Annotated in this window: 45 protein-coding genes and 1 pseudogene (2 of these 46 cut by a window edge); 17 read left to right on the top strand and 29 right to left on the bottom strand. The window is 67.1% G+C overall.

The genetic code is table 11. The annotated features are described in order from the left end of the window. The 5 genes from DIE06_RS04155 to DIE06_RS38150 form a co-directional block, all read left to right on the top strand. On the top strand, positions 1–1,100 hold the 3' portion of the coding sequence (locus DIE06_RS04155; protein WP_124660257.1) for a bifunctional 3-(3-hydroxy-phenyl)propionate/3-hydroxycinnamic acid hydroxylase. 667 nt of this gene lie to the left of the window's left edge; the window shows 1,100 of its 1,767 coding nt (coding positions 668–1,767); its start codon lies off the left edge, out of view; it ends in the stop codon at positions 1,098–1,100. A 26-nt stretch (positions 1,101–1,126) separates the two neighbouring features. After that, positions 1,127–1,936 (top strand): 2-keto-4-pentenoate hydratase, encoded by an 810-nt coding sequence (locus DIE06_RS04150; RefSeq protein WP_124660413.1) that lies wholly within the window; start codon positions 1,127–1,129, stop codon positions 1,934–1,936. Continuing rightward, positions 1,933–2,880 (top strand): acetaldehyde dehydrogenase (acetylating), encoded by a 948-nt coding sequence (locus tag DIE06_RS04145; RefSeq protein ID WP_124660256.1) that lies wholly within the window; start codon positions 1,933–1,935, stop codon positions 2,878–2,880. The genes DIE06_RS04150 and DIE06_RS04145 overlap by 4 nt, the downstream gene beginning before the upstream one ends. Positions 2,881–2,891: 11 nt before the next feature. Further along, entirely contained in the window at positions 2,892–3,923 is a 1,032-nt protein-coding gene (dmpG, locus tag DIE06_RS04140) for a 4-hydroxy-2-oxovalerate aldolase (RefSeq protein ID WP_124660255.1), read from the top strand. A 63-nt stretch (positions 3,924–3,986) separates the two neighbouring features. Continuing rightward, positions 3,987–4,424: a hypothetical protein gene (locus tag DIE06_RS38150; RefSeq protein WP_185733340.1), complete on the top strand. Its 438-nt coding sequence runs from the start codon at positions 3,987–3,989 to the stop codon at positions 4,422–4,424. Position 4,425: 1 nt separating this feature from the next. Here the strand turns inward: DIE06_RS38150 and DIE06_RS04130 are convergent, their stop codons facing one another. From DIE06_RS04130 to tssJ, 17 genes are all read right to left on the bottom strand, one after another. Then, complete coding sequence (locus DIE06_RS04130; RefSeq protein ID WP_185733339.1) at positions 4,426–9,033, bottom strand: RHS repeat-associated core domain-containing protein; 4,608 nt, start codon at positions 9,031–9,033, stop codon at positions 4,426–4,428. Positions 9,034–9,048: 15 nt separating this feature from the next. After that, complete coding sequence (locus DIE06_RS04125) at positions 9,049–10,314, bottom strand: hypothetical protein (RefSeq protein WP_124660254.1); 1,266 nt, start codon at positions 10,312–10,314, stop codon at positions 9,049–9,051. Between the two features lie 15 nt (positions 10,315–10,329). Next, positions 10,330–12,534, bottom strand: a complete 2,205-nt coding sequence (gene tssI / locus DIE06_RS04120) for a type VI secretion system tip protein TssI/VgrG (protein WP_124660253.1) — start codon at positions 12,532–12,534, stop codon at positions 10,330–10,332. Then, entirely contained in the window at positions 12,531–15,197 is a 2,667-nt protein-coding gene (gene tssH / locus DIE06_RS04115) for a type VI secretion system ATPase TssH (RefSeq protein WP_124660252.1), read from the bottom strand. The genes tssI and tssH overlap by 4 nt, the downstream gene beginning before the upstream one ends. A gap of 12 nt (positions 15,198–15,209) precedes the next feature. Continuing rightward, positions 15,210–16,334, bottom strand: coding sequence for a type VI secretion system baseplate subunit TssG (tssG, locus tag DIE06_RS04110; protein WP_124660251.1), 1,125 nt, complete (start codon positions 16,332–16,334; stop codon positions 15,210–15,212). Beyond that, on the bottom strand, positions 16,331–18,202 hold the full coding sequence (gene tssF, locus DIE06_RS04105) for a type VI secretion system baseplate subunit TssF (protein ID WP_124660250.1): 1,872 nt from the start codon (positions 18,200–18,202) through the stop codon (positions 16,331–16,333). Before tssF ends, tssG begins: the two co-directional genes overlap by 4 nt. Positions 18,203–18,206: 4 nt before the next feature. Further along, entirely contained in the window at positions 18,207–18,755 is a 549-nt protein-coding gene (gene tssE, locus DIE06_RS04100) for a type VI secretion system baseplate subunit TssE (RefSeq protein ID WP_124660249.1), read from the bottom strand. Positions 18,756–18,771: 16 nt separating this feature from the next. Then, the gene (locus DIE06_RS04095; RefSeq protein ID WP_057927224.1) at positions 18,772–19,263 is read right to left on the bottom strand and encodes a type VI secretion system tube protein Hcp; all 492 of its coding nucleotides are present in this window, start codon (positions 19,261–19,263) and stop codon (positions 18,772–18,774) included. Positions 19,264–19,343: 80 nt separating this feature from the next. Next, positions 19,344–20,861 carry a type VI secretion system contractile sheath large subunit gene (gene tssC, locus DIE06_RS04090; RefSeq protein ID WP_124660248.1) on the bottom strand — a complete coding sequence of 506 codons (1,518 nt, stop codon included), beginning with the start codon at positions 20,859–20,861 and terminating at the stop codon, positions 19,344–19,346. Beyond that, positions 20,854–21,408 carry a type VI secretion system contractile sheath small subunit gene (tssB, locus tag DIE06_RS04085; RefSeq protein WP_124660247.1) on the bottom strand — a complete coding sequence of 185 codons (555 nt, stop codon included), beginning with the start codon at positions 21,406–21,408 and terminating at the stop codon, positions 20,854–20,856. Before tssB ends, tssC begins: the two co-directional genes overlap by 8 nt. 63 nt (positions 21,409–21,471) lie before the next feature. Further along, positions 21,472–22,611 carry a type VI secretion system protein TssA gene (gene tssA, locus DIE06_RS04080; protein WP_124660246.1) on the bottom strand — a complete coding sequence of 380 codons (1,140 nt, stop codon included), beginning with the start codon at positions 22,609–22,611 and terminating at the stop codon, positions 21,472–21,474. Further along, the gene (locus DIE06_RS04075) at positions 22,598–24,685 is read right to left on the bottom strand and encodes a serine/threonine-protein kinase (RefSeq protein ID WP_124660245.1); all 2,088 of its coding nucleotides are present in this window, start codon (positions 24,683–24,685) and stop codon (positions 22,598–22,600) included. The genes tssA and DIE06_RS04075 overlap by 14 nt, the downstream gene beginning before the upstream one ends. Before the next feature lie 52 nt (positions 24,686–24,737). Continuing rightward, positions 24,738–25,430, bottom strand: a complete 693-nt coding sequence (gene tagF, locus DIE06_RS04070) for a type VI secretion system-associated protein TagF (RefSeq protein ID WP_124660244.1) — start codon at positions 25,428–25,430, stop codon at positions 24,738–24,740. Further along, a complete protein-coding gene (tssM, locus tag DIE06_RS04065) occupies positions 25,412–29,041 on the bottom strand; it encodes a type VI secretion system membrane subunit TssM (RefSeq protein WP_124660243.1) in 3,630 nt (1,209 codons plus the stop codon). The genes tagF and tssM overlap by 19 nt, the downstream gene beginning before the upstream one ends. A 1-nt stretch (position 29,042) precedes the next feature. Next, on the bottom strand, positions 29,043–30,368 hold the full coding sequence (locus DIE06_RS04060; protein ID WP_124660242.1) for a DotU family type VI secretion system protein: 1,326 nt from the start codon (positions 30,366–30,368) through the stop codon (positions 29,043–29,045). A gap of 15 nt (positions 30,369–30,383) precedes the next feature. Beyond that, positions 30,384–31,766: a type VI secretion system baseplate subunit TssK gene (gene tssK, locus DIE06_RS04055; RefSeq protein WP_124660241.1), complete on the bottom strand. Its 1,383-nt coding sequence runs from the start codon at positions 31,764–31,766 to the stop codon at positions 30,384–30,386. Beyond that, a complete protein-coding gene (tssJ, locus tag DIE06_RS04050; protein WP_124660240.1) occupies positions 31,763–32,278 on the bottom strand; it encodes a type VI secretion system lipoprotein TssJ in 516 nt (171 codons plus the stop codon). The genes tssK and tssJ overlap by 4 nt, the downstream gene beginning before the upstream one ends. 630 nt (positions 32,279–32,908) lie before the next feature. Here tssJ and DIE06_RS04045 point away from each other — a divergent pair. After that, positions 32,909–33,295 carry a TssQ family T6SS-associated lipoprotein gene (locus DIE06_RS04045; protein ID WP_124660239.1) on the top strand — a complete coding sequence of 129 codons (387 nt, stop codon included), beginning with the start codon at positions 32,909–32,911 and terminating at the stop codon, positions 33,293–33,295. Between the two features lie 47 nt (positions 33,296–33,342). Next, the gene (gene tagH, locus DIE06_RS04040) at positions 33,343–34,758 is read left to right on the top strand and encodes a type VI secretion system-associated FHA domain protein TagH (protein WP_124660238.1); all 1,416 of its coding nucleotides are present in this window, start codon (positions 33,343–33,345) and stop codon (positions 34,756–34,758) included. A gap of 178 nt (positions 34,759–34,936) precedes the next feature. Here the strand turns inward: tagH and DIE06_RS04035 are convergent, their stop codons facing one another. From DIE06_RS04035 to DIE06_RS04000, 8 genes and pseudogenes are all read right to left on the bottom strand, one after another. After that, positions 34,937–36,382: an NAD-dependent succinate-semialdehyde dehydrogenase gene (locus tag DIE06_RS04035; protein WP_124660237.1), complete on the bottom strand. Its 1,446-nt coding sequence runs from the start codon at positions 36,380–36,382 to the stop codon at positions 34,937–34,939. Between the two features lie 161 nt (positions 36,383–36,543). Next, the gene (locus tag DIE06_RS04030; protein ID WP_409364485.1) at positions 36,544–37,872 is read right to left on the bottom strand and encodes a c-type cytochrome; all 1,329 of its coding nucleotides are present in this window, start codon (positions 37,870–37,872) and stop codon (positions 36,544–36,546) included. A gap of 14 nt (positions 37,873–37,886) precedes the next feature. After that, positions 37,887–40,106 (bottom strand): xanthine dehydrogenase family protein molybdopterin-binding subunit, encoded by a 2,220-nt coding sequence (locus tag DIE06_RS04025; RefSeq protein WP_124660236.1) that lies wholly within the window; start codon positions 40,104–40,106, stop codon positions 37,887–37,889. A gap of 1 nt (position 40,107) precedes the next feature. Then, positions 40,108–40,563, bottom strand: a complete 456-nt coding sequence (locus DIE06_RS04020) for a (2Fe-2S)-binding protein (protein WP_124660235.1) — start codon at positions 40,561–40,563, stop codon at positions 40,108–40,110. 132 nt (positions 40,564–40,695) lie between these two features. Then, a complete protein-coding gene (locus tag DIE06_RS04015) occupies positions 40,696–40,995 on the bottom strand; it encodes a putative quinol monooxygenase (protein ID WP_124613624.1) in 300 nt (99 codons plus the stop codon). A gap of 82 nt (positions 40,996–41,077) precedes the next feature. Further along, a pseudogene (locus DIE06_RS04010) lies at positions 41,078–42,135 on the bottom strand (NADP-dependent oxidoreductase). A 202-nt stretch (positions 42,136–42,337) separates the two neighbouring features. After that, entirely contained in the window at positions 42,338–42,958 is a 621-nt protein-coding gene (locus DIE06_RS04005; protein WP_124660234.1) for a TetR/AcrR family transcriptional regulator, read from the bottom strand. Positions 42,959–43,080: 122 nt separating this feature from the next. After that, a complete protein-coding gene (locus DIE06_RS04000) occupies positions 43,081–44,097 on the bottom strand; it encodes a DNA-binding protein (RefSeq protein ID WP_124660410.1) in 1,017 nt (338 codons plus the stop codon). A 252-nt stretch (positions 44,098–44,349) separates the two neighbouring features. On the opposite strand from DIE06_RS04000, the gene DIE06_RS03995 reads away from it, so the two are divergent. Then, the gene (locus tag DIE06_RS03995) at positions 44,350–44,841 is read left to right on the top strand and encodes a papain-like cysteine protease family protein (protein WP_124660233.1); all 492 of its coding nucleotides are present in this window, start codon (positions 44,350–44,352) and stop codon (positions 44,839–44,841) included. A gap of 126 nt (positions 44,842–44,967) precedes the next feature. Here DIE06_RS03995 and DIE06_RS03990 read toward each other — a convergent pair whose 3' ends face one another. After that, positions 44,968–45,651, bottom strand: a complete 684-nt coding sequence (locus DIE06_RS03990; RefSeq protein WP_260433530.1) for a class I SAM-dependent methyltransferase — start codon at positions 45,649–45,651, stop codon at positions 44,968–44,970. A gap of 227 nt (positions 45,652–45,878) precedes the next feature. Between DIE06_RS03990 and DIE06_RS03985 the strand changes: the two genes are divergently transcribed. From DIE06_RS03985 to DIE06_RS38880, 3 genes are read left to right on the top strand one after another with little or no spacing between them, the layout of a single operon-like run. Then, a complete protein-coding gene (locus DIE06_RS03985) occupies positions 45,879–46,616 on the top strand; it encodes a hypothetical protein (protein WP_185733345.1) in 738 nt (245 codons plus the stop codon). A gap of 54 nt (positions 46,617–46,670) precedes the next feature. Further along, positions 46,671–47,042, top strand: a complete 372-nt coding sequence (locus tag DIE06_RS03980; RefSeq protein WP_124660231.1) for a histidine kinase — start codon at positions 46,671–46,673, stop codon at positions 47,040–47,042. Continuing rightward, on the top strand, positions 47,039–47,161 hold the full coding sequence (locus DIE06_RS38880; RefSeq protein WP_260433529.1) for a hypothetical protein: 123 nt from the start codon (positions 47,039–47,041) through the stop codon (positions 47,159–47,161). Before DIE06_RS03980 ends, DIE06_RS38880 begins: the two co-directional genes overlap by 4 nt. A 184-nt stretch (positions 47,162–47,345) precedes the next feature. Here DIE06_RS38880 and DIE06_RS03975 read toward each other — a convergent pair whose 3' ends face one another. Then, entirely contained in the window at positions 47,346–48,536 is a 1,191-nt protein-coding gene (locus tag DIE06_RS03975; RefSeq protein ID WP_124660230.1) for a helix-turn-helix transcriptional regulator, read from the bottom strand. Positions 48,537–48,817: 281 nt separating this feature from the next. Between DIE06_RS03975 and DIE06_RS03970 the strand changes: the two genes are divergently transcribed. From DIE06_RS03970 to DIE06_RS03950, 5 genes are all read left to right on the top strand, one after another. Further along, a complete protein-coding gene (locus DIE06_RS03970; protein WP_124660229.1) occupies positions 48,818–49,756 on the top strand; it encodes an alpha/beta hydrolase in 939 nt (312 codons plus the stop codon). Next, positions 49,753–50,877: a bifunctional 3,4-dihydroxy-2-butanone-4-phosphate synthase/GTP cyclohydrolase II gene (gene ribBA, locus DIE06_RS03965; RefSeq protein WP_124660228.1), complete on the top strand. Its 1,125-nt coding sequence runs from the start codon at positions 49,753–49,755 to the stop codon at positions 50,875–50,877. The genes DIE06_RS03970 and ribBA overlap by 4 nt, the downstream gene beginning before the upstream one ends. A gap of 172 nt (positions 50,878–51,049) precedes the next feature. Further along, positions 51,050–51,481, top strand: a complete 432-nt coding sequence (locus DIE06_RS03960) for a helix-turn-helix transcriptional regulator (protein ID WP_124660227.1) — start codon at positions 51,050–51,052, stop codon at positions 51,479–51,481. 2 nt (positions 51,482–51,483) lie between these two features. Further along, positions 51,484–52,818 carry a type II toxin-antitoxin system HipA family toxin gene (locus DIE06_RS03955; protein ID WP_124660226.1) on the top strand — a complete coding sequence of 445 codons (1,335 nt, stop codon included), beginning with the start codon at positions 51,484–51,486 and terminating at the stop codon, positions 52,816–52,818. A 104-nt stretch (positions 52,819–52,922) separates the two neighbouring features. Further along, a complete protein-coding gene (locus DIE06_RS03950; RefSeq protein ID WP_124660225.1) occupies positions 52,923–54,158 on the top strand; it encodes an NADH:flavin oxidoreductase in 1,236 nt (411 codons plus the stop codon). Between the two features lie 46 nt (positions 54,159–54,204). On the opposite strand, the gene DIE06_RS03945 is transcribed toward DIE06_RS03950, so the two are convergent. Then, on the bottom strand, positions 54,205–55,332 hold the full coding sequence (locus DIE06_RS03945; RefSeq protein WP_124660224.1) for a 4-hydroxyphenylpyruvate dioxygenase family protein: 1,128 nt from the start codon (positions 55,330–55,332) through the stop codon (positions 54,205–54,207). A 540-nt stretch (positions 55,333–55,872) separates the two neighbouring features. On the opposite strand from DIE06_RS03945, the gene DIE06_RS03940 reads away from it, so the two are divergent. After that, positions 55,873–57,174 carry a UDP-N-acetylglucosamine 1-carboxyvinyltransferase gene (locus DIE06_RS03940; protein ID WP_124660223.1) on the top strand — a complete coding sequence of 434 codons (1,302 nt, stop codon included), beginning with the start codon at positions 55,873–55,875 and terminating at the stop codon, positions 57,172–57,174. A 105-nt stretch (positions 57,175–57,279) separates the two neighbouring features. On the opposite strand, the gene DIE06_RS03935 is transcribed toward DIE06_RS03940, so the two are convergent. Beyond that, a protein-coding gene (locus tag DIE06_RS03935; protein WP_124660222.1) for a PIN domain-containing protein crosses the window boundary here: on the bottom strand, positions 57,280–57,671 show its 3' portion. 22 nt of this gene lie beyond the right edge of the window; only the last 392 of its 414 coding nucleotides appear in the window; its start codon lies off the right edge, out of view — the gene reads right to left on this strand; its stop codon occupies positions 57,280–57,282.

The following is a 57,671-nucleotide window of genomic DNA, read 5'->3' as shown; positions in this document are numbered from 1 at the left end:
GTCACCTGCCGTACTTCAATTTCGTCGTCGACCCGAAGCTGCCGGTCGTGAGCTGCGTACAGCCCGGCAAGTTCCACCGCTTCGAATTCATGTTGATGCCCGGTGAAACGAAAGAAAACATGGAGCGGCCGGAGACGGTGCGCGCGTACCTGTCCCGGTTCGTCGATCCGGACCAGTTCGTCGTCAAGCGCAAGCTCGTCTACACGTTCAATGCGCTGATCGCGGCCAAATGGCGGGTCGGCCGCGTGATGCTCGCGGGCGACGCGGCGCACATGACGCCGCAGTTCATGGGGCAGGGTGCCAGCTCCGGCGTGCGCGACGCGTACAACCTCGGGTGGAAGCTTGACCTCGTGTTGCGCGACGCCGCCGGCGACGCACTGCTGGATACCTACCAGTCGGAGCGCCACGCGCACGCCAAGGCGATGATCGACGTGTCCGTGCTGCTGAAGAATGTCGTGTCCGTCCGCAATCCGCTGGGCACGCTTGTGCGCGACACGTCGCTCGCGGTCATCCGGATGATCCCGCCGCTCAGGCGCTGGTTTCAGGAGGGTGGTTTCAAGCCGGCGCCCGTGTACAAGAAGAACGCGTACGTCGGCCTGCCGCGACGTCGCCGCAACGGCCCGGAGGGGGCGCTTGCCCCGCAACCCGAAGTGCGCCGGTTCGACGGCGCGAGGCAGCGGATGGACGACGTGCTCGGGCGCGGATTCTCGCTCGTTGGCCTGAACGTCGATCCGTCCCGGCATCTGGATGCCGCGTCCGCTGAAGTGCTGCAGGCGTTGTCGGTACGGTACGTCACGCTCTATTCGTACGGCGGACGTCCGCAGGGGCTCGAGGGTGTCGAGCGCGACAACCGCAATGGTGGCGCACCCGAGGTCGAGGACCTTGACGGCAACATGATCGCGTGGTTCGCGAAGGCAGGGTTTCGCGACAAGGCCGTGGCGATCCTCAGGCCGGACCGGTTCGTATTCGCCCTCGTACCCGTGACCGAACTCGATCGCACGGTAACGCGCCTGCGCGACCAGCTCGGCATGCCGAATACGCGCGGCGGTACCCGTGCGGCCGTGCCAGCCGATGCGGCGTCGCTCGCCAGGGCTGCCTGAATTCCGACTCTCTCATTCCGTCAATTATGTGTCCATTGCCCGATGACTTCCGTATTCATGCCGCCGCCGATGCGCTGCGCAATGCGCGCGCGACGCGCACTCCGATCGAACCGATTGCCGAGCGGTTCGGCATTGCCGGGCTCGCTGCCGCCTATGCGGTGGCCGAAGCGAACACGGCGGCGCGAACCGCTGCCGGCGCGCGCGTCATCGGCAGGAAGATTGGATTGACATCGCTCGCGGTGCAGCGGCAACTCGGGGTCGACCAGCCTGACTTCGGCGTGCTGTTTGACGACATGGAGCATCTCGACGGAGACGACGTGCCGATGGATCGCTTGCTGCAACCGAAGATCGAGGCCGAGGTCGCGTTCGTCGTTGGTCGCGATCTCGACGACGACGCACCGAGCTATAGCCGCGTGGTGTCATCGCTGGCCTATGCGTTGCCGGCGCTCGAGATCGTCGACAGTGCAATCGCCGACTGGCGGATCACGCTCGAGGACACCGTCGCCGACAATGCGTCGTGCGGCGCGTACGTGCTCGGCCATCAGCCCGTGGCGCTCGGCAGGCTTTCGCTCGGCGAGCTGGGTATGACGATGATGAAGCACGGCGACGTCGTCTCGACCGGCGTCGGTGCCGCCTGCCTTGGCCATCCGTTGCGAGCGGTCTATTGGCTCGCTTGTACGCTGGCGCGTCATGGACAGAGCCTGCGCGAAGGTGACGTGATCCTGTCCGGTGCGCTTGGCCCGATGGTGGCGGTGGCGAGCGGGGACACGATTCACGCGCAAATCGGCGCGCTTGGCAGCGTGCATTGCCGTCTCGGCAAAGGAGCCTCTCAATGAGCAGGAAACTCAAGGTCGGCATCATCGGCAGCGGCAACATCGGCACGGATCTGATGATCAAGATCCTGCGGCACGGGGAACATATCGAGATGGGTGCGATGGTCGGGATCGATGCTGCGTCGGACGGGCTGGAGCGTGCAGCCCGGATGGGAGTCGCCACGACGCACGAAGGCGTCGAGGGGCTCGCGCGGATGCCTGCGTTTGCCGACATCGACATCGTGTTCGATGCGACGTCGGCGTGGGCCCACGCGCACAACGATGCGTTCCTGCGCACGATCAAGCCCGGCATCCGCGTGGTCGACCTCACGCCGGCGGCGATCGGTCCGTACTGCATTCCCGTGGTCAACGGCGAGCGCAATCTGGATGCGCTCAACGTCAACATGGTGACGTGCGGCGGACAGGCGACGATCCCTATGATCGCGGCGGTGTCGCAGGTCGCCAATGTCCACTACGGCGAGATCGTCGCTTCGATCTCGAGCAGGAGCGCGGGACCGGGCACGCGTGCCAACATCGACGAGTTCACCGAGACGACGGCGCGCGCGATCGAAACGGTCGGCGGCGCAGCAAGAGGCAAGGCGATCATCGTGCTCAATCCGGCCGAGCCACCGCTCATGATGCGCGATACGGTGTACACGCTGAGTGATTTCGCCGACGAAGCGCACATCGAAGCCTCGATCGCGCGGATGGTGGACGCGGTGCGGTCGTACGTGCCGGGTTATCGCCTGAAGCAGCGTGTGCAGTTCGATCGCATCGAATCCGATCGGCCGATTCGTATTCCTGGTGTCGGCGAACACATGTCGGGACTCAAGACTTCGATCTTCCTCGAAGTCGAGGGGGCCGCCCACTACCTGCCAGCCTACGCCGGCAACCTCGACATCATGACGAGCGCGGCCCGGGCGATGGCCGAACAGGTCGCCGCCCGCATGCTGCGCGACGCAACGTGAGAAATCCGCCCATGGACAAGAAGATCTATATCTCTGACGTGACGCTGCGTGATGGCAGCCACGCGATTCGTCACCAGTACAGCGTGGCGCAGGCGCGGCAGATCGCGACGGCGCTCGATGCCGCACGGGTCGATTCGATCGAAGTCGCGCATGGCGACGGCCTGCAGGGCGGCAGCTTCAACTATGGTTTCGGCGCGCACACGGACCCGGAATGGATCGCAGCCGTCGCCGATGTCGTCACCCACGCGAAGATCGCCACGCTGCTGCTGCCCGGTATCGGCACCGTGCACGATCTCCGCGCCGCGTACGACGCGGGCGCACGCATCGTGCGGGTCGCCACGCATTGCACGGAAGCCGACATTTCCCGCCAGCACATCGAATTCGCGCGTGAACTCGGCATGGAGGCCGTGGGCTTCCTGATGATGAGTCACATGCACACGCCAGCCGGACTGGCCGAGCAGGCGAAGCGGATGGAAAGCTATGGCGCGACCTGCTGCTACGTCGTGGATTCCGGCGGCGCGATGAACATGAATGACGTGCGCGATCGCGTCCGCGCGTTCAAGGATGTGCTGAAACCGGACACCGAGGTGGGCATTCATGCGCACCACAATCTGAGTCTCGGCGTGGCGAACTCGATCGTTGCGGTCGAGGAAGGGTGCGATCGTGTCGACGCGAGCCTGGCGGGGATGGGGGCCGGGGCGGGGAACGCGCCGCTCGAGGTATTTGTCGCGGCGGCCGAGCGCCTCGGCTGGCGTCACGGCACGGATCTGTACCGGCTGATGGATGCGGCGGACGATATCGTACGGCCGCTGCAGGATCGCCCGGTGCGCGTCGACCGGGAGACGCTCGCGCTCGGTTATGCCGGCGTGTACTCCAGCTTTCTGCGCCATGCCGAACTGGCCGCCCGAAAATATGACCTCGGTACGGTCGATATTCTCGTCGAACTGGGACGGCGCGGCATGGTGGGCGGTCAGGAAGACATGATCGTCGACGTGGCGCTGGATCTGGCGAACGCCCGGGACGCGTCCCGAGCGGCGACGTAGGCGGAATTTCGGTACCGGAAAGACACGCTTGAAAAATATTTCGCCATCCATATCGTATGTTTCATGCCGGAGATGATCGTGCATCGAATCGACGTCCATCATGATTTCGTTCCGCCGGCCTATCGCGATGCGATGTCGAGGCAGGGCATACAGATGGTAGCCGGCGCGGCATTGCCGGAATGGTATGCGCAAGCGTCGCTCGACGTGATGAACGCGAATGGAATTCAGGCGGCGCTGCTATCGGTCTCGGCGCCGGGTGTGTATTTCGGCGACCTCGAAGCGGCGCGCACGCTCGCACGTCAATGTAATGAATATGCGGCGCAGCTATGCGATGCGCCATCCCGGCAGTTCGAACCGCCGCCAGCATGCGCCGAAACCCTTGAGCTACGACATTTCAACTTTGCTCAGATGCGACATTACAACTTTGCTCTTACACCCAAATTTAACTTTGATAATTCACGTTATGTCAAGTCAAAGAAGGCGTACACCGAGCGTTTCTGAATCACGGGGGCGATATGCTCGCGCGCGCCGCGCATCGCGCGGTGATAATCCGCTGACCCGTAGCATGGTCGCCACGTATGTATGGATAGACATGATGGACGGTGATGTCGCGCCCCAACCTTTGGCTTAAATATCTCAAACCCGCAGCGCACTTCGGGCATGGAGCGCGCTCCGACATCAGGTAATCGATGTCGGTGTAATTCGGGTGGGCCATCAGGGTATTAATTTCACCGTGGAGTACGCTGGGAATGCTGGGCGCGATGATTAATCCGGAGTCAGTAGACTTCAGCCTCATTGCCGCGAGATTTCGGACGGCCTGAGCATTTCCTTTTTCGAATAGATTCATGGCGTCGAACTGTTCCTGCGACATCCCCGCCAGGTAGCCCGCAATCTCATCGTAATCCGGCAACTCGTGATAGCTGTGCTGGACTAGACGCAGTGCAAGTCCAAGCGGATCTGTCCAGGCGATCGGATTTGGCGAGTATCGGTAGACATTCGATCCTCCCAGCAGTCCAATCGGGTCGGGCGTAATGAAGTGTCCGCTCGACGGGTCGTAATAGCGATATCGGCAATAGTGCAACCCTGTTTCGTGGTCACGATACTGCCCCTGAAAGCGCAGCGGTTGCCCTGTATCGTTTTGGGACGTTGTCGCCCCCCAGACTTGGTAGTCGGCATCCCAGGTAATCGCGCCGCGAATATCTGTAAGATGCATCGGCGCCCCGTTGGGATCGTTGTGAAAGAACCGCGCTTTGGCACCCGATGTCGGATCGCTGCAACCTGAAACAGGCTCAATTAACGCTATCGGGCGAAAGGATTTCGGGTAATAAAAATAAAGAATATCATTGTGATTGTTGACGTTTTCTGCGGCGTTGTCGTCGGATTTTTGTGAATCGATGGCTTGTGCCCCGCAAACCGACCGGCTCGATACCAAATTATCTCCATCCCAAAAAAATCGATGCGAAGTTATGTGTGGCTCATCATCGCTCGCGATGGCGTCATCTTGAATTTCCGTGAATTTCCCCACTCGCCGATGAAAGGCATCGTATTGGTAGCGCGTAAATGCGGTGGATATTCGACCTGATTCGCCGGATGTATTGAGGCGCTGCCGCACTGTCCGGGTTTCGATCAGTAACCCTGCAGCGTCCCAATGGAGAAAAAGGTCCTGTTCTTCATCTTGTTTGCGCACGAGATTGCCTATCCGGTCGTACACATACCTGCAGCCGTCATGTTCGCCTTCGCACATCCACGTGGCGGTCTGCTGCCCTTGTCCAAAAACGCCGGTCTGGGAGCTCAGTCGGGCTCGTGTTTTCAGCAGATCACCATTCGGGCCATACCGGAAGCGGTGAATCTTGCCGGCCCGGTCGAGGTGTCCGGTCAACCTCCCTACCGGGTCATACTCGAAACGCTCGATGCCGGATCGGGAGTCGTGCTTCTCGATCATTTCCCCATTCGCATCGTAGGTGTATTCGCTCGTAAAGAGCGTTCCAGATGCTGCAAGGGCAGTCAGGGAGTCCAGGAACCCGCTCGATTCGTATGACATTTCACGCCGAAGTTCACTCCCCAGACGCTCGGTGGAAATCCGGCCCAGTTCGTCTCGTTCCAGATTGATCGCGACCTCGTCGTCGATCTGGATTGAACTGACCGCGTCCAACGCATCGTATGCGTAGCGAATCTCATGGATTACCGGCTTACCACTGCTTGTCGAATATGTGCGGCGTTTAACGCGATTTCCCGACGCATCGTAGTCGTTCGTGATCCTGAAATCGTCCCCCTGCTTTTCTTCCGTTACCCGGCCGGCAGCGTCGTAGGTGAGCTCGACGCGGCAATCGGGATTTTCTGCAACGACAAGATTGCCGCAGGCGTCGTATTCGAAGGCTTCGATACGAAATCCGTCCGGTTGCCGGGGATCGAGTATGCGCTTTTGTATGATGCGTCCAAGCACATCGGTTCGGTAGGCGATCGATTGACCCAAAGGATCGGTGCTATAAGCAGGTCTTCCGTTCAGGTCGTATTCATACCTGCGTACTTGCCCGCGATAGTCGATTTCTTCGATGACCTGCCCCAACGCATTGCGTCTCATCTGGTAGTGCTCGCCGCACTCGTTGACTACGCCGATCAATTGCTCCTCGGTGTCATACAGGTATTCGACCACGTTACCGTCCGGTGTTAGCCGTTTGGTGATTTGCCCCAACGCGGAATACTCCAGTTGTGTCACCTGGCCATTCGGATCGCAGTAGCGCACCAGATTGTTGTCGGCGTCATAGCTGCAACGCATCTCCTGCTGCCCAGGCTCTAGTGCCCGTGTCAGGTTGCCGTTTCGATCGTATTCATAGCGGCTCACTTGCCCCAGCGCGTTGGCAGACTGAATGACGTTGGCCCGCGCATCATGCGTGTACCGGGTGCAATGACCAAGCGCATCGATGACCTGTGAGAGATTGCCATCGAGATCGTAGTCGAAGCGCGTCACCGCGCCACGCGGTCCCATATGCGTGACAAGTTGGCCAAACCGATCGTATCCGTAGCGAGCGCAGGCTTGTGACGGCAAGGTCTGCGCCAGCAGGTTGCCGGGCTCGTCCCAGGCATAGTGCCACTGTCTACCGTCCCAGGCGGTCACGCATACCGGTTTATGGTCGGCGCTGTACTCAGTATGCGTGCCTCTCCCGTCCGGGGGAGTCTGCCCAACCAGATTGCCATATGCGTCGTATGCCCACGTCGTGGTGCGCCCGGAGCGATCGGTTTCCGCACACGTGCGCCCCTGCTCGTCATATCGGTAACTTGTCAGGCCGCCCAGCGGGTCGACCAGCGACACCGGCATGCCGCGTTCGTTAGTCTGCAGGATCGTCACATGCCCTAGCGAATCGATGACCTTCGTTTCCCGATGCCCGAGATCGAACACGAAGCGATAATCCAACAGGCCGTCTTCGCCCCACGCGTGATCGACGCGCCATACGCCGTCTTCATGCTGGCGGTGACTGTAGTAGAACGCTATTCCCCGGGCACTTGTGTGGTTGGCCATCCGGTGTCCGTCGGTGTAGGTGAATCGCTGCGTCTGGCTCATCGCGTCCAGCACCGCAACGAGATTCCCGTTCCAGTCGTGTTCGTAGCTGACAAGCGGATGTGCGCCGCCATCGGCATCGATCAGTGTCAGCCCGGTGAGCAGGCTCGTACGGCCTTTTCCGAAGGCGGAACCCGCCAGACATTCGATCACGCGGCCAGTTGCGTCCTTGCCCTTCCACTCGACAAGGCACGCCAGGTTGCCGCCCGGTCCACGATCGAATTTCCACGCATTGCCGTTAAGGTCAGTCATCTGTCCAACGGGCAGGATCGATGTCGTGCCGGCCGCATGCCATTCCAGCGCAGGCGGGTGTGCGGGCGACGCAAACTCGTATTCGAGCCCGGTACGCGTGCGAAGCACCAGCCGATCGTCACGCCGATAGAGCGCATGCCCATGCTGCCAGTCATATACACGGTCCGGCCAGCCACCGTCGGCCGGCATTGCATTGAACGCGGTTACGTGATCGGGAAAGTGCGCCACGACGCCGCTCCCGATCTCGGATTCCGTCAGCTCAAGCCGGATATCGGCAGGCGTCTGCCAACCTGCGCCGATCTCACCTGCATACGTATCGTGGCTGGCGTAATAGCGTTCCCAAACGAGCGGCAACCGCCCCGACACGGTGAAATCGTGCTGCTGAACGACAACTTCCCCCGTCGTTGCATCGACCGGTTCCGCCTTCAGCACATTGCACCTTAAGAACCCCGACTTCAAATTCAGCTTATCTGCCAGCGCCTTCGCCCATTTCGATCCCCGAAACGCCTTGAACAGCCCCTTCGCCGCCGCAGCCATGTTCATGATCGGCGGCCCACCAACCAGCACCGGCCTTCCAGACGGAATCGGCAACATCACCGAACTCGGCATCGACGGATAAGTCCGATCCGTATGCGCGCTGTTATGCGGAGGCGGCTCCATCCCAATCGACCAGCAACTCAACGCCTCAAGCGCCATGTACGACATCGGATCGTTGTTGGCGAGCACCGTCTTGCTGCCCATGAACGATTCCCCGTCGTTCGACGGTTCAACCTCCTCAGGCGGCGGCGCAAACGATTCCCCGAGCGGGAAATGCAACCCTGGAACGTGATATGCATGCGTCCCTGCCGTGGCCCGCATCATCCCGTTCACAAAAATCGGCCTGCCGCTACTTCCCCCCGATCCGACGTTCGAACCGAGATCATCACTTATGCGGTTCTTGATCTTGTTGGCCTCTTTCGCCAGCCGCATCCCCTTCGCGACGTCGGGATCGTCCTTGAAGTCGGGCAGCTTGCCGCCCCCCATCAAGTCGTTGACCTGCTGGTTTGCTTCATCGGCCTGATGTTCCAGCTTCGTCACATCTTCGGGATGATCTTCGATGTATTCGGTCGCCTTCTCCTGCACGATCATCATCGCAATGCAGCCGACCACCGCTTTTGCTGCCTGGATGTACTCGCGCTTATCGAGCATGAACCCGACATGAGGGTGCGGCAGGAACACCGGAGGTGTACCAGGCGTAACCAGCACCGAATGAACGTCCACGCCAACAACGGGATCGAGATGCTTGACGGCTGGAAGTGCCACGGTGTCGGCCCCCGCTCAGCGCCCGCCACGCAACGCCGCGACCTTCTCGCTCAGCGCGTTGCGCCGCCGGTCCTGTACACCCAGCTGCGACACCATCCACTCGACCACCATCGGCAGGTTGCTGTTCGCCCGCATCGGCTCGTCGATCATCAACCCCGCATCGAGCGCATTGAACCCGGCCTCCAGCGCATGCTCTCGCTCCCCTGCCCGCTCCCAGCACACGGCGCTCATCCGCCAGGCCTCGACCGTCATCAGCCCGTCCTTCGCCGCCGTAGTCGACGCCGTCGCACGCTCGTAGCAATAAGCCGCGTGCGCATAGTCCTTGTGCGTCAAATGCACGCTCGCCTCGCCGAACAACCCGTTTGCTACGAGCTTGTGCCCTGCCGGATGCCCCGCCTCGACCGCGCGCATGCCGCTGCTGGCGGCGCTCTGGTAAGCCTCGATCGCCCGCTCCCGATCGCGCCATTTCAGATACGCGGCCCCCGCAATCAGGTGCACGACAACGCATTGATCGAACCACTGCTCACGCTCCGCGACCTTCAGCGCCGCCGCACGCAGTTCCTCCAGCCGAGAAGGATTACCGCCTTCGATCATCTCGGTCAGCATCACGAAATGCCGTCGAAACTCACCGCTCGGCCCGCGCTCGCCCGATTCCGCCAGCAATTCGCGCGGCACGCTCGCCATTGAATACTTGCCGTGCACGACGCGCACCGCGGCGCGATGCCGTTGCATCAACGCAGAAAATGGTGCGATATCGATACGCGGCACGACGAAGCGCACACGCTCGGCAAGCTGCGGCGCGACCGCAATGATCGACAGCAAGTCATCCATCCAGCGCACCCATGCTGCGTCATCCCGCACTTTCACCGGCTCCAGCACGAATACCATTGCCGGAAAAATATCCGGATGGTGCTGCATCAGGCTGTCGGCGACCGCGAACAGATACAGCACGGGATTGTTGCCGTCGTCATACGGCGCCTGCCAGTCGGCACGCACGCCCTGAGCATGGGATGCCGCTCGCCGGCTGTCGTAGAACGCGATGAGCTCATCCGCCAACGCTGACGCATAACCGGCTTCATTGACGAACGACGCCCGCATGGTCCTGACCGCGCACGACGTTTCATCCTGAACCTGGAAATACAGGTGGACGAGATCCGCATCCGTCTCGTCGGTCTGCCAGATCATCAATCGCGCGTCCTGCTCTTTCGCGAAACTCATCCAGTCCGCGTGCGCATCCATGAACCTGCGCTCCACCGGATTGGTCGGCTGCCAGTTCTGCATTCGTGCGGGCCTCCGTCACGGATTCAGTTTCAGTACGGCACCTTCGACCGTGTGCTCGGCAGTCGCCGACGACGTCACCGTCTTGCCGTTCACGCTATGGGTGTTCGTGCCGGTCGATGCGACGTTGACGCCCTGGATCGTGATCGTGCCGTCGCTCTTCATCACGATGCTGGACATCCCGCAGACGAGCGAAAGCTGGTCGCCGGCGTTGACGAGCACCTGATGCTGCACGTTCGTCGTATGGTTCGCGCCGACATTGACGGTGTGTTCGCCGCCGACCGTGTGCGTATGCGCATTCGCGATCGTCGACGTCCGCGTGCCGATCTCTTCGGTATGCGCCGACGCAACCAATGTCTTCATGTCCTGCGACGTCGTCTGATACATCTGTCCGACGTTCAGCGTCTTGCCTTCGCCGATCGTTTCCGTCTTGCCATGCGTGACCGATTCCGTATGGCTGCCGCCGATCGTCGCCTCACGATCCGACGCGATCGTCACGGTCTCCTTCTTCCCGACCGTTCGCATCCGGTTCCCACCCACCCCATGCGTCTCATCCACCCCGATCTGCGCGACCCGGTTCTTGCCGATTTTCACCGTTTCGTTCTGCCCGACACTGCGTTGCCGGTTGTTCTTCACCTGCATCGTTTCGTCGTTCCCGACCGTATGCGTGTGGTTGTTACCTACCGACAGCGTGTGATCGGCCTCCGTCTCCGCATCGAAATTCCGCTCCGCATGCATCCATAGCTGCTCGGCGCCCTTCTTGTCCTCGAACCGAAACGCGTTCGCATGCTCGGCCGACCCGCCAGGTGACGACCGAGACAGCAGCCCGCTCTGCGTCGCACTCCCCGGCAGCCCCCACGGTGGCATCTTCTCGCCGTTGTAAACCCGCCCCGTCACGATCGGCTCGTCCGGATCGCCGTTCAGAAAATCGACCACGACCTCGTCGCCCACGCGCGGAATCTGCACGCCCCCGAACCCGCCCCCAGCCCAAGGGCTCGACACCCGCACCCAGCACGACGAATCCTGATTGCTTTGCCCGTACCGATCCCAGCGAAACTGCAGCTTCACGCGCCCATACTGGTCGGTCCAGATTTCCTCCCCCGGCGGCCCGACCACGGTAGCCGTCTGCGGCCCGTTGGTTCGCGGCCGCGGTGTATCGCGCGGCGACCGGTAAGGCAGGCTCGACGGCTGCACGATCATCATCGTCCGATGCACGACGGCCTCCGCGCCCTGATCACTCGCGTAAGCGTTCTCCTGAAAGCGGTACTGGCACCGCACGATCAAATACTCCCGATTCTGGTCAGCACGCGGACAATGCTCGAGCGTGAACAGATACCCAGGCGCCGCACCCCGCACGTCCGTCTCGACACTCGCCCGCTCATGCTCGGCCTGCTGTTCCTCGAGCCGCACGCGGCTGTAATGCGCACCCGGCGCATCGTCGCGATACCCGCCCGGCCATTCGAACGACGCGAAGCTGTCGTGATCGTGGCCGCGTGGGTCGACTTTCTGCGTCGACAGATCGGCCCGCGGCTTCGTATAGTCGTAGTCGGTGGTCTGATGCTTGCCGACGCTCACTTCCTGCGCGGGCAGCCACGCGTCGATGTGCTCCTCGTCGGAGATTGCCGTGCGATCGTGGGCGATGTACGGAATCGTTTCGTAGCCGGGCAACGCAACGTGTGACGACATCGCATCGCACAGCAGGAGCGTGTGACTGTCGGCCGCGTGCCGGAAATGGAAATAGATGCCCTCGAATTCCATCAGCCTCGACACGAACGCCGCATCGGTTTCGTTGTACTGCACGCAGTACTGGCGAGGCACATAGGATTCGGCCAGCTTGTTCTCGAGCGGAAAGCCATACGGCGCGAGCACTTCCTGCACGATGTCGGGCACGGTGCGGTTCTGGAAGATCCGGCAGTCCGAGCGGCGCGTCGCGAGCCACAGCCACGGCCGCACGATCAGCTCGTAACCGTAGTGCCGTTCGGCGCGCCGGCCGGCCAGCGTCGCGCGCGCGACGATCCCGTTCAGGTAGCGCGTCGAACGATCCTGTTGCTCGATCCGCACGGTCACGGGCTTGCCGAGCATGTCCTTCAGCGACAGGCTGTGGCTGTCCGCCAGCGCCTCGATCCGGAATTCGAACAGGCGACCGAGTTCGTCGCTGCCGTCGAGCGTGTGGAACTTCAGGTCGTCGCCGTGCGGGCTGTCGAGTGTGAATACGCGATTCACGTCGTTCCCTCCTCGTCGAACCGGTAAGCGAATTCGCCGCCGGCCGCGCTCACCTCGATCGACGCCAGCGCGCGGCCTTCGAGCGTGGCCTCGAGGATCGCGCGGCCGATCCGCGGCATCACGGCATGCGTGAGGATCGCGTCGACCATCCGGCCGCCGGATTCGATGGTCCGGCAGCGCTCGACGATCAGCGCGGTCGCCGCGTCGGTGCAGTGCAGCCGGATCCCGTGATGCAGGTCGATCCGCTTCTCGAAACGCCGCAACTGCAGGTCAACGATGCGCGCGAGCATCGCATCGGTCAGCGGGTAGTACGGCACGACGGTCAGCCGGCCGAGCAGCGCGGCCGGGAACACGTCGAGCAGCGGCGCACGCAGCGCGTCGGCGAGCGTCTGCATGTCGGGCAGATGGTCGGGATCGCGACACAGCTGCATCACGCGATCGGCGCCAACGTTCGAGGTCAGCAGGATCACCGTATGTCGGAAGTCGATGTCGCGGCCTTCGCCATCCTCCATCCAGCCCTTGTCGAACACCTGGAAGAAAATCTCGTGCACGTCGCGATGCGCCTTCTCGATCTCGTCGAGCAGCAGGACGCTGTACGGCCGCCGGCGCACGGCCTCGGTGAGCACCCCGCCCTGTCCGTAGCCGACGTACCCGGGCGGCGCGCCCTTCAGCGTCGATACCGTGTGCGCCTCCTGGAACTCGCTCATGTTGATCGTGATCGCATTGCGCTCGCCGCCGTACAGGGTGTCGGCCAAGGCGAGCGCGGTCTCGGTCTTGCCGACACCGGACGGTCCACACAGCAGGAACACGCCGTGCGGCTTGGTCGGATCGTCGAGCTTCGCGCGCGCGGTCTGGATCCGTTCGGCGATCAGCTCGACCGCATGGCGCTGGCCGACGACGCGTTCGCCGAGCGTCTCGGCAAGCTTCAGCACGGCCTGCGTCTCGTCGCGTACCATCCGGCCGAGCGGGATGCCGGTCCAGTCGGCGACGACGGCGGCGACCGCATGCGTGTCGACGGCGGGCAGCACGAGCGGTGCGTCGCCCTGCATCTCGGCCAGCGCCTGCTGCGCGGCGGCCAGACGCGCCTGAATGTCGGCGCGCGCGGCGGCGGTGATCTCATGAGACGGCTCGTCGTCGAGGAGCGCGGCGCGCGACTCGACGATCGCCGTCAACGCATCGCGCTCGGCCCGCCAGCGCGTGTCGAGCCGATCGAATTCCGTCCGCACGGCGGCAAGCTCGGCATCGATCGCGTCGCACCGCGCGGTGTCGCCGCTGCCGAGCGCGCACTCGCGCCCGATCCGTTCCCGCTCGACGCGCAAGCCGTCGATACGCCGCCGCGCGTCCTCGATCGGCGCCGGCACCGCGTGCTGGCTGACGGCGACGCGCGCGCAAGCCGTATCGAGCAGGCTGATCGCCTTGTCCGGCAGTTGCCGCGCGGGGATATACCGGTGCGACAACGTCACGGCGGCCTGCAGCGCGTCGTCGAGCACGAGCACGCGATGGTGCGCTTCGAGCTTCGCGGCGAGGCCGCGAAGCATGGTCACGGCGGCCGCCTCCTCGGGCTCGAGCACGTGCACGAGCTGGAAGCGCCTCGTCAGTGCGGGATCCTTTTCGATGTACTGCTTGTACTCGGACCACGTGGTCGCACCGATCGTGCGCAGCAGGCCGCGCGCGAGTGCCGGTTTCAGAAGGTTCGCCGCGTCGCCGGTGCCGGCCGCCCCGCCCGCGCCGACGAGCGTATGGACTTCGTCGATGAACAGGATCGCCGGCCGCTCGGACGACATCGCTTCGTCGATCACGCCGCGCAGCCGGCTCTCGAACTCGCCCTTCACGCTCGCGCCGGCCTGCAACAGCCCGATGTCGAGCAGGTACAGCGCGACGTCGCGCAACGACGGCGGCATGTCGCCCGCGGCGATCCGCAGCGCGAAGCCTTCCGCGACGGCCGTCTTGCCGACGCCCGCTTCGCCGACCAGCAGCGGGTTGTTCTGCCGGCGCCGCAGCAGGATGTCGACGATCTGGCGGATCTCCGGATCGCGCCCGATCACGGGATCGATCTCGCCGGCGCGTGCGCGGGCCGTGAGGTCGACGGCGAAGCGTGCGAGCGCCGAACCGTCGGCGGCCGATGCGGAGGCTGCGGCGCGCGCCGAAGAATCACCACCCGCGCCGATCTGCGCGGCCGACGGCGTTTCGGGCGAGCCATCGACGATCGCTTCGAGTTCGTCGGCAAGCACGTCGGGCACGATGCGCTCGAGCTCGCGTGCGATCGCGTACAGCACGTTGCGCAACTGCGGCGTCTTCAGGATCGCGAGCAGCAGGACCGCGCCGCGAATCCGCGTCGCGTCGTATTTCAACGTGGCATAGACCCACGCGCGCTCGACCGCGTCGTCGATGTGCACGGACAGGTCCGACACCGATCCCGCGCCGCGCGGCAGCCGGTCGAGCGCGGCGACGAGCCCGCGTTCGATGGCGGCCTCGTCGATCTCGAACCGACGCAGCACGCGCTGCAGGTCGCCGTCGGGTCGCTGCAGGAGCTGCTTGAACCAGTGCGCGAGTTCGACGTACGGATTGCCGCGCAGCCGGCAGAATCCGGTCGCTTGCTCGAGCGTCTCGTAGAGGAGCGGATTGAGCTTTCCGAACAGGTTGACGCGACCGATATCGGACATGATGGTTCCCGTTTAGGCGGTTTCGCGATGGAGGGCGGCGCCGGTGCGCGGCGGGCCGACACGGCGCGCGTCGTAACGGACGACGAGATCGCGCGCGGGCCCCGCTTCGAGCCGCTGCCCGAGCCAAGCGGTACGGCCGAGGCCCTGCGCCGCGCCGAGTGCGATCGCCGGCACCGCGTCAGCCGCCAGTTCGAGCTGCACGTCCCAGTCGAACTCGATGCCGACGTACTCGCGCACCCAGTGCGCGAGCTGCCGCGCGTGCGGGCCGCCCGGCAGGAAGCGCCGGTACGCGTCGAGCGACAGCGGCCCGAGCACGATCCGGAAATGCGATTGCGCATCGCGCACCGCGATGCCGAGCGCGACGCCGCCGACGCGCAGGGTCGGCCGCGTCGCGCGGATCACGCAGCGCTGCGAGCGCTCGATCGCGACCCAGCGCGGCACGTGCTCGACGATGCGCGCGTCGACACCGAAATGGCGCCGCAGGATCTGCACGAGCCCTTCCGGGTTGCGCGTGTGCCGGACGAGATGACCCGCGTGGAAATAGAGAGCGTGCGGCGCGAGCGCGTCGGCAGCGGGACGTTCGGCATCGGCCCGCGCGGCCGGCCTGTCGGCATGCGCAGCACGCCCGACCAGGCTCGCGACATACGCGTCGAACCGTGCGCGCCCGGGGCGATCGAGGCTCACCGTCGGCTGCGCGTCGGCCCATGCCCGGTAGAACAGCAGGATCAGCCGGTGATGGAACAGGTCCGCGAATGCGGTGAAGGTCGGGTCGTCGTGCTGGGCCGCGCGCTCGTGTGCGTATTCGGTCAGGTGAGTCGGCAACGGTCCATTCGGCCCGAACAGCCCGAAGCCATGGATCGCGATGCGCGGCCGTACGACGCCACCGTCACCGTCGGTAACGCCTGCCAGCATCGACGCCGCGAACGCGAGCGACGGCTGCTGCCCGAGCCGCACCGGTTCGTCGCGCGGCCGCGCGGCATGGCCGAGCGGTGCGCGGCCGGGCGACAGCGCATCGAGCCAGCGCAGCGCCTGGAACAGGTCGTAGCCGTGCGGTGCGGCACGCAGCCGTGCCCACCAGGCATCGCGGCGTGCGGCATCGGCGGCCGGCTGCGCGCCGGAGGGTATCTCGTGTTTCATATCGCGGGCCGCCTGCCGATGCGCGCCGGCCAGTGCGCGAGCGTGCCGCGCTGCGCGCTGGTCAGCACGCATTCGGCGAACGCGTTGATCGAGACGTGCCGCGCGAAGAACTGTTCGAGCACCGCGCCGAGCAGGAACGGGCTGTCGCCGGAGAACGCATGGTCGTCCACGGTCACGTCGACCTGCACGCCGCGTCCGAACATCAGCGGTCCGAGCGCCGGCAGTCGCCGGAATACCGGCGAGAACGCGACGCGCCGCACGCCGTCGATCTGTCGGTGCATCGCGGCATCGGCCGGGTCGGCGTGCAGGCCGAGCAGCTCGCGCAGCGCGTGCGCGCCCTCCTCGTCGTCGAGATCGGTCAGCGTCTGCCGGGCCAGCCCGAGGTGGCGGATCAGTCGCCAGGCCGTCTGCGCATCGGCGATCGGCGGGCGCGGCCGCGACGGGCCGCGAATCGCGACGACACGCTCGACGGGCGCCGAGATGCGCAGCGTGAACGCGTTCGCATCGCCCGGCGGCAGCAGCAGCGCGAGATCGCGGTTCGTGCACAGCGTGTCGACGGACAGGTAGCGCATCGTCTCGTCGTACGGCGCGCACTGGCTGTCGACGAGCGACACGTAGGTTTCGCTGCCGACGTAGCCGGTGCGCGTGCCGTTCGCGCGTGCCTGCGCGGACACCAGCCGAGGCTCGCGCCGCACCGTGTAGTACGCGCCGTAGTTGCCGTCGTCGCTCGCGAACGACGCGTGAAACGGCCGGAATTCGCGCGACTGGCCGTCGTCGCGCTGCTCGCTCGCGAGCCGCTGCACCGCATAGATCTCGTGATCGAGCGGCCGGCTGCGGTCGACGACGACATGATGCTCGCGCGCGCCGGGCAGTAACCGGATGCGGTCGCCGCGGCGCGCGAACAGGTTCACGGCCGGCGTGCAGTTCAGCGCCAGATGCCGCGCATCGACGGCCGCCCCGAGCGCCGCATCGTGCCGGTCGAACAATACGGTCAGCTCGCACTCGTCGCCGGTGGCGCGCGCAAGCGCGGCACGCAGCCCGCCGATGCTGAAGAACAGGAAGCGCGCCGGAAACGCGAAATACTCGCGCAACAGCCGGTACCCATGGAAGCTGCGTCCGTCGTCGGGCAGGATGGCCTGCGCCGGGTCGAAACCCTCGTGGACGATCGTGTCGGCGTCGAGCGTATGCAGCCAGCGCGGCGGTTGCCCGGGATCGTGGCAGACGACGCCGAGCGCATGCGCGGCGATCAGTTCGAGCAGGTGCAGCGCGTCGCGCTCGGGGCCCGCGAGATGAAAGGTCAGCCGCTCGAGCGGCAGTTGCGAGAGTTTCGCGCCGCCGCGCGCCTTCAGCCGGACGCGCAGCGCGCCGCGCGCGTCCTGGCGCGCCGGCACGGCCCCGCGCGGCAGCCACGACGGCGCGCCGGTGACGGCCGCGTCGGTCAGTTCGAGCGGCCACAGCGTCAGGTCGTGCGCGGTGCGGAATTCGCACGCGGTCTGCTCGGACGCGGCCGGCCGCGCGCGCAGCGCGGTGCCGGCCGGCAACCGCCAGCCCTGTGCGAGGCTGCCTTCGTTCAGCATCGGCGCGAACCGCACGATCGCCATCGACGGCAACGGCGCGAGATAGCCCGGATACACGGCATCGAGCAGCGCCTGCGTGAAGCGCGGAAACTCGGCGTCCATCTTCAACTGCACACGCGCGGTGAGGAAGCTGAAGCCTTCGAGCAATCGTTCGACGTACGGATCGGGCGGCCCCGATTCGTGCAGCCGCAACCGCGCCGCGACCTTCGGGAACTGCTGCGCGAATTCGTCGCCGAGTTCGCGCAGGTAAGCGAGTTCGCGGTTGTAGTAGTCGAGCAGGCGCGTATCCATCGTGTCAGTTTCCCGCTGACGACTGCAGCGACATCGCACCCGTCTCGAGATCGAGGTCGGAGCGCAGCACGAATTCGACCGGATGCGGGATCGACCACAGCGTGCCGCGGATCTCGAACAGCAGCACGTTGTGACGCCGTTCGCCGGCGCGCCCGTCCGCTGCATCGGCGATGCTGCGGACCTCGACGCTGTCGGGCGCGATGCGCGGCTCGAAGCGGACGATCGCGTCGCGGATCGACGCCTCGACCGACATGCGTTCGACGCCCGACATCGGCTTGCCGACGAGCGGCCGCATCCCGTAATTGAGGACCGATGCCTGCGCGTGCACGAACGCGGCCCAGTCGACGAAGCCGTCCTCGGCGTTGCGCGTATTGAGCAGCCACGCGAGATCGCGCAGCACGGCCGCGCGCAGGCGCTCGGCACCGATCCATTGCGTGCCGGGCGGATCGGTCGTGCGCTGCGGCGCGTCGTCGGTCAGCCGGTCGAGCAGCGCCGGTTGCAGCCGGTCGCGCATGCCGCCGTGCGGGCCGTCGCGGGTTTTCGGGTCGTCCATCGTCATCGGTCCGCGGTCACATCTCGGTGTTTTCCTTGATGTTCCAGCCGACCGACACCTCGGCGCCCTTGCCGCCGTTGTCGTTCTGCTGCCAGTACTGCTTCTTCACCTTCGCGGCCTGGAAGCCGTAGTGCATCATCAGCCGGTCGGCCGCGTCGCCGGGATCGATGCCCGCGACCTGCGCGGACGTGACGAGCACTTCCTGCAGCGTCACGCGCATGAACTCGATCTGCGAACCGCCGGTCTTGCACGCGGAGATCTCGACCTTCGGCAAGTGCTTGCCGCTCGCGCAGTTCTTGATGATCGCGGGCGCGCCCTTGTCCATGTACGCGGCCACGACGAGATCGTTGAAGCTCGCCTTGCCCGCATTGCCGCCGCTGCCGCTCGCCATCGCGCCCGGCTGGCTCGCGCCCCACGTGAACGATTCGATGTCGGTCCAGCCCTTGTGCTGCGCGTCCGCCGATTCGCCGGTCACGCCGTCCACCTTCATAAACATTGCCACGCCCATTGCCGTCTCCGTTTCGGTGCGAAATCAGGTTGAATGCCGGGTTGAATGTTGAGTCCGTTGGGTCGAATGCCGGTTGCCGCTCACTCGTTCGCCGCCTTCGCGGACGGCAGCCGCGAGATGAGCCGCAGCGACACGGTGAGCCCTTCGAGCTGGTAGTGCGGTCTCAGGAAGAATTTCGACGTGTAGTAACCGGGGTTGTCCTCGACCTCGTCGACGACCACCTGCGCGGCCGCCAGCGGCTTGCGCGCCTTGGTCTCCTGCGACGAGTTCACGGGGTCGCCGTCGACGTAGTTCATGATCCAGTCGTTGAGCCAGCGCTCCATGTCGTCGCGCTCGCGGAACGAGCCGATCTTGTCGCGCACGATGCACTTCAGGTAGTGCGCGAAGCGGCAGCACGCGAATAGGTAAGGCAGGCGGCCGGACAGCCGTGCGTTCGCGGTCGCGTCGGGGTCGTGGTACTCGGCCGGCTGGTACAGCGACTGCGCACCGATGAACGCCGCGAAATCGGAGTTCTTCCGGTGTACGAACGGCATGAAGCCGTTCTTCGCGAGCTCGGCCTCGCGGCGGTCGCTGATCGCGATCTCGGTCGGGCATTTCTGGTCGATGCCGCCGTCGTCGGTCGGGAACGTGTGGCTCGGCAGCCCTTCGACTGCCCCGCCCGACTCGACGCCGCGGATCGACGAGCACCAGCCGAACTGCTTGAACGAGCGGTTGATATTGGCGGCCATCGCGTAAGCGGAATTCGCCCACGTGTAGCGGTCGTGATTCGCGGCGTCGGTGTCTTCCTCGAAGTCGAATTCGTCGACCGGATTGGTGCGTGCGCCATACGGCAGCCGCGCGAGAAAACGCGGCATCGCGAGGCCGACGTAGCGGGAATCCTCCGACTGGCGCAGGCTGCGCCACGCCGCGTATTCGGTGTTCTGGAAGATCTTGGTCAGGTCGCGCGGATTCGACAGCTCCTGCCACGAATCCATCTGCATCAGCTCCGGCGATGCGCCCGCGATGAACGGCGCGTGCGCGGCCGCCGCGATCTTCGACAGCTCGCCGAGCATCTCGACGTCCGGCGGGCTGTGATTGAAGTAGAAGTCGCCGACGAGGCAGCCGAACGGCTCGCCGCCGAACTGCCCGTATTCCTCCTCGTAGATCTTGCGGAACAATGGGCTCTGGTCCCACGCGACGCCCTTGTAGCGCTTGAGCATCCGCCCGACCTCGTTGCGCGACGCCGGCAACGCCTTGATCTTCAGCAACTCGTCGGTCTCGGTGTGCGTGACGAGGTAATGCAGGCCGCGCCACGCGCCTTCGAGCGTCTGGAAGTCGTCGTGATGCAGGATCTGGTTGATCTGCTCGGACAGCTTCCGGTCGATCTCCGCGATGATCTGCTTCACGCTGCCGTAGGCGTCGGTCGTCATGCCGACCGTATGTTCGAGCGCCTGCTGCGCGAGCGTGCGCACCGCGCGCTCGACCGACTCGCGCGCCTCGGCGGTCTTCGGCTTGAACTCCTTCTGCAGCAGTGCGGCGAACTCGCCGGGCGCGGCTGCCGGTTGCGCGGCGGCGCGTGCGTCGCGGGTAGCGGCGCGGGACTGGACAGGGTCATTCATCGCGGGCCTCCGTTCGGGTCGCGTCGCCGTCCCGCGCGTCCGCGTGCGACTCGCGCACGAGCGTCTTCAGCAGGTCGGGATCGTTGATCGCGCGCTCGATCAGCTGTTCGGCGCCGTGCTTGCCGTCCATGTACGACAGCAGGTTCGACAGCTCGGTGCGCGCATCCAGCAGCCGGCGCAGCGCGTCGACGTTGCGCGCGATCGCCGCCGGCGAGAAATCGTCGATCTGCTCGAACGTCATGTCGACGTTGAGCAGCCCTTCGCCGGTCAGCGTGTTCGGCACCTGGAACGTGACGCGCGGCGCGACCGACTTCATCCGCTCGTCGAAGTTGTCGACGTCGATCTCGAGGAACTTGCGCTCCGGCAGGTCCGGCAGCGGTTCGGCGCGCTTGCCGGCCAGGTCCGCGATGACGCCCATCACGAACGGCAACTGCACCTTGCGCTCGGCGCCATAGGTCTCGACGTCGTACTCGATCTGCACGCGCGGCGCCCGATTGCGCGCGATGAACTTCTGCCCGCTGCCTGCCGCCTTGGTTCTGTCCGTCATCGTCTACTCCTTCACATCGATCAGATTGCGTGTACAGTGCCGCCGCGTGGACGGCGGCCTGCTTCATTCGCTCCGCTCGCCGCTCAGCAGGTCCAGCTTCGGCAGGCTCTCCGGAGCGAGATCCCGGATGATTTCGTAGAAGTCGAGCGTGAGCAGCCGCTGCGCGCGCCGCAGCAGCAGCGGCGCCGGGTGGCTCGGCTCATGCAGTTCGAAATAGCGGCACATCTTGTCGAGGCCGAGCCGCACGTCGTCGCGGCTCGTGACCTCGGCATCGCGCCAGGCCTGTGCGTTCGGCAGAACGGCCGGCGCCGATGCGGCTCGCGCGGTGCCGGATGCGGCCGGCGTGGCCGAAATCGAACCGTCCGGTGCGGACTGCTGCGCCATCGGCGCCGGCGCCGGCGCCGGCTCCGGCTCCGGCATCTCGCGCGCGATGCGTTGCAACGCCTTCTCCGTATCGCTCGCGTCGGGCGACCATTCGCTGCCGAGCCGGTCCGTCACGCGCGCACGGATCGCGTCCAGTGCGCGCAGCGCGGCATGCACCGCGTCGATCGGCACGCGGCCGTCGTCGCATGCGGTCGACAGCGCGGCGATCAGGCCATCGCGGCTGCCTGCCGCCGGGCCGCCCGTTTCGTCGCGACCGTCGAGCACGCGTTCGGCGTCGCGCACGCTCGGGCCGCCGTCGAACAGCGGCTGGCGCCGTGCCGCGCGCGCACACTCGTGCGCGCCGGCGACATCGGCGAGCGCGTTCATCCGCGGTGTCGGGTCCGGTTCGCCGTCGGCGTCGAGGCGCGGGTGCAGATCGTCCCACCAGCGCTCGATCAGGCCCGCCACGACCGCGAGCCCGTCCGCGTAGCCGGGAATGCCGTGCTGCTCAGTCCAGCTGCGCGCGAGATACGCGGCGACACGCAGGTCCTTCGTCCGCTCGCCCAGCGCGAGTGCAAGGCGTTCGACCGCGCGCCAGTCGGGCATCTCGGCCGGGATCACGGTGTCGCCGTACTGCTGCTCGGCGCGCGGCGTCGCGCGCTCCTGAAGCTGCAGGAAATCCGCGTCGTATTCGAGGTTCGGGCCGCACGGCGCATCGGGCGCGACGTCCGCGAGCAGCCGGCCGATCAGGTCGGCGCGCGGCGTCGCCGCCGGCAGGCCGGGCGACGGCGAGGACAAGGCGGCGGCCAGCGCCGCCTGGCTGACGTCATTCGAATGCATAGTCGATGTTGACCGGTTTGCTGCCGAAGTCGATCGCCACGGTGCGGTGCAACGGCGGCAGCGAGCCGTTGCGGATCTCGATCTGATAGACGCCCGGTGTCAGCGACACCGAGCGCAGCGGCGGGCTCGCGCCGCGCCGTGCGCCGTTCACGTACACGTCGCCCCACGGGCGTACGTTGAAGCGCACCTGGACGGTTTCCTGCTTCGGCGGACGCGGCTCGGTAGCCGGCGCGCTGACCGCGGCGACGGCCGTGTCGGCTTCCGATGGCGACGTCTGCGCGGGCACCGGTGCGGTCGACGGCGACGCGGTGGCCTCCGACGGCGGCACGTTGACGACACGCTCCGACGCGTCGAGGCTGCCGGCCGGCGCGATGGTCGAGCGTGAGCCGGCTGGCGACGGTGTCGGGCCCGCGACGTCCGTGGCGGTCGTCGCGACCTGCGGCGCGGACGCGGCGGCCCCGACTGCCCCGACGGCGGGCGCGCTGGCCGGCGCGGCGGCCAGCGATGGCGGTGGCACCTGCGCGGACGATCCGGCCGGCAGGCTCGACGGCGGCACGACGATCGGCGTCGGGCCGCGCTGCGCGAGCGTCGCTTCCGACTCGCTGGCTGACGATGCGGCACCGGCCTGCGGCTGGCTTGCGGCGGCTTCCGGTTCACTCGCGACTTGCGCGGGTCGCGACAGATAGGTCGCGGCGATGCCGACGACGATCAGCGCGGCCAGCGCGCCACCGACGTAGATCGGCATGCGCCGGTTGCCCGCCGCGATGAACGAAGGGCGGCGCGGGGTGCGGGAAGACGGCGATGTCCCCCACGAGGATGTCGACGTCGATGTCGTAGCACCAGCACCAGCACCAGCAATCGGCTCTGCCGTTCCGTTCAGGTTCCCGGTAGCCGTTGCACCGCGCTGCCCGACGTCCGCCCCGGCGCTTGCCGATCGCATGCTCGCGTCGTCATGCGCTTCGGGCTGTGACGCTGATCGCTCATCTACGGCCGCAGCCGACGCTTTGTCTGCCACACCCGAAGCACCGGAAGCATCGGAAACACCCGAAGCCACCTTCCGTTCCCCGCCTCCCCCCGCATCGACCGCCGGCGGCGCAACGACTGCGCCATACCCGCCGCCGGCCCGATCGACGTCCCGCAACCCGAGTTCCGCCGCGAACGCCACGACCGACTCCGGACGATCCGGAATCCGCAACTGCAGCGCGTGATCGATCGCCGCGAGGAACGCGGGGCTGTACACCTCACCGGCCGGCAACTCGCGCGACGCGAGCGGCCGGTACGTGTCCTTGATGCTGCGCACGACGGCCGCGGGCGGCAATTCGCCGGTGATCATCGCGTGCATCACCGCGCCGAGCGCATAGAGATCCGTCCACGGCCCCTGGCTGAACGCGGGGTCGTCGGTGTACTGCTCGATCGGCGCATAGCCGGGCTTGATCATCATCGCACCGTCGTCGACGAGATCGCCGATGCGTTTGCGCGCCGCGCCGAAGTCGAGCAGGATCGCGCTGCCGTTCGGGCGGATCAGCACGTTGTCGAGCGCGACGTCGCGATGGAAGCACTGCGCGCGATGCAGCGTGTCGAGTGCGCCCAGCAGCGCGCCGACGATGTTGCGCAATTGCGTCTCGCTCATGCGCATGCCGCCGTCGAGCAGTTGCTTGAGCGTGCGCCCTTCGTAGAACGGCATCACCATGTACGCGGTGCCGTGGCTCTCCCAGAAGTGCAGCACCTTGACGAGCCCCGGATGGTCGAATTGCGCGAGCAGGCGCGCCTCGTTGAGGAACGCGCCGCGTCCCGCGTCGAACGCCTGCGCGAACCGCTCGGAGCGCAGCGACACCGTGTAGTCGCCGCCGCGCGTCGCGAGCATCGACGGCATGTATTCCTTGATCGCGACCGCACGCCGCAACGTGCGGTCGAACGCGCGATAGACGATGCCGAAGCCGCCGATGCCCAGCACCTCGTCGAGCTGCAGCTCGCCCAGGCGGTGACCGAGCGGCAGCGGCCGCACCGTGAATTCGGGCGCGTCGCCGCGGGTTGCCGTGTCGTGGTCGTTGTCTCTCGATGAAGGGTCCTTCATGTCCACCTCGCGATACCGCATCCGTGTTGCATGCGTTGCCCGCCGCCGTTCGCTAGCCGCCGAACAGCGTCAGGAACAGCGCGTTGTCGGGCACGCCCGTATGCGCATGCGTGCGCAGCGGCGAGCCGTCGGCACGATTGGTCCACCAGAAGCTCGTCCCGCCGTGCGGATCGAAATAGCCGGACAGCCCGGGCCATGCCGCCAGCGTCGGCCGGTCCGGCAGCGTCGCCGGGATTGCGTCGACGCCTTCCGCGGGCAGTTCGCCGCCCGGCGCGAGCCGCACGCGGTCGAGCGCCTGCTCGAGATCGGCCGGCGCGCGCGCATGCCGGATCGCGTCGAGCAGTGCATGGCCGATCTGCCAGTAGAACGCGTCGGCCGCGTCCGGCAGCCCGTTCCAGGAATCGGCTGCCGGCATCGGCAGCGTGACGATCACCGGGTAGTAGCGCCCGACGCGGTCGCAGCTCGGCGCGAGACAGCCTGCCTGCACGCACGACGCGCCGGCGCCCGCCGGCACCAGGAAATTCCAGACCGGTGCGACCGTGTAGTGGCGCGCGATCTCGTCGGGGCCGCGCTGGCGCATCGCGGCCAACCCTTGCTGAAGCCAGCGTTCCCACCACAGCGCGAGCGCGTGCGGCAGCCGGCTGTTCACGAAGTCGCCGGCGCCGGGAATCTTTCCGTACCAGGCCGGGGCGTCGCCATCGGCGCGCGTGAGCGGCGGGAGGCGGCTCATTGCTTCGGAGGGCATGTAAAGGACTCCATCTGGGGCAGCCTGAACGGGTTGCGGACACTGCCCGCATTCACCTGCAGTACCAGCGGTTTGCCGTCGACGGTGAAGCGCGCGACCATCTGGTCCGAGCCGCGTCCGGCCGACACGGCCGCGCGGTCGAACAGCCGGTGCAGCGCCCACGGCCCGTCGGTCGTGAAGCCGTCGGCCGCGCCGGCCTGCCCCGACACCTGCAGCCGCACCTGGCTGCTGCCGCGCGGGCCCGGCCAGTCCACCGCGCTCTGGACGAGCGGACCGTGTGCATAGCGGACAATCTGGCCGTCGACGTCGAGCACCATCTCCGTGATCGACGGATCCATTTCGAGCGGCTGGACCTGCACCTTCAGTTGCGCGGTGCGCGCGCCGCCGCTGAAATAGACGTCGCGAATCACCGCGGCCTTCTCGAACGACGCAAGCATCGCGGCCGCCGCCGGATCGGCGTCCGCGTTGCGGTTCGCGAAACGCCACGGGTGCGACGTCGTATCGACGATCGACTGGAGGTTCTTCTGGAAGAAATCGTCCATCAGGCCGCCGGGCGCGAACATCTGCGCGAAGTCCGCCGGCGCGACGTCGCGCGACGAGCCGCGCGCGAACGGATAGCGGCCCGCGATCGCCTGCCGGCAGAAGTCGCCGACGTTCGCGCCAGCCCGCTGCGCGACGCTGCGCTGCTCGACGGTCGCGACGCTGCCGTTCGCGACGTTCGACAGATCGTCGAGCACTTCGCGGAACGGTGTCGGCAGCCGCCCGGCCTGCGCGCGCAACCGCGCGGGCGCGTCGGACGGCGGCGGCTGGGCGCCGCTGCGCAGTGCGTCGTCGGTGGCCGTCAGGTACGTATAGAGCGCGTCGATCGACTTCAGCACCGCGTCGAATGCCTGCGCCTGGTCGCCGCTGACCGGCGCGAACGCGCGCAACCCGGCGAAGTGGCCGTCGACCATCTGCTCGGGGCTCGCGGGCGCCGCCGCGGACGGATTCGCGTCGCTTGCGCCCTGTCCCGCGAAGATCTGCGACAGCGAACTGCGCGCCTCGTCGACCTTGTCCTGCGCGCGCGATGCGAGCGTGCGTGCGCCGCCCGGCGCATCGCCGAGCGCCGTGTCGCGCGCCAGCGCAATCATCAGCCGGGTGAGCGGCGAATCCGCCGACGACAGCGCACGCGCGACCTGGATGCTCTGCGCGAGCGTCGCCGTGCGCTGCAGCTTGATGTCGGCGAGATAGTCGTCCCAGATCTTCAGGTAGTCGTTCAGGTACAGCTGGCGGATGTCTCGTGCCCACGCGCCGGCGTCGTTCGGCCCGGGGATCTCGGACAGCCCGAGGTTCAGCACCCACACCTCCTCGCGCCCGTACGCGTCGACCTCGCCGGCAACGCGCGGCGAGAACACGTTGCGATAACCGTTGCGCGTATAGAGGCCCGGCACACCTTCCGACAGCGGCTTGCCGCTCTGGCGGCGGAACACCAGCGATGCGTCGGGCCCGACCGCGCGCGCGACACTGAAGTCGAACGCGGAAGTCGCCGGCCGCAGCGTGCGCGTGAGCTGGCGGTACAGCCGCTGCGAGAACGGCACCTGGCGCAGCCGGTCGCGCACGTCGGCCACGAGCCGCTCGTCCATCGGATACGGCGACACGGCCACGCGGTTGCCGAACAGCGCGGCGAGATGCGCGCGCAGCGCCGAGCGTTCGGCCGGCGAGAAATCGGGCGGCAGCGCGCGCTCCATTTCCAGGTCGACGACGGCCTGCACGAACGCGGGGTCGTAGTGCGCGCTGTCGTACAGCATCAGGTACGCCTTCAGCGCCGCATACGCGTAGTCGGTTTCGTCGGGCCGTGCATCGCTCAGCGCGGCCTCCATCCGGCGCGCGGCGATCGGCAGCAGCACGTCGTCGAGCGCGCGCCGGTACACGGCGTCGACGGCCTCGTCGATCTTCTCGCCCTGAAAGAGCCCCCAGCGGTACGCGAGCGGCGGATGCGACCGGTCGACGCCGCCGGCATTCGCGAGCCCGCCGAGCGCGTCGAGTACCGGCAGCAAACGCGCGATGTCGGCCGCATCCGAGAACTTCGCACCGGCGATCTGCGCATCGACGGCGGGCACCCGCTGCGCGATCCGGTCGAGATACGCGCGATTGTTCACGTAGCTGCGCAGCCACGCGACCAGCACGATCACGCTCACGAGAGCGAGCAGCGCGTAGCCGGCGATCTGCAGCACGCGCCGCTTCTGATGCCAGCGCAGGTCGCTGCCGGCGAGCGCGGCTTCGCGGAAGATGTGCTCCTGCAGCAGCGACTTCAAGAAGAAGCTGCGCCCGGTCGAGCCGACCTGCGCGACCGGCGGCACGCCCTCGATCTTCAGGAAGCGCTTGATGCCGCTCATCACGCGGTCGAACGCGGTGCCCTCCTGCGTGCCGCTCGTCAGGTATACGCCGCGCAGCATCGGCATCGGTTCGAAGCTCGACACGGAAAACACCTCGGCGACGAACTGGCCGAGCATGTCCTGCAGGTCGGCGACCTGCTGCGGCAGCAGGTACGCCATCTCGCGCTGGCGCGCATCGGTCTGCGTCGCGAGCAGCTCGGGCAGCCCGTCGTTCAGCCGCTGGTGCAGCAGCCGGTATTCGCGGTCGAATGCGGCGCGCAGGTCGAAGCCCGGCGCCTCGCTCTGCGCGAGCGGAAACGTGAAGCCCCACACCTGCGCGCATTCCGCGCGGCCGAAGGTGCCGAAATACTCGGCGAAGCCGGCCAGCAGGTCGGCCTTCGTCACGAGCAGGTACACGGGAAACCGGATGCCGAGCTGCGCGCGCAGCTCGAGCAACCGCTTGCGCAGCACCATCGCGTGCTGCGTGCGCTCGGCCTCCGACGCACCGACCAGGTCGGCGACGCTGATCGTCAGCATCGCGCCGTTCAGCGGCTGGCGCGTGCGGTACTTCTTCAGCAGCTCGACGAAGCCCTTCCACTCGGCTTCGTCGAGCGCGCGATTGCCTTCGTGCGTCGTATAGCGGCCGGCCGTGTCGATCAGCACCGCGTCGTTCGTGAACCACCAGTCGCAGTGCCGGGTGCCGCCCACGCCGCGAATCGCCGCGCGGCCGAACTGCTCGGCGAGCGGAAAACTGAGCCCGGAATTGACCAGCGCGGTCGTCTTGCCCGAGCCCGGCGCGCCGATGAACACGTACCACGGGAGCTGGTACAGATACTGGCGCGACATCCGGTCGAACCAGCGCGCCAGCCCCTTGCGCGCGGTGTCCGCCTGGCCGAAGCGGACTTTCTTCAGCAGCGTCGCGGCCTCGTCGAAGCGGCTGCGCAGCTCGTCGAGCTGGGCCTTGGCCGGATCGTCGGCGGTGGCCGGCCCGGGCGCGGCTGCGCGCAGCTGGTTCAGCAACTGCGCGTTCAGGCGGCTCGCGTGCCAGCTGCGCCACGCGACGCGTACGCCCCACGCGGCGAACAGCACGGTGATCGTCACCGCGCGCGCCCAGCCGCTCTCGAGCGGCCGGACTTCGGCGAACGCGAACAGCGGCCCTGCGAGCCACACGAAGCACGCGAGCACGACGAGACCGGCGAAGGTCCAGATTTCCCGCGACGGCAACGGCCGGACGAAACGCGCGACAGCCTGGTTCATGTCAGTTGGCTCCCTGCGTCGTGCGCGCGCCGACGGCGATACTGCCGGGCGCCGGCAGCAGCGTGATCTCGACGCGCCGGTTCAGCGCGCGGTTCGCGGGCGTATCGTTCGGCGCGACCGCATCGAGCGTGCCGCGCCCCTCGGCCGCGAGCCGCTCCGGATGATCGAGGCGGGCGGCGATCGTGCTGCGCACGGCCTCCGCGCGTTCGCGCGACAGATCCCAGTTCGACGCGAAGCGTGCCGTGTGCACCGGCGTGTCGTCGGTATAGCCGGTCACGCGAACGTTGCCGGGCACCTGGTTCAGTGCATCCGCGACCCGCGCGAGCACCGGCGCGTAACGGTCGATCACCGACGTCGAGCCGGACTTGAACAGCCCGTCGCCGCGCAGCACGATCACGCTGCGATCGGCGTCGTCGCGCACCGACACGAGGCCGGCCGCGATCTCGGGGGCCAGGAACTTCGCGACCCGCGGCACCGGCGCCGGGCGCGGCGGCGCCTGCGCGGGCTGCAGCTTCGGCACGTGCAGCGCGTCGATCGACGCGAACAGCTGGTCCGAATGTCCGGCCAGCGCGACGCGCAGCCCGACGAACACGCCGAAGCCGATCAGCAGCGCGAGCGCCACGCAGACCCACAGCGGCACGACGAAGCGGCGCGACACGTCGCGCGTGACGACGTCGCGCCAGTGCGGCGACAACGCGGGATCGAATTCGCCGCGCACCGAACGGATCGTGTGAGCCAGCTGCCAGCGCAGCGCGTCGAGCTCCGCATGACCGTTGTCGAGCACCCGATAGCGCCCCTCGAAACCGAGCGCCAGACAGAAATACAGCAGCTCCAGCAGATCGAGGTGCTGACGCGGTTGCTGCGACAGCCGTTCGAGCAGGTGGAAGAACTTCTCGCCGCCCCAGGTTTCGTTGTGGAACGACACGAGCAGGCTGTGCGACGACCACACGCTGCCGCCCCACGGCGTGAGGGCGGCCGCTTCGTCGAGCGCCGTGCACAGGCAGTAGCGCGCGCCGATGATCGCCTCCGACGGCACGCCGGCTTCCTGCGCGCGCGCCTCGAACTGGCGGATCTCGACGACGAGATGCTCGCGCAGCCACGCCGGATTCGGATGATGGACGGTCGAACGGATCTGCGGCACGAGATTGAGCAGCGGGTTCGCGGCCGCGACGAGCGGGTTCGTGCCGCTCGCGGCCCAGCGGCCGGGGCGCGGTTGCGTGGCCGTCGGCCCGGTCGCACCGGATGCGGCGGCCGGATGCATGCCGCCCGGATTCGGCGGCACGAATCCGCCTGCGCCGGCGGAGATCGAATCGGAGGAAGAATTCATCGCGCTGTCCCGCCCTCACCCGCGTATCGCCCAGAATTCCATCGAGAGTCCGGGGAATTCGCCGGCGAAATGAAATGCCAGACCGCCGGAGCGCGCCAGCTGCTTCCACAGGTCGCTGCCCTTGTCGATCTCGAAGTACGTATGTCCCGCGTGATACGGGATCTGCCGCGGCGCGACCGGCAGCTGGCGCATCGTGATGCCCGGCAGCTGCAACTGCACCAGGTCGCGGATCCGCTCGACCGGGCCGAGCTTCGCCTGCGCGGGAAACCGTGCGCGCAGGCTGTCGGCCGGTATGTCGGCGCGCACCGCGAGCACGAAGCCGGCCGTGTCGCGCAGCGCGGGATCGGCGAGCGTCGCGACCCGGATGCCGTTGCCCGCGTCGCGCAGCTCGATCTGGATCGCGTTCTGCTCCAGCACCGTCGACAACGACCGGCGCAGCTCCGTCATCAGTTCGGCGAAGCTCGTGCGCAGGTCGTCGTGCACGTAGACCGCGAGCGATTGCGGGCGCCGGCCGGCCGCCGTGAACGTGCTGAGGTCGCACGCGAGCTTCAGCCAGTCGCAAAACAGCGCCTCCGGATGCGTCGCGACGTCCTGCTGCGCGTGCCAGGTCAGCGCCAGATAGCGGTTCACGAGCTGCAGCAGCAGGAAATCCGCGACTTCCGAGACGCCGCCGCGCCCCGGTTCCGACAGGCGCTCGGCCAGCGCGTCGCTGCGCTGCGTGAGCAGTCCGTGCAGTTCGCGCGTGTAGGCGAGCAATGCCGAGTCGCGCTGCGCGACCAGGCGCGGCGGGATGTAGCCGTCGTCGACGAGCAGCCGGGCGTCGGTGCGCCGCTCGACGATCCGCACGACGCCGAGCGCATGCCAGTCGCCGGTCAGCTCGGTGTCGAGCATCAGCCGGACGTTCAGGCGCCCCGTCTGCAGCAGCGCGGGGCCGAGCGCGACCGCGTTCGCATCGGCCACTTCGTATTCGCGCACGACGTAGCGGGCGACGTCTGCGTTGCCGCTGCTGCCCGCGTCCGCGCCGAACGACACCTCCTCGCCGCCGCCGCGCCACAGCGGCAGCGCGAGCACGACGAGCCGGTCCTTCGCATCGGCCGGTATGTCGAGCGGTTCGGGCAGATCGTCGGGATGCGACAGGTCGAACGGCGTACCGTCGCGCATCACGCCCGCCGCCGCCCGCAACGCGACCTTGCCGAGTGCCAGCTGCTCACGGTCGATCTCAAGCGTGTCGAAGCCCCAGTAGAACCCCTGCAGCGGCAGGCAGCGCAGTGCGACGTAGCGTTCCCAGTGCCGTTCGAGCTGCTGGAAATGCTGCGGCCGCAGGAACATCCCTTCGGTCCACACCACGCGCTGACGCAGCGCTGCAACCGGCGTCGCGGACATCGTCGGTTCCGTCATGGGCGCCCCCGCGGGTCGTTCAACGCGAGACCACCGTTCCTGACCGCGATCGACAGCTTCAGCTCGCCGGGCGACGTCTGCCAGAACTTGTATACGTTGAGCTGCCTGGCGCGCGGCAGCGGCACCGTCAGGCGCCAGCGGTTCCTGTCGAGCATCCGGTATTCGGCGATCACGCCGATCGCACCGGCCTCGACATTGCCACGGTAGTGCAGCGTGCGCGACTCGCCCGGCCGCAGGATCACGCGGTCGGTGCCGAGCAGGTCCGCGCCGAGGATGTTCTCGGGCTTGTCCTGGAGCGAGAAGAAGTCGGCGCCATCGAACGCCGACGCCGCGCGCAGCTGGAACACCTTCAGCACGATCGGCGACGGCCTGCGGTTGAAGTCAGGGTTGACGTCGGGCGCAACGTCGACCGTGATCGCATACGGCACCGCGGCGGCCCGCTCGGTGGCGCCGCATCCGGGCAACAGCAATGCACATCCCAACACGATGAACCCGCTGGACCGCCAACGCATATTCCACCCTCGCAGCGCAATAATTCCCCCGCCGATTCCCATAAGCGAAATCGGAGCTCCGGATTAAAAAGGGACAATTAATTTACCGGTAATTATGTGACTTGCATATCCTTCCATTGAAATTCCATGCGGCAATTTATTCTTGTAAAAAGCCGGGTCAAATCGCCAATTGCGAGCCGGGATCGAAATTGGGGTGATGACGATGGATTGAATTGATTTCGGTCATTTCGAGAAGACGTGTTAATCCGACCGGTTCGCGGCGGCGGCCCGGTTCTCTTGCATGGACACTTGCTATATGGACGCTGAACCCAGGCCTGCCAGCCGTCGGCGGTGGATGGTCACGCCCCGTGGGTCGTGTCAGGCTGTTTGCGGTGGCCGAATGGACGGCCCGCTTCTTCGGCCATTGACGGGCGTCGGGCAAACAACTGACGAATCCAAAAAGCACAGCGAACTATAGAATCGATTTTATGGATTAACAAGTCGAAAACCGGGAATTAGTTTGAGCGGTAACTCGAACGCATTTTGCCAATTGAAACAAAACGTAACGGCGGCATCGGCCGGCATGATTGGCACTAGAATCCAACAGCGCTTGTGCAACACCCTCCAATTACGCAAATATTTCATTTCAAAATGAAAGGCCGTTCATCGATCGTGATTTTTCTCGGCGCCTTGTTGCTGGGAGTCGGCGGGTGCGGCACGTCCCCCACGCAGTCGGCTGCGCGCGCCGCGGTCGACAGCGCGCGCGCGGCCTATGGCGCCGGCGACTACGGACGCACGATCGCGCTCCTGAGCCGGGCGAAGGAGATCGACGGGGCCGACACCGACACGCAGGTCGCCGCGCACAAGCTGCTCGCGTTCAGCTATTGCGTGACGAACCGCATCGCGCAATGCCGCGCCGAATTCTCGAAGATTCTCGACCTCAACCCGCGCTTCGACTTGTCCCCCGCCGAGAAGGGGCATCCGATCTGGGGGCCCGCGTTCGAATTCGCGCGCCGCAGACATGCGTCGTCATCCTGAACGAACCGGTTTCCCCGCGAGCGCTTCACCACCGAGCGACGTATGACATGCAACTGATCGTGATCGAACATGCCGGCGAGCCGGTCGAAAGCGACTCCTATGACGCCGTCGTGTTCCACCCGCCCGGCGGCACCATCGGCCGGGCCACCGACAATCATCTCGTGCTGCGCGACGACACCCGGCAGATTTCCCGGCTGCAGGCCCTGCTGCAGGTGGGTGACGACGCGTGCCTGCTGAAGAACCTGAGCAGCGTGTCGACGATCGAGGTGAATCGCGAGCCGGTCGGCTATGCACAGGAGCGGCCGCTCAACAGCGGCGACATCATCCGCATCGGGCCGTACATGCTGCGTGCCGAACGTGACGACGGACATGCGGCGCCCGTCGTCGACATGCCGTCCGCCGCCAACGCGAGCACCGACCCGCGACGCGCGCCGGAGACGGCCGCGCGCGCATACGGCGAGACGAAAGGCGCCGGCAACCGGTTGTGGGGCCTGCTGCAGGATCGCCTCGCCCCGCGCGGCAAGGCGGCGGACGCCGGCAACCGGTCCGGCACGGCGCGCAGGGAGGCTGCGCAGCCGGCAAGCCGCACCGCGCCGGCCGCGCCATCGGTGCCGTCGCAGCGCGACCTGAATCAGCTGTCGATCGATCCGCTCGACCTGTTCACGCAGTCGTCGCCCGATATCGGTGGATCGGGTTCGGCATCACCGGCGGAACGCAGCCATGCGGATCGCGGCGTATCGTCCGCGACGCAGGCCGACCACGCGCCCGAGTGGACGCAGCACGTGCGCGTGCAACCGGCGGCGGCGCACGCCGAGCCGCGGCCGGCCGACGAGGCTGCACCGCAGGCGCACCGCGTGCCGACGCCGGATGAATTGCTGAATGCGTTCTTCGAGGGTGCAGGACTCGATACGGCCGCCGAATCGCATCAGTGGTCGGCCGAACAGCTGTACATCGCCGGACAGTTGCTGGCGCTGTTCGCGAACGGCACGGTCGAGCTGCTGTCGTCGCGCAGCATCCTGAAGCGGGAGGTGAAGGCGCACATGACGATGCTGCTCGATCGCGAGAACAATCCGCTGAAGCTGCTGCCTGACGGCGGCGCCGTGCTGCGCCAGATGTTCGGGCTGCCGATGCCGGGCTTCATGTCGCCGCAGAGCGCGGTCAGCGACGCGTTCCAGGATCTGCACGCGCACCAGATCGGCATGGTCGCCGGCATGCGCGCCGCGCTGATGGACTTGTTGACACGTTTTTCGCCGCAACGGCTGCGCGAGCGCGGCGATGCGATGCGCTGGTACGAGAAGCGCGTGCCGGCGCTGTACAAGGCGAGGATGTGGGATCGCTATGCGGCGACCCATCGCGACACGGTGTTCGCGATCGAAGACGATTTCGCGTCGGTGTTCGGCAAGGCGTTTCTCGCGGCGTACGACGCGGAAGTGGAAAGCTATCGCGGCAGCGGCCGGCATTGAGCGGCGGGCGCCGCATGTCCCGTGCTCGACGGGTACGACCGCCATGACCGGGCAAAGCCGACAGCGAACGAAGCAGAAAGGACCCGAAACCAACAACAAGGCCGGGCACAACACCCGGCCCGCGGCGACGCAACGTGCGCGCCGCACTCGAGGCGGCACGCACGCGGTCGAACGATCGTCAGACCGCCATCACCGTCACCGACTTCGTGACGAGATACGGCTCCAGCGCTTCCGGCCCGCCTTCCGAACCGTAGCCCGAATCCTTCACGCCGCCGAACGGCATTTCCGGCCACGGCGTCGCCGGCTGGTTGATCCACAGCATCCCGACCTCGAGGCGCTGCGTGAGCAGGTGCACGTTCGCGAACGAGCGCGTGAACGCGTAGCCCGCCAACCCGAACGGCAGACGATTGGCTTCGGCGATCGCGTCCTCGAGCGTGTCGAAGCCGCGGATCGCCGCGACCGGGCCGAACGGCTCGTTGTTGAACACGTCCGCGTCGAGCGGCACGTTCGCGATCACGGTCGGCGCGAAGAAGTTGCCCTCCGAGCCGATCCGTTCGCCGCCGGTCTCGATGCTCGCACCGACCTTGCGCGCGTTCTCGACGACCGACGCCATCGCGGTCAGCCGGCGCGGGTTCGCCAGCGCGCCGAGCGTCGTGCCTTCCTCGAGGCCGTTGCCGACCTTCAGCCCTTCGGCGTGCTGGACCAGCGCGCGCGTGAATTCGTCGCGGATGCTGTTGTGCACGAGGAAACGCGTCGGCGAAATGCACACCTGGCCCGCGTTGCGGAACTTCGCGCCGCCGGCGGCCTTCACCGCCAGCGCGACGTCCGCATCCTCGGCGACGATCACCGGCGCGTGGCCGCCCAGCTCCATCGTCGCGCGCTTCATGTGCTGGCCGGCGAGCGCGGCGAGCTGCTTGCCGACCGGCGTCGAGCCCGTGAACGTCACCTTGCGGATCACCGGATGCGGAATCAGGTACGACGAGATTTCCGCCGGATCGCCGTACACGAGGCCGATCACGCCGGCCGGCACGCCCGCGTCGACGAACGCGCGCAGCAGCGCGGCCGGCGAGGCCGGGGTTTCTTCCGGCGCCTTCACGAGGAACGAGCAGCCGGTCGCGAGCGCGGCGCTCAGCTTGCGCACGACCTGGTTGACCGGGAAATTCCACGGCGTGAACGCCGCGACCGGACCGACCGGCTCCTTCACGACAGTCTGCTGCGCGCCGAGATTGCGCGGCGGCACGATCCGGCCGTACACGCGGCGGCCTTCGTCCGCGAACCATTCGATGATGTCGGCTGCCGACAGCACTTCGGCACGTGCCTCCGTCAGCGGCTTGCCCTGCTCCTGCGTCATCAGCTGCGCGATCGTATCGGCGCGCTCGCGCACCAATGCGGCCGCCTTGCGCATCGTCGCCGCGCGCTCGTGCGCGGGCACCTTGCGCCATGCTTCGAAACCGCGCTGCGCCGCGGCCAGCGCGCGATCGAGATCGGCGATGCCCGCGTGGGCCACCTTGCCGATCGCCTTGCCCGTCGCCGGGTTCACGACGTCGATCGTCTTGCCGCTCGCGGCGTCGACCCACTCGCCGTCGATCAGCAGTTGCGTATCCGTATAAGTCACGTTAGCCATCCAGACACCCCAGTTTTACGTCGATAAAACGCGCGCTGCCGCGAACGGCCGCGCGCCGGTTGACAGAAAGCACTGCGTTGCCAGGCGCCCTGCACCCGGCAATGTTCGACGACGGGTACGCGGCACGCATGCCCGTCGTCATCCGTCACGTTCAGCCGCGCTCAGCGCGCGGCCGCCGTCGCCTTGCGGAGTTTCGCGACGTCCGCCGCCTGCACGGCCGGCGCGTTGTTGTTCCAGCCGGCGCGCATGAACGTCAGCACGTCGGCAATCTGCCGGTCGTTCAGCTGGTTCGCGAACGCCGGCATCGGATACGCGGACGGCACGCCGCCGATCACGAGCGACTCGCTGCCGTTCAACGTCACGTTGATCAGCGACGAGGCATCGGCTTCGAGCACGTTCGGGTTGCCGGCGAGCGGCGCGAGCAGCGGCGCGTAGCCGCGACCGTCCACGCCATGGCAATGCAGGCAGTAAGCGTTATACACCTTTGCGCCCGGATCGTTCGCCGGCCGACTCAACGCAACCTGCGTCGCCTTCGGATCATGACGGTAAGGCGGCGCGCCCGTGCCGCCCACGGCCGGCAACGACTTCAGGTAGCGGGATATCGCCGCCAGGTCATCGTCGGTCAGTTCCTGCGTGCTGTGGTTGATCACGCTGACCATCGAGCCGAACGCGGTCGCATGCTGGTTCGCGCCGGTCTTCAGGAACTGCGCGACCTCCGCGTCGCTCCAGCGGCCGAGCCCCGTATTGTGCTCGCCGGTCAGGTTCGACGCGAACCAGTTGTCGATCGGCGCGCCCGACAGGAACGCCGGACCGCCTTCGTCCAGCGCCTTCTCCTGGAACCCGACGCCGCGCGGCGTATGGCACGACCCGCAATGCCCGAGCCCCTGCACGAGATACGCGCCGCGGTTCCACATCGCATCCCTGGACGGCTTGTCGGCATAAGGCGTCGTGTCAAGGAACACCGCGTTCCACAGCGCCAGCGGCCAGCGCATGTCGAGCGGCCACGGAATGTCGGATGCCCGGTTCGCCTGCTTCACCGGCTCGACGCCGTGCATGAAGTACGCGTACAGCGCCTTCACGTCGTCGTCGCGCAGCTTCGCGTATGACGGATACGGCATCGCCGGATACAGGTGATGGCCGTCCTTCGCGACGCCCTTGCGCAGCGCGCCCGCGAACTCGGCTTCGGTATAGCCGCCGATGCCTGTATCCGGGTCGGGCGTGATGTTGGTCGTGTAGATCGCGCCCATCGGCGTGACCATCTTCAGGCCGCCCGCGAACGGTGTGCCGCGCGGCGCGGTGTGGCACGCGACGCAGTCGCCGGCCTTCGCGAGATACGCGCCGCGTGCGACCAGCGCGCTGTCGGCGGGTGCCGGTTGCGCGGCGTGCGCCGCCATGCCGGCCATCAGCGCCGACAGCGCGATCAACGAGGCGCCGAGCGTGTGAGCGGCGCGATTCAGGTGTTTCAGACGATTCGGGGTGCGGTTTCGCATGGTTCTCCCTCCCGTCAGGCCGTCTTCAGCTGGCCGCCGACCGGCAGCTTGCGCAGCCGCTTGCCGGTCGCGGCGAAGATCGCGTTCGACAGGGCCGCCGCGGTAGCCGCCGTACCGGGTTCGCCGATTCCGCCCGGCGCCTCGCCGCTCTTCACGAGATGCACCTCGATCGGCGGCGTCTCGTTGATGCGCATCATCCGGTAGTCGGTGAAGTTGCTCTGCACGACGCGGCCGTCCTCGATCGTGATCTCGCCATACAGCGCGCCCGTGATCCCGAAGATGATGCCGCCCTGCACCTGCGCCTCGATCGTGCCCGGATTGACGGCCATCCCGCAGTCGACCGCGCACACGGCGCGCTTGACCTGCACTTCGCCGTCCGCCACCGCGACGTCGATGACGATCGAGAAGAAGCTGCCGAACGCGTGCATCACCGAGACGCCGCGCCCTTGCCCCTTCGGCAGCGGCGTACCCCACCCGGCCGCCTTCGTCGCGACGTCGAGCACGTTGCGCGCACGCGGCGTCTTGTCGAGCAGCGCGCGACGGTATTGCACCGGGTCGGTCTTGGCCTGTGCGGCCAGTTCGTCGATGAAGCTCTCGACGACGAACGTGCTCCGCGTCGGCCCGACGCCGCGCCAGAACGCGGTCGGGATGTGGCGCGGCTCCTGGCGTACGTAGTCGACGAGCTGGTTCGGCAGGTCGTACGGAAGGTCGTTAGCCACCTCGACCGCGTCGGGATCGACGCCGTCCTTGAACGCCGTCGGCGCGAAGCGCGCGATGATCGACGAGCCGACGATCCGGTGCTGCCACGCGACCGGCTTGCCGTTCGCGTCGAGGCCGGCCGAGATCTTGTCGTAGTAGTACGGGCGGTACATGTCGTGCTGGATGTCTTCCTCGCGCGTCCACACGACCTTCACCGGCGCGTTGACCTGCCTGGCGACCTTCACGGCCTGCCCGATCATGTCCGTCTCGAGCCGCCGGCCAAAGCCGCCGCCGAGCAGATGGTTGTGCACGACGATCTTGTCGGGTGCGAAGCCGGTGAGCCGCTGCACCGTATCGCGCGCCCGGGTCGGCACCTGCGTGCCGACCCAGATCTCGCAGCCGTCGGCACGCACCTGCACCGTGCAGTTCACGGGCTCCATCGTCGCGTGCGCAAGGAACGGCTGTTCGTAGACGGCATCGACGCGCGTCTTCGCATTCGCGAACGCCCGGCCGACGTCGCCTTCCTTGCGCGCGACGGCGCCCTTGCCGTTCGCGGCGGCTTGCGCGAGATCGGCGACGATGTCCTTCATCGATACCTTGGCGTTCGCGCCTTCGTTCCATTTGACGACGAGCGCCGACGCGCCGCGCTTCGCGGCCCACGTGTGCTCGCCGACGACCGCGACCGCGTTGTCGACGCGCACCACCTGGCGCACGCCGGGAATCTTCTTCGTCGCCGACTCGTCGACGCTCGCGACCGTGCCGCCGAACACCGGGCTGTTCACGATCACCGCGTACAGCATGCCGGGCAGGCGCACGTCGAGCCCGAACCGCGCGGTGCCGTCGACCTTCTCCGGCGAATCGAGCCGCTTCACCGGCTTGCCGATCAGCTTGAAATCGGCCGGCTGCTTCAGCGCGACGTCCTTCGGCACCGGCAGCTTCGACGCGGCGTCCGCGAGCCGGCCGTACGATGCGCGCCGGCCGCTCGGCGGGTGCCGCACTTCGCCGCTTTCGGCCTTGCAGGTGGCCGGATCGACGTTCCATTGCTTGGCGGCCGCCGCAACCAGCAGCGTGCGCGCGGTCGCGCCCGCGCGGCGCAGCGGCTCCCACGCGTAGCGCACTGACGTCGAGCCGCCCGTCAGTTGGCCGCCGAGCAGCGGATCGAGGAACAGCTTCTCGTTCGGCGGCGCATGGTCGAGCGTGACGTTCGACAGCGGCACCTCGAGTTCCTCGGCGATCAGCATCGGCAGCGCCGTATAGACGCCCTGGCCCATTTCCACTTTCGGCATCACCAGCGTGACCTTGCCGCCGCGGTCGATCTGCACGAACGCGTTCGGCGCGAATACGCCGGCGCGCGTGCTTTCGTCCGCATCGCCGCCGATCACCGAGCGCCGTGCGTCATCGCCCGCCGCCGGCATGCTGAAGCCGAGCAGCAGGCCGCCGCCTGCGGCCGCACCGAGCGACATGCCCGCCTTGAGAAACGCACGGCGCGACACGCCAGCGCCGGCGCGACCTGCTTCGATCAGTCCTCGCGACATGTCAATTCCCCTTCGCCGCGTGCTTCACCGCCGCACGAATCCGGTTGTAGGTGCCACAGCGGCAGATGTTGCCGGCCATCGCCGCGTCGATGTCGGCATCGCTCGGGCTCGGGTTCGACGCGATCAGCGCCGTGGCCGCCATCACCTGCCCGGACTGGCAATAGCCGCACTGGACGACGTCGAGCTCGCGCCACGCATCCTGAACCTTCTGGCCGGCCGGCGTCGCGCCGACGGCTTCGATCGTCGTGATCCTGCGGCCCGCGACGGCCGCGACCGGCAGCACGCACGCGCGCGCGGCGACGCCGTCGAGATGCACGGTGCATGCGCCGCATTGCGCGATCCCGCAGCCGAATTTCGTGCCGGTCAGGCCGACGACGTCGCGCAGGACCCACAGCAGGGGCATGTCGTCGGGGGCGTCGATCGTGCGGTTCTCGCCGTTGATATTGAGGGTGACCATTCAGCCTCCGGGGCCGGTGTATTGGGGACGCGGCGCGACCGGCGCACCGGGTGGTTCATCGCCGCAGCGCAGCGGCGCAGCGGCTGCCGCGCGGCCCGGGTGGGGTGAGCCGCGGCGGTGGTTCGGCGCGGGTTATTCGGCCGCGTCGATGCCCGACAGCACCTTGATGACGGGCGGCGCCGAGAACCAGTCGGCCGACTTGATGCGAAACGCGGTGAAGTACGGGCTCGCGAGGTGTGCGTCGAACGCGGCCTGGTCGTCGTAGATCTCGAACAGGTGCAGCGCCGGCGAGCCGTCCTGTTCGCGGAACAGGTCGTAGCGGCGGTTGCCGGGTTCGGCGCGGGATGCCGCGACCATGCCGCGCAATTCGGCCTCGACGGCCTGCGCGTGTTCGGGTTTCGGAAATACCGAGGCCATTACATAAAGCGCCATGTTTTTCACTCCTTTGAAAACGGCATCGAGCATGCCATAAGCCGGCGCCGGGTGACGCCAGCGTGCAAACGGACGCGCCGCGTCAGGCCAGATCGTCCGGGCCGACGCGCACGACGACCTTGCCGAAGTTCTTGCCGGCGAGCAGGCCGATCAGCGCATTCGGCGCATCGGCCAGATCGGGGACCACGTCCTCGAGCGTCTTCACCTTGCCCTGCGCGACCCACGCGCTCATCTCCTTCAGGAACGGCGCATAGCCGGTCGCATAGTGATCGAGGATGATGAAACCCTGCATCCGGATACGCTTGCGCAGGATCGTGCCCATCAGCGCCGGCACGCGATCGCGGCCGGACGACACCGCCGTGTCGTCGTACGCCGCGTCGTTGTAGTGCGCGATGATGCCGCACACGGGCACGCGCGCATGGTCGTTGAGCAGCGGCCACACCGCGTCGAACACGGCGCCGCCGACGTTCTCGAAATAGACGTCGATGCCGTTCGGACAGGCGTCCTTCAGCCTGAGGCGAATTGCGGATCGCGGTGATCGACGCAGTCGTCGAAGCCGAGCGTGTCCTTCACGTACGCGACCTTGTTGGCACCGCCCGCGATGCCGATCACGCGGCAGCCCTTCAGCTTCGCGATCTGGCCGACCACCGCACCGACCGCCCCGCTCGCGGCGGCGACGACCACCGTTTCGCCGGCCTTCGGCTCGCCGATCTTCAGCAGCCCGGTGTATGCGGTGAACCCCGGCATGCCGAGCACGCCGAGCGCATGCGACGGATGCGCGAAGTCACGGCCGAGCGGAATGAGATCGTTGCCGTCGGACAGCGAATAGTCCTGCCAGCCGCCGCCCGCGACGACCAGGTCGCCTTCGCGATACGCGGGCAGGTTCGATGTGACGACCCGGCTGACCGTGCGGCCGACCATCACGTCGCCGAGTTCGACCGGCCGCGCATACGACGGCGCGTCGCTCATCCGGCCGCGCATGTACGGGTCGAGTGACAGCCAGACCGTGCGCAACAGCAGCTGGCCGGCGCCGGGCACCGGCACGTCGCCGGTCTCGGTACGGAAGTCGCTCGGGGTGGGCGCGCCGACCGGGCGCGCGTTCAGGATGATTCTGCGGTTTGCTGCCTTGCTTTGCGGCATGGAAACCTCCGTCAACAGGAATGGACGTGCCACGGGCACGATCGGATCAATGGTCGACAACCTTGATGCGCGAGGCAGCGGCCGTGCCGGCGATTCTGCCGGCGGAGCCGCGCCCTCGCAGTAATGCAATTGGACTTCGGCGTGAGTAGACCAGTCGTCTAGAAAACACGCAAAAACAAGGCGCGCCTGTGCGCGCCCTACGTTACGACTGCACTCCGTCAGGCTCGAAGGACGGCAGGTTCAGCATCCGCCGTGTTTCGAGCATCGCGCGTTCGAGCGGTTTGCGGTTCCGATGAATTTTCTCCAGCAGCGTCGCCCCCAGCCACAGCTCGTAAAGGATCGCGGCCGTATGCGCCGGATCGTCGACGCCGCTCAGCGAACCGTCGGCCAGCCCGGCTTCGATCCCGCCCGCGAGCCGCTCGATGATCTGGTCGGTGCCGCGCCGCAGGACCGCGCGCATCGCCTCCGACAAGTCGGACACTTCCGCGCCGAGCTTCACCGCGAGGCACTTGCCTTCCGGATCGTCCGCGCACTGCGTGTGCAGCCAGTTGCCCCAGTACGTCATCAGGCGCTGCGCGCCCGTGCCGGCCTGATGCCTGAGCAGGTTGTCGAGATGCTCGAGATAGCCTTCGAAATACGATTCGAGCAGCGCCCCGCCGAACGCCTCCTTCGAGCCGAAGTAATGGTAGAACGAGCCCTTCGGGATGCCCGCCGCGGCGAGAATCTCGTTCAGACCGACCGCCGAGAACCCCTTGTGGAGCATGATCGGCTTCGCGATATTCAGGATGTGCTGGCGGACTTCCGCGCCTGAAGATGCATTCATGATGGCGTATCTTAGCAACGATTAGACCGGTCGTCTAGCAACGTCGAGCCGGCGAATTGAGCGGCACTTTACCCGAATCGCGCCGCGTCGCGGGCGCGTTGTCGCCGCACCGTGGCGCCATGTCACGCAGGCTTCGGAGCGCGCTTTCGGGCGACCGGCTTCGCCACACGCAAGTTGCCGCTTGCTGGTCGACCCGATGCCCTGCGCACGGGGACCGGGGGGCGTGACGCGCGTTCGGCACGCAACGCATCGAGTTCGCCGACATAGGCGGCATTGGCCGCGCGGACGCCGTCGAGCTGACCTTCGAGCATGCCGCAGCGATGCTGCGTGTCGGCCAGTTGCGCCTGCAGCGCCGCGAGATCCTTGCGGTGCTGCGTATCGCGCTGTTCGGCGCGCGTCGTGGCCGCGTCGAGTTCCTTTTGAGTGCGTGCGGCCGCAAGCCGTTCGCGGTCGATCTCCTGAAGCGCCCGTTTCTCCGCTGCACGCAAGCGTTCCTCGGCCCGGCCCGCGTCGTCGCGCAGCCGGTCGAGCTGAGACGTGAAATCGGCGCGCGCCTGCGCCAGCGCTCGATCGGCGTCCGCGTTGTCGGATTTCAGTCGCTCGACTTCCGCCTGCAGCGCGCGGCGCGATGCTTCGTCGGCCGCCCTCGCCTGCTCGAGCTCCTGGATGCGCACCTGGGCCGCCAGCAACGCGCTCGTGCGGTGCTCCAGCGCGGTTTCGGTGCGGGACAGGTCGGCTTGCAATGCGGCGACCTCCGCTTTCGCCGCCGCCCGCTCGGCTTCGACTTCGGCGCGCAGTGCATCGAGCGCCGCGGCGGCATCGGTGCTCGAGCGGCTCCACAACGCGGCGACCAGCTCGCCCGCTGCCGCCTGCAGATCGGCCGGCAAGTCCGGATGCGCGATGCGCACCCGGCTCTTTTCCCGAAGCTCGGCCCAGAACTCGCCGAGAACAGCCGTCGGCGTGCTCATGCTGCCCTTGCGAACGAGCTGGTAGAGGCGGTTCGCGGTGGGCGTGATGCCGAAGCGGAAAAACAGCAGCGCACAGGCTTCGCGGTACAGCTCGCGGGTTTTCGGGAAGTTGGCCTTGAGGCGCTGGATTTCGGCGGTCAGGCGGGGTTCGTCGGCGGCAAGATCGGACATGGCGGGCTTCGAAGGGAATTTCGTAAATAATATAACGTAAACCGTTAGATATCCAATCAAACCGGGGTTTAAATTTGACATTACTTCTATAATGTTGAGATTTGATTGCTCTCCTGTCCTGCCACGTTCGCGAGCCAGTGAACGTTGCCCCACGCACGCCGATCGTCGCGATGAGGCCGCCCGTCAGGATGGTTGTCGCCGCGTCCGATTCTTCATACTCTTTTACGGATCCCTCCTGCCTGGAGACCCGAAATGGTAGATGTCAGACTGAACGTGCCGATGGTCGATCAGAGCGGCGCAAAAAGAACCAAGTCAGGATCCAGAGCGCTGAAAAACGCATGCTGGTATGCCGCGGCGTGCATGGTTTCGTACTACCACCGTCCCGGGCCGCGCCCGTGCATTCCGGCGCTATGGCAGGCGGACCAGGGGCTCCCGCCGGAAAAGATCGCCCACTTGTGCGCCATCGAAGGGCTCGTGCCGCTTGATCAGCCGACGGTCATCACGCCCGAGTGGCTCGCCTCGGTCCTGACCCAGTCCGGTCCGATCTGGGCCGCGGGTCACTTTCTGGAACGACCCGATCAGCCTCGAATCGGCCACGTGATCGTGATCACGGGCATCCAGCAACGCATCGTTCATTATCACGACCCCGAGGGACCTCCACCGCGCACGATGCTTTTAGGGACGCTGGATGCCGGAAGGTGGACACCCGATGGGCTGCTGGTGAAGGATCTGCGCCGCTACTGAAGGTGTGCGCTCTTCCATGGCAGCGTGCCGGCGCGTCATCCCGTCCCGGTCATCATCACTTTCACGCACCTCGGCCAGCGCACGGCGACGGCGTGATGAAGATTGCCCCGTCATCCTTCGCGGCCGTCATCCGGTAACGCCACGGACTTTTCGTGCAATGCCGTTGTAGAAGTAAGTGAAACAGCGCGGCCCTGACGCATAGGCGGTATCGATCTGGTCGAACTCGAAACCCGCCCGCTCGATCAGCGACCGGATCGGACGGTTCAGATGACAGCCGCCGCTGATGCAGCACCACGCGGGCGTCAGGCGATCCTGCCAACGGCGCACACCGGGTTCCGGCGCGAGGCCGTGCTCGACGAACAGGAGTCGCCCCGCCGGCGCCAGCACGCGTCGAATTTCCTGGAGCGCCCGGCCGGCATCGGGAATCGAACAGAGCGTCCAGGTACTCACCACCGTGTCGACGCTTTCGTCCGACAGCGGAATGCATTCCGCGGACGCCCTCAGGAAGTCCACTGGCGCACCGGCTTGCCCGGCGCGATGGCGCGCCATCTCGACCAGTTCCGCCGAAGGTTCCAGCGCGAATACGCCGCGTACGCCGTCGCGATAGAGCGGCAGGTTCCGGCCCGATCCGGAGCCGATCTCGAGCACGCGCCCCGCTGCGCCTGCGATGACACGCTCGCGATACGGCGCCAGCATCGCATTGCGCATCGCCAGATCGCAAAGTCGCGGAACAATGTATCGACCGTAGATTCCCATCGATTCCCCCTTTTTCATTCGTCTGCATCGACGCCATCGCGCGATCGCGAGCATGCTTCATTCCCGCCGCGCGATATGCGCTCCGACCGGTCGCTGCATCGCTGCCGCCGGTCACCCTGCGCGATTCCCGTCCCTTCCGTCCGATAAGCATCCGTTAAGCATCCAGCCCGCATAGTGGCGCCCAGTCCTCGACCGAGGGCTCCGACCCGCGCCGCCCCGGATGACGGCGCCTCTTCAAGGAGCGATCCGTGAATCCGCGCCCGCCTGCCGTATCGACGTCCCTGCTGAACAAGCTGCCCGCCGTCACCGCCGTCTTCTGGATCATCAAGATCCTGTCGACGACCGTCGGTGAAACCGGCGCCGACTCTCTCGCCGTCCGCGCCGGCCTCGGCGTGCCGGTCACCGACGCGTTGATGGCCTCGCTGCTCGTCTGCGCGCTCGTGCTGCAGTTCCGTGCGAAAGCCTGCGTGCCGTGGCTGTACTGGCTCAACGTGGTGCTGGTCAGCATCGTCGGCACGCAGATCACCGACGCGCTGACCGACGGGCTGGGCGTCAGCCTGTACGCGAGCACCGCTTGCTTCGCCATCGCGCTCGCGGCCTTGTTCGCGGCCTGGTACCGGAGCGAGCGGACGTTGTCGATCGAGACCATCGTCACGACGCGTCGCGAAGCGTTCTACTGGGCCGCGATCCTGCTGACGTTCGCGCTGGGCACGGCCGCCGGCGACCTGGCGACCGAAGCGCTCGGCCTCGGGTTCCGGCTCGGCATCGTGTCGTTCGGTGCGGCGATCGCGCTGGTCGCCGTCTCGATGCGGCTGGGCACGAATCGCGTGCTCGCGTTCTGGCTCGCCTACATCCTCACGCGCCCGCTCGGCGCGTCGCTCGGCGATTTCCTGTCCCAGGCCCGCGAATACGGCGGCATCGGGCTGGGCGCCGCGACGACGAGCGCGGTGTTCCTGACGTCGATCGTGCTGCTGGTCGCATGCACGACGCTCGCCAACCGGCAGGCGAGCACGCGATGACCGTCGCGTTGCCTTGCCCTGTTGCTCCCCGTCCGACTCCCCAAAGGAAATGACATGCGTACTCGAAAACTGATGCTCGCCGCCGTCTTCGCGGCACTCGCCGCAGGCCCCGTTTCGACCATCCTCGTCTCGCCCGTCTACGCGGCAACCGCTGCGAAGCTGGGCGACCTGTCCGCGTTCCGCGGCATCGTCACGGATACGCACAAGCTCGTCGACGCGGGCAATCTCGCCGGCGCGAAGACCCGCATCAAGGATCTTGAAACGAAATGGGACGATGCGGAGCCGTCGCTGAAACCGCGTTCGGCCGCCGACTGGCATGTGATCGACAAGGCGATCGACCGTTCGCTCGCCGCGCTGCGCGCCGACAAGCCCGACGCCGCGGCCTGCCGCCAATCGCTGGACGACCTGCTCGCACTGTTGAAATGAACGACGCGGCGTGGTGGCGCACGGTGGCCGGCGTTGTCGGCGTGGGCGAGGCGTTCGACGCGCCAGGCGTGACGATCGCGACGACGATGCGCGTGGCATCGGCACGCGCGACGATTTGAAACCTCCGATACGTCCGGTGCCGGCCATCGGTCCCACATGAAACGAAAGAGGCTCGCACCATGCGAGCCTCGCTTACATCATGACGCTGCGATCGTATTGACGCGCACACACCGATCACGGCCGATGTATCGGCAGACGAATGCGCCCGATATCGACGCGGCGGCGTACGACGTGCCGCCCCGATCAACCCAGCGGCACCACGCTCCCGAGCAGGATCCTCACGAGCGTCGCCTGGCGCGTCACGCCCGTCTTCGAGAAGATCGCGCGCAAGTGCGTGCGCGCCGTGTTCTTGCTGATCCCCGATTCCTCCGCCGCTTCCTCGAGCGTCAATCCGTTCGTCAGCAGCAGCGCGAGCGAGGTCTCGGCGGGCGTCAGGTCGAACAGCTTGCGGATGATTTCCTGCGCGCCCTGCGGCTTGCGGTCGGGGTCGCGCAGGAACAGCGTGACGGCCGGCCGCCGCTTGTTGTCCTCCGACCAGTCGGACAGCAGCACGGTACGCACCAGCAGCCCGAGGCGCGGCTTGTCGAAACCGCGCGTGATCGGCATCGCCTCGACGATCGCCGCGGCCGTGCCGTGGTGCCCCATCACCGCGTGGCGAATCAGCCGCTTGAGCGTGCGGTTCTCCTGCGCATCGGTCGCCTCGATCGTGCCGCGCGCAATCGTCAGACCGTTGTTCTGCTTCAGGATCTCGTCGGCGACGCCGTTCATGTCGATGATCGTGCCGTTCTCGTCGAGCGTGATCGTGCCGATCTGCATCCGGTTGATCGCGTTCGCGTAGATCGATCGTTCGACCTCCGCCGTGTCGAGCCGCGAATGCAGCTCGACCGCGCGCTTCAGGTGCGGCAGCAGCAGCGCGCAGATCGCCTTGTCGCGCGCGGAGAACTGCTTCGACGCATGATTGCGGCACACGCGGAACCGGCACTCGACGCCCGACGGCGTGCGCAGGTCCGCGCCGAGGATGTAGCGCACGTCCTGAGGCTTCAGGAACTGCTTGTACAGTTCGCTCGACAGCCAGCCCGTATCGCCGAACACGTCGTCGACCGTGACCACGCGATCGGCCGGCAGGCCGACGAACGGGTCGAGCGAATAGTAGTAGTTGTTGTACGACGCTTCGCCATCACCCGGCACGACCGGGCCGAACTCCGATGCATGCACGGACAGCGGCGCGCGGCGATCGCTCGCGGCCGCGCGCAGGATCAGCGTCACGTAGTTGGCCTGCAGCAACCGGCGAACCATCTCGAGCGCACCCGCCCACGGCGGCGTTTCCATCGGCCCCTGATAGATGCGCGCCATCAGCTCGCTGAAATCCGCGACGCCGATGTCGGCCTCCTCGCTCGTTGACTGGCTCTCCTGCGGGGCCCATCTCGTCTCCATCAGCACGCTCCATCCTCCATGCAACTTGTGTTCGGTGCGATTCATCCGCGCCGCCATGATTAAGACGCGTCTTAATTCCGGCGTCATCGGGACATTCACTGAATGGGGAGCTTTGGCCATCCGGGCGCGCGAACCATCGTCCAATCGGATGATGTGGCGCCCTGCCGGCTGCGCTGGAATGCCCGTCAGGCCGTGCCGGCAAGCGTCCGGCGCGGGCTCAGGGAAAACCGCGACGCGGGTTTACCTGATTCAGACCGCATCCGATTCAGACAGGAGTTCCAATGCCGCTCGACCCTCAGGCGCAAGCGCTGCTCGCCGCGCTCGCCCAAGCGCCCGCGATCGATTTCGATCGACTGACCGTGCCCGCGTACCGCGCGAGTCTCGCCGGAGGCAGCGCATTCGCGCCCGGCGACGCGATTGCCGCCGAAGAGGACAGGCAGATCCCGGCACCGGGCCGTCAGTTGTCCGCACGGCTGTATCGGCCCGACGCCGACGGTCCGTTGCCGCTGACCGTGTTTTTCCACGGCGGCGGCTTCGTCGCGTGCGGCATCGATTCGCACGCGAACCTGTGCCGCAGTCTCGCCAGACGGGCGCGCACGCTCGTGCTGTCAGTCGATTACCGGCTCGCGCCCGAAGCGCGCTTCCCGGCCGCCGCGCAGGACGCGTGCGATGCCGTGCGCTGGGCCGCCGCCAGTGCGCGCGATCTCGGCGCGCGCGTCGGTGCGATCGCGGTGGCCGGCGACAGTGCGGGCGGCAACCTCGCCGCGGTCGCCGCGCTGCAGCTGCGCGGGTCGGGCATCGCGATCGCGCATCAGTTGCTGCTGTATCCGGTCGTCGATTGCGCGACCGAGCATCCGTCGTACGATTCGCTCGGCGAAGGCTATTTCCTGACGGCGGACGCGATGCGCTGGTTCAAGCGCCAGTACTTCGACGACGGCGCCGACCGCGCATCGCCGCTCGCGAGCCCGCTCGCCGTGACGGACCTGTCGGGCGCGGCGCCGGCCACCATCGTCAGCGCGGAATTCGATCCGTTGCGCGACGAGGCCGAAGCGTATGCGCAGCGTCTCGCGCAGGCCGGCACGCCGGTGTCGCTCGTGCGCTGGCCGGGCCAGCTGCACGGCTTCGCGAGCATGCTCGGCGCGGTCGACGCGGCCGACCGTGTGCTGACGTTCGGCGCCGACGCGCTGCGCCGCGCGTTCGACGCGACGGAGGCGCAATGATGCTCGCCAGTACGCCGGAAATCGTCGACGAGCTGCGTGCGGGGCGGATGGTCCTGCTCGTCGACGAAGAGGATCGCGAAAACGAAGGCGACCTCGTGATCGCAGCCGATCACGTGACGCCCGAAGCGATCAACTTCATGGCGCGCTTCGGGCGCGGGCTGATCTGCCTGACGCTGACCGCCGAGCGCTGTGAGCAATTGCGCCTGCCGCCGATGGCCGATCACAACGGCACGCCGTTCGGTACCGCGTTCACCGTGAGCATCGAGGCAGCCGAAGGCGTGACGACCGGCATTTCCGCGGCCGATCGCGCACGGACGATCCGCGCGGCGGTCCGCTCGGGCGCGTGTCCCGACGATCTCGTGCAGCCCGGCCACGTGTTTCCGATCACCGCGCGCCCGGGCGGCGTGCTGGTGCGCGCGGGGCACACGGAGGCCGGCTGCGATCTCGCGGCGCTCGCCGGGCTCACGCCCGCATCGGTGATCTGCGAGGTGATGAACGACGACGGCACGATGGCGCGGCTGCCCGAGCTGAAGACGTTCGCCGCGCATCACGGGCTGAAGATCGGCACGATCGCGGACCTGATCCATTACCGCCGCGAGCGCGAATCGCTCGTCGAACGCGTCGGCGAACGGCCGCTGCAGACGCCGTGGGGCCGGTTTCGCGCGATCGAGTACCGCGATGCCGTGCACGGTGCGCCGCATCTCGCGCTGGTGCGCGGCGAACCCGATCCGTCGACTCCCGTGCTGACGCGCGTGCACGAATGCCATTCGTTGCTCGACCTGCTCGACGCGGAGCCGTCAGCGCATTCGTGGCCGCTGCACGCGGCGCTGCAGCGGATCGATGCGGCCGGTTGCGGGGTCGCGGTGCTGCTCGACTGCGACATGCGCGGCGACGCAATGCGGACGCCCGCCGGCCACGCGCGCCGTGACGGCCGCGTGACGGGGATCGGATCGCAGGTCCTGCGCGACCTCGGCGTGCGGCGGCTGAACGTGCTGTCGAGCCCGTTCCGGCTGCCGGCGCTGTCGGGGCACGACCTGGAAATCATGGCATTCATCCCGCTCGGCGATGACGATCCGGAAAGCGCGCGCGCCGCGCATGCGAGCCCGCTGCGGGCGGTGTGATGCCTGACTCGCGGGCGCGCCCCGCGCGTCCCGGCACCGACTCACGGGTTTCCGCCTGACAGGCTATCGTTTGTTTTTATGAAATACAGTCTTGGATTTGTATTTTGACGATACATACCATAGACTGTATTTTTCGATTACAAGCGATCGCCTGTCATTTCGCAGAGAGCCCATGGCATTTCCTGTCCAGACCTTGAGCCAGTTGCGCCCGATCCTCGTCGGCTTCCGGAAGTCGGCGGGGTTCACGCAGGCGCAGCTCGCCGCCCGCCTCGGCGTGACGCAGCAGTCGTACGCGCAGCTCGAAGCCAATCCGTCCGCGGTCAGTATCGAGCGGCTTTTCAAGGTGCTGAACGTGCTCGGCGTTCGCCTGGCGCTCGAGCCGGCCACGCCGGACGCCGCGGCGGCACCCGATGACACCGGGCCAGTGCTCAAGCGCGCCCCGGCCGCGCGCGGTCGCTCGTCCGGTTCATCCCGCTCGTCCGCCTCGTCCGATATGCCGGCCCGCCCGCCGGCCGCGGCGAAGGCTCCATCCGCCGCCACGCGGAAACGGCCTGCCCCGGCCACGCCCGACAAGCCTCGGAACACCAAGCGGGAGGACTGGTGACGATGGGCCGCCGCCCCCGCCACGACCGCCTCGACCTGTGGATGAACGGCATCCCGGTCGGGTACTGGGAAGTCCGGCGCGGCGTCGAGCGCCTCGTCTACCTGCCGGCGTGGGTCGACGATCCGCAGGGGCGTCCGCTGTCGCTGTCGCTGCCGTTCACGCCGGGCAACCAGCCGCATCAGGGCGCGATCGTCGCCGACTACTTCGACAACCTGCTGCCGGACAGCCAGCCGATCCGCCGCCGCATCGCGCAGCGCTACCGGCTCGGGTCGACGGCGCCGTTCGAACTGCTTGCGTCGATCGGCCGCGATTGCGTCGGGGCGCTGCAGTTGCTGCCGCCGGACGAAACACCGGTCGACCTCGAATCGATCGACGGCACCGCGCTCGACGACGCGGCGGTGGCCGACGTGCTGCGTCACGCGACCGCCGCACCACTGCCCGGCCACGCGGAGCCGGACGGCGAGCTGCGCCTGTCGATCGCCGGCGCGCAGGAAAAGACCGCGCTGCTGCGCGACGGCAATCGCTGGCTGCTGCCGGCGGGCAGCACGCCGACCACGCATATCTTCAAGCTGCCGCTCGGGCGCGTCGGGAACATGCAGGCCGACATGCGCACATCGGTCGAGAACGAATGGCTGTGTGCGAAGATCGTCGCCGCATACGGCCTGCCCGTCGCCGCGTGCGACATCGGCCGGTTCGACGACCAGAAGGCGCTGATCGTCGAGCGCTTCGATCGCCGCCCGTCCCGCGACGGCACGTGGATCCTGCGGCTGCCGCAGGAGGACATGTGCCAGGCGACCGGCACGCCGTCGGGCGCCAAATACGAATCCGACGGCGGCCCCGGCATCGCGACGATCATGGGCATCCTCGCGAATTCCGCCGATGCCGCGCGGGACCGGATGAATTTCTTCGTCACGCAGCTCGTGTTCTGGGTGCTCGCGGCCATCGACGGCCACGCGAAGAATTTCAGCATCGCGCATTTGCCAGGCAACACGTATCGCAGCACGCCGCTGTACGACGTGCTGTCCGCGCATCCGATCATCGGCACGCGCCGCAACCAGCTGCCGCCGCGGCGCGCGCGGCTCGCAATGGCCGTGTGCGGGAAGAATCGCCATTACGTGATCGGCGACATCCAGCCGCGTCACTGGATCGCGCAAGGCGCGCGCGTCGGTCTGACCGAAGACGACGTGCGCGCGGCCATGGCCGATGTGGCGGCACGCACCGAACCGGTGATCGCCGACGTCGCGTCTCGGATTCCGGCGGATTTCCCGGCGGACGTGGCCGATGCGATCTTCGACGGGATGCGCCGCCAGGCGCGCAAGCTGGGCGCGGCCGATTAGGCGGTACGGGCGCGCGCCCGGCGGCGGGTCGTCCACGTGGACGATGCGGCCCCGCGCCGACGCCGCACAATGGTCGCCGTGCCCATTCCCGACGCCCGCCCGACATGGAAACCGCCGCGCTCGATACCGCGTTCAGCCCGCTGCGGATCGGCCCGCTGACGCTACGCAACCGCCTGATCAAGTCCGCGACCAACGAAGGAATGACGCCGAACGGCGTGCCGTCGCGCGCGCTCGTCGGGTTTCACGAGCGCATCGCCGCAGGCGGAGCCGCGCTGACGACCGTCGCGTACTGTGCGGTCAGCGACGACGGTCGCACCTTCGTCGACCAGGCGCGGCTCGATGCGCCGACGGACCGGCACTTCCGCGCGCTGACCGATGCGGTCCACCGCCACGGCGCGGCGGCGTCCGCGCAGATCACGCATGGCGGCTGCTTCACGTTCCTGCCGTCGCTGTCGACGAAACGGCCGTTGAGCGCGTCGGGCGGCTTCAACAAGGTCGGCGTGATGAGCGGCCGCTTCCTGAAGCAGGCGATGACGCGCGCCCAGATGGCCGTCATCGCCGACGAATTCGCACGCGCGGCGCGCCATGCGCGTGACGCGGGCTTCGACGCGGTCGAGATCCACATGGGGCATGGTTATCTGCTGAGCCAGTTCCTGTCGCCGCTGTACAACCGTCGCCGCGACACGTACGGCGGCGATGCGGCGCGCCGCGCGGCGTTTCCCGTCGAGGTGCTGCGCCGCGTGCTCGATGCGGTCGGCCGCGATCTCGCCGTGGTCTGCAAGATCGGCGTGACCGAAGGCGTGCACGGCGGTGGCACGGTCGACGACGCATGCGAGATCGCGCGGCGGCTCGAGGCCGAGGGCGCGCACCTGCTCGTGCTGAGCGGCGGGATGAATGTCGAGTCGGTGTGGCAGCTGTTCGGCAGCCCGCTGCCCGGCGATGCGCGCGCGAACGCCGACAACGCGATCGTGTGCGCCGCGATGGCGCTGCAGAAGCTGACCGAGCCGAGGATGGGCGCGTTTCGGGAGATGTATTTCCTCGAGCATTCGAAGCGGGTGCGTGCGGCCGTCCGGATGCCGCTCGCCTATCTCGGCGGCGTGCGCTCGCGCGAGAACGTCGTGCTGGCGATGCACGAAGGATTCGACGCGGTGGCGCTTGCCCGCGCGCTCGTGTTCGAGCCGGGTTTCGTGAACGAACTGCGCGACGGTCGAATCGCGCAGTCTGGCTGCACGTCTTGCAATCGCTGCGTCGTGTCGATGTACACGCCGGGTGGTACCGCATGCGCGCTCAAGGCGCCGAACGATCCGGCGCCGAACCGTGTGCCGGCCGCGGGCGTGTGACGGACGCGCCCGATCTCGCCGCAGTCGCGGCCGTGGTGATTGCCGCTCAGCCGGCGTCGCGGGCGCGGGCCAGTGCCGCGAGGTTCCCTTCCCCGAATCCGTGGTGCCCCTGACGCTGCACGATCTCGAAGAAGATCTCGCCGGGCCGGCGCTTGACGAAGGTCTGGAAGAACAGGCGCGGCACGCCGTCGGTGCCGATTTCGCCGTCGACCAGCACTGCACGCTGGCGCAGCGCGTCGAGATCGACGCCGTGCCCCGGCAGCCGTGCATCGACTTCGTCGTAATAGCGCGCCGGCGGCTCGATGAATTCGACGCCGTTCGCGCGCAGCGCGTCGACGCTCGCCAGGATGTCGTCGGTCGCGAGCGCAACGTGCTGGACGCCTTCGCCCGGATGGTCCGGCAGATACGCGTGCATCAGCTCGGTGCGCCGCGTGCCTTCCTCGTACACCGGAATCCGCACCGCGCCGCACGGCGACACCATCACGCGCGATTCTTCCGACACATGCCAGTGCGCGTCGATTTCGTGGATTTCGCGGAAGTGCAGCAGGTCGTGATAGAAGTCGAGCCACTCGCGCATGCGCCCCGCGCCGACCGTCTGCGTGAAGTGGTCGACCTGCTGCAGGCCCGTGCCCGCGCAATCGAGATCGGTATGCGCGGTCGCGATGTCGATCGGCCGGAAGTCGATGTCGAAGATCGAGATGTCGCCGACGCCGCCGCGCTGACCATCCCGTCCGCGCCAGCGATCGACGAAATACAGGTGCGAATCGCCGATCCCCTGGATCGCGGGAATCTTCAGCTCGCCGACCCCGATCCGCTCGCCCTCGAACGCCCACGCGCCGAGCTCGATCGCACGCTCGAACGCGCGTCGCGCGCTGGCCACGCGCAACCCGATCGCACAGACGCCCATCCCGTATTCCTCTGCATAGCGCGCAGCGAACGAATCGGGTTCGGCGTTGATCAGGAACTGCATCTGCCCTTGCCGGTACAGCGTGACGTTCTTGCTGACATGGCGCGCGATCGCCTTGAACCCGAGCTGCTCGAAGCGTTGCGCGAGCGCATCCGGCACCGGCGCCGCGAACTCGACGAATTCGAGTCCGGCCATCCCGAGCGGATTGGCAGCCGGATCGGCAACGGGCGGCGTATCGCTGGACAGGGGGTGGGAATTGCCGGGCATTCCAGTCTCCGGGGGCATGCGGTCGTTGGGGGTGACGCCCGGCGCGTGCGGCACGCCCGGCCGACATGGAGGCCAGGCGCCCGCCCGATTCGGGCGAGGTTTTGATGGTCCCGATTTTAACCAGATCGTTCACGGCGGCAACCCTGGCTGAACGGGATATGCGCGTCTCGCTTGGTGCAAACCTGAAAATCGTTCGATAATCGCACATATTAGAGCGATAATCGCGCATTTTGACCGATCGGCCAATTGCCGTCGTGCGGCGCCGGCTATCTCGCGGTGGGTTGCCTGATCTCGCTGGTGGTCGCGGCACGGATGCGGGCGGCACAGTGACGGAATGACCGGATGGCCGGCCGCGATACGCGCCGGCCACTGCCGCACCGGCTGCCATCCCCGCCAGCCGGACGGGCCCTGCCCCCGCCCAACGTCAAACACGGTCAATCCCGTGCGCAGAAGCCCTTTTCCCCCTCTGAACATTCCACGCCACCCGTCGACCAATGGCATCATATGGGCCTACGTCAGTCATAGATACGCCCCCATATCATGTCGAATCTCATCGTCCACGGCGGCACTCCGCTGCGCGGGGACATCAAGCCGTCCGCGAACAAGAACGCCGTCCTGCCGATCCTGTGCGCCACCCTGTTGACCGATCAGCCGCTGCGCCTCGTCGGCGTGCCGGACATCACCGACGTGCGCAAGATCCTCGACATCTTCCGCACGCTCGGCAGCGACGTGTCGGTCGACTTTACGACCGGCATTCTCGAGCTCCACCATCGCAACACGACGTTCGACCCGGCGGTTCACCGCCTGCCCGAGGCGATGCGCTCGTCGATCATGCTGATTCCGCCGCTGCTCGCGCGCTTCGGCGTCGCGCGCCTCGAGAACGACGTGAAGGGCTGCACGCTCGGCGTGCGCGAAATCGATCCGCACGTCGAAGTGTTCGAGCGCTTCGGCGCGCACATCCAGCGCACGCCCGATTCGCTGATCGTCCGCGCCGACGGCCCGCTGACGGCCAACGATCACTGGCTCGACTATGCATCGGTGACGACCACCGAAAACTTCGCGCTGTGCGCGACGGCGGCCGGCGGCACGTCCACGCTGATGAATGCGGCGTCCGAGCCGCACGTGCAGGAGTTCTGCCAGTTCCTCGCGATGATCGGCGTCGCGATCGAAGGCATCGGCACGTCGCGCCTGTGCGTGGCGGGCGGCGGCAAGCTCGGCGGCGGCGAATTCCGCTTCGCCGAGGATTTCCACGAAATCGCGACGTTCCTCGCGCTCGGCGCGATCACGGGCGGCGACATCACGGTGCGCAACTCGTCGCCGGAGCATTTCCCGCTGATCGACCGCACGTTCGCGAAGTTCGGCGTGAACGTCACGCACCGCGACGGCTGGTCCCGCGCGGAACGCGACGGCCCGCTGCGCGTGCGCCGGCCGTTCACGCAGAACATCCTGACCAAGGTCGAAGCCGCGCCGTGGCCGTACCTGCCGGTCGACCTGCTGCCGATCTTCATCGCGCTCGGGGTGCGCGCGGAAGGCAGCGCGATGTTCTGGAACAAGGTCTACGACGGCGCGCTCGGCTGGTCCGGCGAACTGTCGAAGTTCGGCGCGCACGTGCTGCTGTCGGATCCGCACCGGCTGATCACGTTCGGCGGGCTGCAGCTGACGCCGGCGCGCGTCGAGAGCCCGTACATCATCCGCGTCGCGATCGCGCTGCTGATGGTGGCCGCGAGCATCGAAGGCCGCTCGGAAATCATGAACGCGCTGCCGATCCGCCGCGCGCACCCGCATTTCGTCGAAAACCTGCGTTCGGTCGGCGCGAACGTCGAGTGGACGAGCAGCGAGTAACGTCATTGAGGATGCGGCGCGCGTAACGGTCGCGTCGCATCCGGTTCCTCCTCTTTTCAGGTTCGATCGACAGCGTCCATGGAACGGGCCCTCGATCGTCGGCCCTCAAGCAAACGGATTTCGCAGTACCGGACCACCGTCCACTTGCAAACCGTCGTGCATGTCCTCGGTGTACAGGTATTCACATCCTTCGATCGATGCAGTCGCCACGATGCACGCGTCGTAGAAGGACAAGCGATGCCACTCCGCCAGCCGTCGCGCGCGGTCGTGCACATCGACGGTGATCGGCACGATCTGGCACAAACTCCTGATCGGCTCCAGAAAATTCCCCACCTCGCGCCACGGCATCTGCAATTTGCGGCTGCACACACTGGCGACTTCATTCAGTACCTGGACGCTGATGGTCGGCCGCTGAAGGAACAGCGCCTCCGCACGGTTCGCCTTGGTTTCGTCCTCCGATAGCAGACAAAGCACAACATTGCTGTCGACGAACGATT

It is taken from the genome of Burkholderia sp. Bp8998 (genome assembly GCF_003854235.1).
In the GTDB taxonomy this organism is placed as follows: domain Bacteria; phylum Pseudomonadota; class Gammaproteobacteria; order Burkholderiales; family Burkholderiaceae; genus Burkholderia.
Note: the sequence above shows the minus strand (reverse complement) of the source record. Positions and strands in the feature narration are given on the sequence as shown.

Coding starts and splice junctions, on each gene's coding strand:
- DIE06_RS04150 (WP_124660413.1), top strand. CDS start 1,127: ATGTGTCCATTGCCCGATGACTTCCGTATTCATGCCGCCGCCGATGCG.
- DIE06_RS04145 (WP_124660256.1), top strand. CDS start 1,933: ATGAGCAGGAAACTCAAGGTCGGCATCATCGGCAGCGGCAACATCGGC.
- dmpG (WP_124660255.1), top strand. CDS start 2,892: ATGGACAAGAAGATCTATATCTCTGACGTGACGCTGCGTGATGGCAGC.
- DIE06_RS38150 (WP_185733340.1), top strand. CDS start 3,987: ATGCCGGAGATGATCGTGCATCGAATCGACGTCCATCATGATTTCGTT.
- DIE06_RS04125 (WP_124660254.1), bottom strand. CDS start 10,314: ATGCAGAACTGGCAGCCGACCAATCCGGTGGAGCGCAGGTTCATGGAT.
- tssH (WP_124660252.1), bottom strand. CDS start 15,197: ATGTCCGATATCGGTCGCGTCAACCTGTTCGGAAAGCTCAATCCGCTC.
- tssG (WP_124660251.1), bottom strand. CDS start 16,334: ATGAAACACGAGATACCCTCCGGCGCGCAGCCGGCCGCCGATGCCGCA.
- tssF (WP_124660250.1), bottom strand. CDS start 18,202: ATGGATACGCGCCTGCTCGACTACTACAACCGCGAACTCGCTTACCTG.
- tssE (WP_124660249.1), bottom strand. CDS start 18,755: ATGGACGACCCGAAAACCCGCGACGGCCCGCACGGCGGCATGCGCGAC.
- DIE06_RS04095 (WP_057927224.1), bottom strand. CDS start 19,263: ATGGGCGTGGCAATGTTTATGAAGGTGGACGGCGTGACCGGCGAATCG.
- tssC (WP_124660248.1), bottom strand. CDS start 20,861: ATGAATGACCCTGTCCAGTCCCGCGCCGCTACCCGCGACGCACGCGCC.
- tssB (WP_124660247.1), bottom strand. CDS start 21,408: ATGACGGACAGAACCAAGGCGGCAGGCAGCGGGCAGAAGTTCATCGCG.
- tssA (WP_124660246.1), bottom strand. CDS start 22,611: ATGCATTCGAATGACGTCAGCCAGGCGGCGCTGGCCGCCGCCTTGTCC.
- DIE06_RS04075 (WP_124660245.1), bottom strand. CDS start 24,685: ATGAAGGACCCTTCATCGAGAGACAACGACCACGACACGGCAACCCGC.
- tagF (WP_124660244.1), bottom strand. CDS start 25,430: ATGCCCTCCGAAGCAATGAGCCGCCTCCCGCCGCTCACGCGCGCCGAT.
- tssM (WP_124660243.1), bottom strand. CDS start 29,041: ATGAACCAGGCTGTCGCGCGTTTCGTCCGGCCGTTGCCGTCGCGGGAA.
- DIE06_RS04060 (WP_124660242.1), bottom strand. CDS start 30,368: ATGAATTCTTCCTCCGATTCGATCTCCGCCGGCGCAGGCGGATTCGTG.
- tssK (WP_124660241.1), bottom strand. CDS start 31,766: ATGACGGAACCGACGATGTCCGCGACGCCGGTTGCAGCGCTGCGTCAG.
- tssJ (WP_124660240.1), bottom strand. CDS start 32,278: ATGCGTTGGCGGTCCAGCGGGTTCATCGTGTTGGGATGTGCATTGCTG.
- DIE06_RS04045 (WP_124660239.1), top strand. CDS start 32,909: ATGAAAGGCCGTTCATCGATCGTGATTTTTCTCGGCGCCTTGTTGCTG.
- tagH (WP_124660238.1), top strand. CDS start 33,343: ATGCAACTGATCGTGATCGAACATGCCGGCGAGCCGGTCGAAAGCGAC.
- DIE06_RS04035 (WP_124660237.1), bottom strand. CDS start 36,382: ATGGCTAACGTGACTTATACGGATACGCAACTGCTGATCGACGGCGAG.
- DIE06_RS04030 (WP_409364485.1), bottom strand. CDS start 37,872: ATGCGAAACCGCACCCCGAATCGTCTGAAACACCTGAATCGCGCCGCT.
- DIE06_RS04025 (WP_124660236.1), bottom strand. CDS start 40,106: ATGTCGCGAGGACTGATCGAAGCAGGTCGCGCCGGCGCTGGCGTGTCG.
- DIE06_RS04020 (WP_124660235.1), bottom strand. CDS start 40,563: ATGGTCACCCTCAATATCAACGGCGAGAACCGCACGATCGACGCCCCC.
- DIE06_RS04015 (WP_124613624.1), bottom strand. CDS start 40,995: ATGGCGCTTTATGTAATGGCCTCGGTATTTCCGAAACCCGAACACGCG.
- DIE06_RS04005 (WP_124660234.1), bottom strand. CDS start 42,958: ATGAATGCATCTTCAGGCGCGGAAGTCCGCCAGCACATCCTGAATATC.
- DIE06_RS04000 (WP_124660410.1), bottom strand. CDS start 44,097: ATGTCCGATCTTGCCGCCGACGAACCCCGCCTGACCGCCGAAATCCAG.
- DIE06_RS03995 (WP_124660233.1), top strand. CDS start 44,350: ATGGTAGATGTCAGACTGAACGTGCCGATGGTCGATCAGAGCGGCGCA.
- DIE06_RS03990 (WP_260433530.1), bottom strand. CDS start 45,651: ATGCTCGCGATCGCGCGATGGCGTCGATGCAGACGAATGAAAAAGGGG.
- DIE06_RS03980 (WP_124660231.1), top strand. CDS start 46,671: ATGCGTACTCGAAAACTGATGCTCGCCGCCGTCTTCGCGGCACTCGCC.
- DIE06_RS38880 (WP_260433529.1), top strand. CDS start 47,039: ATGAACGACGCGGCGTGGTGGCGCACGGTGGCCGGCGTTGTCGGCGTG.
- DIE06_RS03975 (WP_124660230.1), bottom strand. CDS start 48,536: ATGGAGACGAGATGGGCCCCGCAGGAGAGCCAGTCAACGAGCGAGGAG.
- DIE06_RS03970 (WP_124660229.1), top strand. CDS start 48,818: ATGCCGCTCGACCCTCAGGCGCAAGCGCTGCTCGCCGCGCTCGCCCAA.
- ribBA (WP_124660228.1), top strand. CDS start 49,753: ATGATGCTCGCCAGTACGCCGGAAATCGTCGACGAGCTGCGTGCGGGG.
- DIE06_RS03960 (WP_124660227.1), top strand. CDS start 51,050: ATGGCATTTCCTGTCCAGACCTTGAGCCAGTTGCGCCCGATCCTCGTC.
- DIE06_RS03955 (WP_124660226.1), top strand. CDS start 51,484: ATGGGCCGCCGCCCCCGCCACGACCGCCTCGACCTGTGGATGAACGGC.
- DIE06_RS03950 (WP_124660225.1), top strand. CDS start 52,923: ATGGAAACCGCCGCGCTCGATACCGCGTTCAGCCCGCTGCGGATCGGC.
- DIE06_RS03945 (WP_124660224.1), bottom strand. CDS start 55,332: ATGCCCGGCAATTCCCACCCCCTGTCCAGCGATACGCCGCCCGTTGCC.
- DIE06_RS03940 (WP_124660223.1), top strand. CDS start 55,873: ATGTCGAATCTCATCGTCCACGGCGGCACTCCGCTGCGCGGGGACATC.